The organism is Shewanella sp. HL-SH4 (assembly GCF_051164845.1).
Classification (GTDB): Bacteria; Pseudomonadota; Gammaproteobacteria; order Enterobacterales; family Shewanellaceae; genus Shewanella; species Shewanella glacialimarina.
On sequence record NZ_CP195037.1, the window covers coordinates 1,153,429 to 1,211,099 of the forward strand.

Genomic DNA, 57,671 nt, shown 5'->3' on the forward strand with positions numbered 1-57,671 from the left:
TTGGTGTACTGGCTGGCTGTGAAAACATGGTTTCAGGTAGCGCATATCGTCCTGGCGATATTCTCACCACTATGTCAGGCCAAACCGTTGAAGTGTTAAACACCGATGCTGAAGGTCGCTTGGTACTATGTGATGTATTAACTTATGTTGAGCGTTTTGACCCTGAATTAGTGATCGATACTGCCACTCTTACTGGTGCCTGTGTTGTTGCATTAGGCAAACACGCTTCAGGTTTATTTAGCTCACATAACCCACTTGCGCATGAGATGTTAAATGCAGGTGAGCAAAGTGGTGACCGCGCATGGCGCATGCCATTATGGGATGAGTATCAAGACTTACTAGACAGTCCTTTTGCTGATATGACTAACCTAGGTGGTCGTCCAGCGGGAGCGATATCTGCTGCATGCTTCTTGTCTCGCTTTGCCAAAAAGTACAATTGGGCCCATTTAGATGTGGCAGGTACTGCCTGGAACAGCGGCGCAAATAAAGGCTCAACCGGTCGTCCGGTACCTATTTTGACTCAGTTCTTAATTAATCGCTCAGGTATTGATATCAACGAATAAGTTGGTTTTAAAATCGGTTAATATTGAAAAGGTGAAGAAGCAATTCTTCACCTTTTTTGTTATTAACACCATAGCGTTTAGCCATTAACCTCAATAACATTTTAGTGTAAACTCATCACTATCTTAACCTCTGCAAACTGCATCGAATTATGACTCAAGCATTGTTTTATTTAATGCCAGAAAATAGCCAGCAAACAAGTGCTTTAGATGCGCTTTATTTGGCTGCTTGTAGGTTAGCCGAACAACACTATAGACAACAAAAACAGGTCTATATTCATTGCCAAGACAAACAACAAGCCTATGCAATTGATGAGTTATTGTGGCAATTTGAACCAAGCAGTTTTGTGCCCCATAACTTAAAAGGGGAAGGCCCTGTAACGGGTTCGCCGGTTGAAATTGGTTTTGATACCCTAGGACCCAATAAAAGTCGCCAGGTACTGATTAATCTTGCAGACCAAGCCCCCCAATTTGCGGTAAACTTACCACATATTATCGATTTTGTGGCTAATGATGATTTACTTAAAGGCATAGCAAGAAAACGCTACCGTGAATATCAAACGCTTGGGTGCCAAGTCACCACCCAAGCATTAGCCGAATAAACACTAAATTTAGATTGAGATAAAACGCCCCATGGAAAAAACATACGATCCTAAGTCTATCGAACAAACGCTTTACCAAAACTGGGAAGAGCAAGGTTACTTCAAGCCACACGGTGATGAATCACAAGGCAATTACTGCATTATGATCCCACCACCTAATGTGACAGGTAGCCTTCACATGGGTCATGCATTCCAAGACACCATTATGGATACCCTGACCCGCTACCAACGCATGAAAGGTAAAAATACCTTATGGCAAGTGGGTACAGACCACGCCGGTATTGCCACCCAAATGCTGGTTGAGCGTAAACTTGAAGCTGAAGAAGGTAAAACTCGTCACGACTTAGGCCGTGATGCATTTATCGATAAAGTATGGGACTGGAAAGAACAGTCTGGCGGCACGATTACCAAGCAACTTCGCCGTATGGGCGCATCGGTTGATTGGGACAGAGAACGTTTCACCATGGACGAAGGCCTGTCTAAAGCCGTCCAAGAAGTGTTTGTTCGCCTGTATGATGACGAACTAATCTATCGTGGTAAACGCCTAGTAAACTGGGATCCAAAGCTTCATACCGCTATTTCTGATTTGGAAGTAGAAAACAAAGAAAAACAAGGCCACATGTGGCACTTTCGCTATCCATTGGCTGAAGGCGCATTAACCAGCGATGGTAAAGATTACCTAGAAGTAGCAACAACACGTCCTGAAACCATGTTAGGTGACAGCGCAGTGGCTGTGCACCCAGATGATGAACGTTATCAGTCACTAATAGGTAAATTTATTCATTTACCTATTGTTAATCGTTTAATTCCGATTGTGGCCGACGACTATGTTGATATGGCATTTGGTACAGGTTGTGTAAAAATCACTCCAGCCCATGACTTTAATGACTATGAAGTCGGTAAGCGTCACGCCCTGCCTATGTACAACATTTTCACCTTAGATGCAGCAGTTCGCGCTTTTGTTGAAGTGATTAACACCGATGGCACCCCAAACAAAGACATCGAAATGGCGCTGCCAGAGCGTTACGTGGGTCTTGACCGTTTTAAAGCCCGTGATGCTATCGTGGCTGAATTTGACACGTTAGGTTTACTTGGCAAAATCGACCCACACGGCTTGAAAGTACCCTATGGCGATCGCTCTGGCGTGGTGATTGAGCCATTACTGACCGACCAATGGTATGTGGCAGTTCAATCAATGGCAAAAACAGCCATTGAAGCAGTAGAAACTGGCGAAATTAAGTTTGTGCCACAGCAATACGAGAACATGTATTTCTCGTGGATGCGCGACATTAACGATTGGTGTATTTCACGTCAACTTTGGTGGGGACACCGAATTCCAGCTTGGTACGACGAAAACGGTAAAGTGTACGTTGGCCGTAACGAAGCAGAAGTGCGTGCTAAGCACAAACTTGCCGACTCTGCCGTACTGCGCCAAGACGATGACGTACTCGACACTTGGTTTAGCTCGGCTTTATGGACATTCTCAACCTTAGGTTGGCCTGACAATTTAGAAGATTTAAAAACCTTCCACCCAACGGATGTGTTGGTCACAGGTTTTGACATCATTTTCTTCTGGGTTGCCCGCATGATCATGATGACCATGCATTTCATCAAAGATGAAAACGGCAAACCACAAGTGCCTTTTAAAACCGTTTACGTTACTGGTCTTATCCGTGATGAAGTCGGCAATAAAATGTCTAAATCAAAAGGTAACGTGCTTGACCCATTAGACATGATCGACGGTATCGAGCTTGAAACCTTAGTTGAAAAGCGTACTGGCAACATGATGCAGCCACAACTGGCTGCAAAAATTGAAAAGAGTACTCGCAAAGAGTTTAGCGAAGGCATTGAAGCCCACGGCACAGATGCTCTGCGCTTTACTTTGGCAGCCATGGCCTCAACGGGCCGTGACATCAATTGGGACATGAAGCGTCTTGATGGTTACCGCAGTTTCTGTAACAAGTTATGGAACGCATCACGTTACGTGTTAATGAACACTGAAGTGCAAACCGATCCTGAAAGCAATCAAGCGGGCGAGCCGTTAGATTGCGGTCAATTATTAGTTGATGGCAAACCAGGCGCTATGGAGTTGTCATTAGCCGATCGTTGGATCATTGGTTTATTTAACCAAACGGTCAAAACCGTTGAAGATCACATGGCAGCTTACCGTTTCGACTTAGCCGCGAATACTTTATACGAGTTCACCTGGAACCAATTCTGTGACTGGTATTTAGAATTAACTAAGCCTGTGATGCAAAATGGCACTGAAGCGCAAATGCGCGGTACTCGCCACACTTTGGTTAATGTGCTTGAAAAAATGCAGCGCCTAATGCATCCCTTTATGCCATACATTACCGAAACGATTTGGCAGCGCGTTAAACCACTTGCTGGCGTAACCGGTGACACGATCATGCTAGCGCCGTTCCCAACGTATCAAGCAGATCAAGTTGATGCAACGGCAATGGCTGACCTTGAATGGGTTAAACAAGTGATTGTTGCTGTACGTAATATTCGTGCAGAATTGAATATCGCCCCTTCTAAGCCGCTTAATGCATTACTGCGTGGCGTAAGTTATGAAGATCGTATTCGTCTTGAAGCTAACCAAACATTCTTTGCAAGTTTGGCTAAACTAGAAACGATGACGATTCTTCTAGAGGGTGAAACCGCGCCTATGTCGAGCACTCAGTTAGTCGGCAATATGGAGTTATTAATCCCGATGGCGGGCTTAATCGATGTCGGTGCCGAAATCGCCCGTATCGATAAGCAACTTGAAAAACTCGGTCAGGAAATTAGCCGTATTGAAGGCAAATTATCCAATGAAGGTTTTGTGGCTAAAGCCCCTCCTGCGGTTATCGATAAAGAGCGTGAAAAGCTAACAGGCTTAAGTCGTGATATCGACAAGCTAAATGAACAGAAAATTGAGCTCGCTAAAATAGAAGCTTAATCAAGTAATAACATTGCTACAAAAACCAGCGATGCGTCGCTGGTTTTTTATTTAACGATTATTTAGTACTAAACTAAAACTTTAATATCTCATTTTGCGTTTTTGCTGTATAAGCTTGCGCCAATATCATCATTCTATTTAATGGGTCACCACCATGTCTGATAAGTACTTTTTCAAAGGGCGTAGAACGCCAAAGCCAGCCTATGGCGAAAGTGGCTATAACACTAAACGCGCGACTAAACCGGGTACAGAGATTTCACCTTTACTTTTATCAGTACAAACTGAAGCACGTAAAGTGGAAGTTGCTGCCATTGTTGCCGAGCAACAGTTGTTTGCTAACATCACGGTTGATGCCGACAAAGCTGAAAACATTATTGAGTTAACTGGCTTACTTAATAAACCTAAAGCGGTTAGTTTTGAGGCTAAGCCAAATAGAAATGACGTTTGTTCATGTGGTAGTGGTAAAAAATATAAGAAGTGTTGTGGCGCTTAATCAATAGCACAATTGCATACTTATTAGCGACAAACTGAAGCGGATCACATGATCCGCTTTTTTATTGCCTTTGGAATTTATCCAGAACTTAGGTAGAGTGTCTGTCGTTAACAATCTAACGGTGTAAAACATAAAATAAAAGGGTGACTTATGAGCACTAATTCACACTCAGGCAATGACCTAAGTGAAGTAAAACAATTGGGAATGTGGGCTTCTATCACTAGCCTTGGCTATATTTTCTGGCTTGTGGGCGGCATGGAACTTGTCGAACGCATTGCCTATTATGGCGTCAAAGCCAGTGCTGGCTTATATGCTAAATCGCCGGTTTCTGAAGGTGGTTTAGGGATAGACCTTCACGACTACGGGATCATTCTTGCGGTTTGGGCAATGCTACAAACGTTTATACCTGTGATCACTGGCGGGATTTCAGATCGCGTCGGCTATAAAGAAACTATTTTTGCCTCAACAATTATCAAAATCATGGGCTACCTCACCATGGCATTGTTCCCTGATTTTTGGGGCTTTATGTTTGGTGCAATGTTATTAGCCGCCGGTACAGGGGTATTCAAACCCGGTATTCAAGGCACCTTAGTGTTGTCGACCAAACGAGAAAATACCTCTATGGCCTGGGGCATATTTTACCAAGTGGTTAATATTGGTGGCTTCCTTGGACCATTAGTTGCTGTGCACATGCGTCAATTATCTTGGGACAACGTGTTCTATGCCTGTGCGGCAATTATCTCATTAAACTTTTTATTCTTATTAGCCTATAAAGAGCCTGGCAAAGAGGAGCGAATCGAACGAGCACGTAAAGTAAAGTCTGGTGAAATCCATCAAGAAGCACTGTGGAAAGATGCGCTACATGAGCTTAAAAAACCAGTGGTAATATACTATATGCTCGTGTTTGCCGGTTTCTGGTTTTTATATAATTCATTATTTGATGTATTACCTATCCATATTGCCGAATGGGTTGATACCAGCATTATTGTCACCTCACTGTTTGGCCCAGAAGGCACTAGCAACGGTATTTTACAGTTCTGGTTAGGCTTAAATAATGAAGGCACCAAGGTGATGCCCGAAGGTATGCTGAACTTAAATGCGGGCATGATCATGACTACCTGCTTTTTAGTCGCCGCTTTTACCGCTAAGTACCGTATCACCACAGCAATGCTAGTGGGCTGTATTCTCAGTATCCTAGCAATCATGTTGGTGGGTGTATTTAACGCTGCATGGATGATTGTACTGGCAATTGTGATGTTTTCTTTTGGCGAAATGATGATTAGCCCAAAGAAAAATGAGTTTATGGGTAACATTGCCCCAGAAGGTAAAAAAGCCATGTACTTAGGCTTTGTGATGCTACCGCAAGGGATTGGTTGGACATTAGAAGGCTATTTTGCCCCTAAGCTTTATCAAATCTACGCGTCAAAGGAAATTATCTCACGTAATGAGTTAATAACTAGAGGCATGAGTCAAACAGATGTAGATGCAATTCCACAAGGTGAAGCATTCATGCGCTTAGTTGATTTTACCGGCATAGAAGCCCAACCGCTTACGCACATGTTATATGAGGCGAATAACATAGGTATGGCTTGGTATATTATCGGTGCAATTGGCATTATCTCTGCCGTAGGTATTTTTATTTATGGTAAGTGGTTGCTAAAAATGCAGCATAATCAAGCATAAAAATGTTAAATAGGCAATTTGGGTGGAATCATAAGTCCATCAAAAGAATAACCTCATAACACGGTAAATAATAAAGGGAGATGCTAAATGCATCTCCCTTTAGGTTTTTTGAAGTATTCAGTCGCTATTTAGATAGCATGGCAATGATAAAGTCTGATCTCATTACCGACTTATTCACTTCTAAGATTATTTAATAAACCATATTCACTTTATGTTGTGAATTAATGTGCACCTCCCATATGGACCTTATCGATACCATAAGTTTTACCTTCTGCATGGCAAGTTGCACACGACTCCACAGGTAAGTTAGCTGTTGTGGCAGGACGACCTTCCACATACGCTCCATTACTTTCAAAGTGAGCTAAAGCAGAACTTTTGATGTGACAAGAGCGGCAAGATTCAGCAACCGGAGAAACAAATTGCGTTCCTGCTGAATTCACAGCAATTGCACGTTTACCTGACGTTAAACCACCATCAGCGGCAAATATGCTGACATCTTCTTTGTGACATGATGAACATTGTGTAGCAACTGCAGGGTAACCTTCAGTTTCCATATCCGCATTCAAATGAATTGCTGGGAAACCACGATTGTCATCCCATAGACCACTATGGAAGCGATGTGAAACAGTCATTAAGTCACGGTTGCTATAAGTTAGTCCCTCAACTAAAGCAAAAACGGGAACACCATCAGCATCAACTGCATCCGTTTTGTACTCAACAGTGCCATGGTATGAACCACCCCAAGTATTGTTGTGACAGCCCATACATTGGTCAAAACGCTCGTTACCATAGTGTTTTGCAATACCTAACGATGTATGACAAGAGCTGCATTTTGCTTCGTCAGCACTCACCATAGAAGGAACGCTTTGACGAGCAATATTGGCACCTGAACCGTCTGCATTAGCTAAGTTCCAATATGCAGTGTCCATTGTCACGGCAACATACTCAACCGCGAATTGTTCTTCTCCTACTGTATTTTTACACTTAATTAGCTTCGCTTTCTCATCAGCACAAACTGAAAAACGAGGTGTAATGGCAATACTCTTACCAGCCACGTTAAAGTTAGCCACTTTAGTGACGACAAGCTTGCCACCAGCAGAAACAACACCGTTTAGATTTAGAGATGTACCCACGAAATAAGTGCCATCGGCGTCAACTGTACCTGTTTTGATTTCGTCATAATTGGCATAAGGACCAAAATCGAAGCCATCAACAATAGGTTGACCATCGATACTTACATCAAGAGTAATACTCATTTGATCTTGCATAACACCGCTAACATCAACAGCATCTTCTGCATAAGTAATATTACTAACCGCAAACACAATAGAGTCAGTCGCCATTGCACGCACGCCAACATTATGAGCTTCACTTGGGCTTAAGCTACCTGCGCCATGACAACCAGAACATACTGCATCACTTGCTGGCACAATACCCCTATGGTTTACACCGGTGGTTAAGTCTACGTTCACGTGACACGATAAACATGCTTCAGCATAAATATTTTCATTCCACTGCTGACCATTATCATGACAAGCGGTACATTCATTGAGTTCTGATGGAAAACCGATTTCACCAAACATCTCTTTGGCTTCACCAGTCAGAGAGTCTGCAATATGGTGACCTGCATGGATAGTGTGGATCATAGCATTGAAGTTTGCATTGAAGCCTTTTTCAGGATCGTCCTGCCCACCCGCATACGCTGGATTATGACAAGCTACGCAATTTTCAACTTTTTGGTAATTATGATGAGCACCAATATTGGCTATACGCATATCGGTATCAGCATAGCCATCCATTGGGCTGTGACACTTAATACAGGCAGCATTTGATACCGCATCTTTGGATGAAACAGCTAGTTCACCAGTTGCAGGAATGAAGTCTAGTGGGGTCGATAATATTTTATCTGATACAGCAGCCCCATCAGACATGGTCACATCGTAAGCGCGAATAAACACACGAACCAAATCGCCCGCATCGCCACTTGCTAGTACCACAGGCGCATTGCCATCATGCGCCCAAGAACCCGTATAAGTACCAGGATTAGCTTCATCTTCAACTAATGTACAAGCATCGACTAAAGCGCCTCCTCGTGCTGCGGCTTTACCCGTTAAGGTACAATACATGCTACTACCAAAATCATTGGCAAGTGCATGGTTGGTCCATAGCATTGGCGCACCTGTATCAGTAGTATTAGCTGATTGACTCATCACATATAAGGCGACTTTATCAAGCCCCGAATATGGAACGTCCGCTCCACCCACTCCTTTACCTGTTACAGTAAATTTAACATTAAATGGATCAGCACCTACTACGACAATATCTGTAGGAGCCAGTGTTAAGTTAAAGTCATAGGCATTGTCAACTGTTGTAACGACCGAACCCGCTGGTGTACCCGGTGTTCCAGGGGTTCCAGGTGTGCCCGGAGTACCCGGTTCTCCTGCAGCACCATCACTGCCGTCAGAGCCACAACCTGTTACACCCAATGCAGCAATAAACGCCGCAGCAAGTAATGTTCGATTATAATTTTTCATCTTAAATCCCCCGATTTAATGAAATATGCTTTTTTGCATACTTAAACTATAAAAAAAAACCTTACTTTATGCGTGGTATATATACTGGAGATGTGAACAAAAGTTAAAATTTCGTTAAATGAAATTTACAATTTCGTATTTGGGGATTTCAATAATAATAATTCACTATTACTGAATATGTAATTCACTGATAAGAATTGTTAACAACAACTTCACACATATAATTCAAAAAAAGACATATTTAAATATTTAGATTATAAAACAGCTACATACAACTTGTTAAAGTTAAATAATCACTCTTAGTTAAATACAAACAACAGCGTTTTAACTACCAAACAGTCACAAACAAGTTTTTAATGAGAGTAATTATTATTTGCTTAGATTCTTCTGAATAGCGACGATATGGGTTATCCCGCTCAAAAAAACTATAAATAGGTAAGCTCATTACTTTTCTCAGTTTAGTAAACTCGCTCATTGGCAATGGTTTAGCACTGATTTGAGGTATATTGTTGGCGATCACCCCTTCCGGCTTAGTTGCCAACGAAACACTCCCCATGGTCATCAAATGCCAATACCAATCGTCAAGATCGCAGACATGATCAATACTGGCAAGATAATGACCTTTTTCTTGGCAATATAATTCCAGTGGATCAATTCGATGGTTAAAACCATGACACTTCAGATACATATAATCAAACTCAGCAATGTCTTCCAGTGTTAACGGGTCAGGACAAAGCCAAATAGGGTGCTCACTTTTGGCAACAACATGTAAGCTATCTATTTTAACAATAGGAGTAAGGTTGAGCGAATGCTGCCCTTGGTCATCAAAACCAATACCGAAATCTATCTCACCATTATGAATTTTCTCTTCTGTATCACTTTGCCATACATGTAAGCGCAAGGGACCAAAATGATTAAAGAAATTAGATGAGCTTAATGACATTGCTAAACTACTGATAATATTGCTGGAAACTGCCACGTTCAGTAATGGTTTAGCTGGGTTACGATTAGTTTGTTGGGCCACAGTTTCAATTTGCTCTATGGTATCGCTGAGCTGACAAATCGGCTGATAAAGCTGTTCTGCTAAGGGGGTGGGCTTTAAACCTTGCTGACGACGGTAAAACAGCTCATCATCAAAAGTCTTACGTAATAATGTCAAACAACGGCTTACTTTAGGTGCGGAAACACCTAACTCCTTTGCCGCCAGATTAGCATAACCTGTCTCATAAATGGTTTTAAACACCAGCAGACAAAAAATGTCTAATTCACTCACCTTTTTAATAGCTTGAATGGTCACAAAATTACTCAATTAAAAGTTCATTTAAGTAAACTAGCATGTAACAAAAATGAAAAAATTGATCAAACTCGCGAAATGAACAAGCTGATTAAATCGGAAATCAAAAAGTTAGTTCACTAAACTAACCTCATCCGCTGATAACGCCCGAAACTCACCGGGTTGAAGTGTATTATCTAACTCAATATGCCCAATAGACTCTCGATGAAGTGCGACAACGGGATTATTAAATCGACCAAACATACGCTTAATTTGATGATACTTACCTTCATTTAGTTCAACCATAGCCTGATGCTTTGAAAGTACAGTCAGCTTTGCTGGTTGAGTGGTAATCCCTTCATATTCAAACCACATACCTTTGTCAAAAGCTTCGATATAAGTGTCATCAATTGGGTTAGCCAGGGTGACTAAATATCGCTTAGTGACCTTATTATCGGGCGACATCAATGCTTGTGACCATTTAGCATCATTGGTGATCAATAATAGACCAGTTGAATTTAAATCTAACCGCCCAGCAATATGCAGCAAGTCTTTATCGACACCCTCGAGTAAATCTAACGCAGTTTTATGCTGCTCATCCACAGTCGCGCTGACCACACCTTGTGGCTTGTATAGCATCCAATAAGCTCGCTGCCTTTGCTGTAATATTTCACCTTGGCACTCAATCACACTGAACTCGTCAATTTGCGTGTCAGGAGTAATCACTATATCGCCATTAAGCAAGAGTTGCTGGTTAGCAATCAAACTTCGCACTGATTTTTTAGGGATTTGTAGCTGTTTAGCGATAAAGGTATCGATTCTGCCGCGCTTTGAGGCCATGACCTAGACTATTTCAAAGTTGAGTTAACCCCCATAATACCTTACTCTGTCAGTGGGGAAAACAAACAAGGAGTAACATGATTGCGCAACCTGCTAGTACAGAATTACACTCAGGAATGAGTATTAGCGAGCTTAAGCACGCTATTTCATCATTAGACAAATTTTTAGCAGACAATATCTTACATTGTTCAATTAATGAAACGCTCACTAGCCGCGCGAATTTTTTTGATAATTTGCTTAGCTTACTCTGGTGTGATCATCAATTAGACCCTAACACTATTTCTTTAAATGCTGTTGGAGGCTATGGCCGCCAGACATTACACCCCTTTTCTGATATCGACATTTGCATCATTCACGACAAGCCACTTAATCAACAAGATTCAACCAAAATAAGTGCGTTTCTTACCCAACTATGGGATTTGAATTTAGATTTAGGCCACGGTGTACGCACCTTACAAGACACCTATCAAGCCTGTAGGGACGATGTCACTATTGCCACCAGCTTATTAGAAATTCGTCATATCACTGGCAGTAAACAACACGAGCATAAGGTACTTACCGCATTATATGGTGATGAGTTATGGCGTAGCGACACCTTTTTTGAAGCTAAATTAACCGAACAACAACAGCGCCACGCCAAAGCACAGGGCACGGCTTACAGTATTGAGCCCAATTTAAAAACCAGTCCTGGTGGCATGCGTGATTTACAAACCTTGACCTGGGTAGCGCGTAAGCATTTTGGGGTTGGCGATATGCTAACATTAAGAAGACGCGGATTTTTTACAAATGATGAATATGCCGAATTACTAGAGTGTCAAAACTTTTTATTCAGAATACGCTTTGCATTACATCAAGCTGCTGGGCGTTCTGAAAACCGTTTATTACTTCAATATCAAGCAGAAGTCGCCAAACTAATGGGATTTGGTGAGGGCAGTCCTTTAGGCGAAGGTGGCAATATTGCCATTGAAAAAATGATGCGCCAAATTTTTAGAGCCATGAAACGCATTCGCGAATTAAATCAGTTATTGATGGCTTATTTTGCCCGTGAAATATCACCTAATACACAGTCACACGTGATTCCAATTAACGACAAATTTGAAATTGTTGATCAGCACATTCACGTACGTGATGAAGACGTGTTTATTGATCGCACCCAAATCATGGCATTATTTTTATTGATAGCGACTCATAATGACCAAATTATTGGGATAAGCCCTGAAACCTTAAGACTACTTCGTCAAGTTCGTCGTCGTTTAATGGGCGACTTACAAGACTTTCAAGTGTGCCGTGAAACCTTCAAAAAAATATTTAATCACCCTGAAGGTATGGGGCTGGCCATCACCTTAATGCATCAGCACGGTATTTTAGCGTCATACCTACCCCAATGGCGTGAAGTAGTTGGGCAAATGCAGTTTGATTTATTCCATGCTTATACGGTTGATGAGCATACCCATAAACTGCTAAAAAACATCTATCGCTATGGCGTTGATCGTCAAAATGGCACTATCGATAATGATCGCAAACTTGCGGCTGATATTTATCAAAAAATGCCCAATAAATCATCACTACTGTTTGCAGCATTATTCCATGATTTAGCCAAAGGACGTGGCGGTGATCACAGCATATTAGGTGCGGTAGATGCCAGCTTATTTGCCAAGTTTCATGGTTTAAAGCTGTCCCACGAGCGCTTAATATGCTGGCTAGTTAAACACCATTTGTTAATGTCTATAACCTCACAACGTATGGATATTCACGACCCAGATGTGATTAACCGGTTTGCCAAAGAAGTCGGCAGCCAAACACGCTTAGATGCATTGTATTGCTTAACCATTGCCGATATTCAAGCCACTAATGACGACCTGTGGAATAACTGGAAAGCTGCGCTGTTAAAAGAACTGTATTTTGCTACCCGAAAAGCACTGCATAATGGCTTTGAAAATGTGCAACAACTTCGCGCCATTGTGCGCGACCATAAACAAGATGCAACCCAAATACTGCAAGCTGACGGGGTTGATGTAGACACCATTAAAGCGTTATGGAAACGTTTACCGCTATCATTTTTCAGTCATGCCGAATCCGATGATATTGCGCGCTACAGCAAAGCGTTAATCAAACATCAGTTACAGCCAGAATACGACAGCCAGTTTGAAACCTTAATATTAATCGATAATGTGACGGTCAAAGGTTGCAGCGACGTGTTTGTCTACAGCAAAGATAGACCGGGATTATTTGTTAAGCTATTTAATGCCTTAGCGACATTAAAAATCTCAGTTAAACAAGCGCAAATATCTAAAACCAAAGACGGCTATGTGGTCGAATCCTTTAAAGTGTTAGATTTTGATGACATGCCCATTTTTAGTGAATCACGTCGTGCACAGGTACTTAAAAAGCTTTATAACGTACTTGACCATGACGCTAAGCTGCCTAAAATACGTCAACCACGCACCCACAAAAGTTTTGAAAACCAACTCAGCATTGAGTTTTTATACTCGCGTCAATCGACTCGCACAGTACTGAATGTATCAGCGTTAGATACCAGCGAGTTTATGGAACAAATCTCTAGTGCATTTAGAAAACAAGAACTGACTATTCACAGTGCAAATATCAGCACCGTGGGAGAGCGAGCAGATAACGTGTTCCTATTGTCTAATGCACAGGGCCAACAACTTGATAAAGCGGAGCGTCAACAACTAACAGAACTGCTTAATCAAACGGTCGGGGATTAATTAACCGTTATTTGCACCTAAAATTAGCGGTAGTCATTTTTCCGGTAATCATATTCCCGATAATCATATTCCCGATAACCATATTGCCGTTAATAATTGCGGTTATCGGGAATTTCATTTTGCATTAATACCAACCCAGTAAAATTGTGAGATAATCGCCCAGCCAAAATTTAATAGAGCTAACACCATATATGACTCAGCCAGTAACCTTTAGCCATGAATTTACCCTCGATAAACGCTATTTTGCCGAAACCTATGATGCGTCGGTCGATCCTTCAATTAAGGCAAAGGACTTTATTAAAACAGCTATTTTCGCGCTGATTGGACTAGGGATTTTGTTGTCCACCAATTTGGGCGATAACGAACTTGCCAATAAAAACATCTATTACTTAGGATATTTTTTCATAGGTCTAAGTGTGGTTGAAGCATTAAGTATCAAGTTCAAACGCACCTGGTGGTTATGGCGTCAAATGATGAGCAAGGCCGCCAATAACAATGCCACGTTAACCTTAAATGAAGAAGGCATACACACACAGTCGGCCTATGTTAACCAAACAATCTTATGGGCCGAGGTTTATCGTATAGCCGAAACAGACAGCGGATTTTTAATCACCTTAGCCAAGGCCAAAAGCTACTTAAGCAAGCAAGGCTTACCAGACGATGCATTGGCGTTTTTACGCAGTAAAATATAACCACAAAATATTCATCTCAAGGTGTATGAACTATAGTCATACCGGTCAACTTGGATTATGATTTATCCATAACGATAAAGTGCTATCTCAATAGGACATAATATGAAGTACCCTGCAATCACCTTGATTTTTTCTGGTTTGATGTTTGTCACCAATGCAGCAATCGCCTTACCACAGCCTTTGGCAAAAGATATTACTTCTTTAAAAGCCGCTTGTGCTGAAATAGCCCAAGAAGACTTGTTACCTGATAACGAAATCGCCCCATTTCTTCTAGATTGTGTTAACGATCAACTTAACGAACGTGGTTATGAGCGAGTAGAACATCTTGAAGGTGTTTCCCAAAATGTTGATAGCCTTGAAGGTGAATCCCCTGCTGAGAAATCATTAGTGGAAGTATTAACTGAAGACGATAATACACAGCAATAATTGCTAAACAAAAAACACCTACGTCCTGTAGGTGTTTTTATTAACAGTTAACTCATTTTTAGCATCGATTAACTCGTCTCAATTAACTCGCTTCAATTAACTCACTTCAATGCTAGCAGCATTGGTATCTGCGTCTTCAACTGCTTGCCAATATCCTTGATTTATTCCTTTGGCAATCATTTCAGCTACGGCTAACTCAATCGCTTGTAATACACAAAACTGTACTGGCTCATTGGTGGTAAATCCGACCTCAGCCTCGGCTAATCGGTTTAAGCTGGTATAGCGAAACAATCCAGCACGCATCTCCTGTGACAGCACACGTTTAGTGGTCGACACCGACATCATTACTTTACCGCTGTGTACATCAACCGCACGTAAATAAATGGTCACCTGGTCTTCACGGTACATCTCTGAGGCGCCAATGCCATAATATTCAACGCCTGCACCGCCAGTGCTGGTATTGGTTTCATAACTGATAATCCCACCTTCTAACAATAAACGTGCATTAGATAAGCTCGGCATATCATCGCCTTTAGCGCCTTGCTTATTACTAATTTTGCGCTCAGTTAATAAATTTTGTAAGCCTTCGCGCTCAACCGGAGTAAACCATCTAGAATCTAATAAAGTTTGCATCAACATTGACGTCGCCCCTTGGGTGACGGCGGTTGAAAAAGAACTCACATTAGCTTGGGGTTTATATTGTCCGGTTTGATCCCTAAATGAATAAACCGCTACAGGAATAGGAAACTTAGGGCCTGATTGAGCTTGAAGCGCTAACATGGTTTCACTGATAGGGTTAACTTGTGCTTCGGTTAAATTAAGATCCGGTTTAGGCACTAAACTACAGCCAGAGACTACGCCTAAAAACAGCACACTATTCAAAGATAGAGAGAATAATTTTTTCATCAAATTATACTCCATATGTCGGCATTTCAATCACAGTCACTTCACCTGAAAGTAAATTGGTAATCGTTAACATGACACCATTTCCGGTTGAAACCACTTCAACTCTAAAATCTCCGGTGTCATAGATACCATCAGTAATTTCACCATCAGCCACACCGCGGGTAATGGTGTTAATAATATTTCGCTCTAACGACTCTTTAAAGCGCGTAACAAAATCTTTATCACTAGATGGTGATTGATTATCATTTTGTGAGTTAGCCTTGTTGAGTAAAAAAGATCCATTTAATGGCGAACCACCAAAACTTGGGTTAACTGGGGTATAAACTAATTCTGTGGCTATAACATTACCCACTAACAATGCGCTAAAACTTACCGTCAACAACCGCTTAAACATCCTGTTTCTCATTTTTTATCCTAAAGTCCGTTTGATGGATCTGCTATTTCATTGGTAAGCGCGCTGGCTCTTACCTGAGCGATATAATCAATAGTGATTAATAGCGCCTGCTCAGCGCGTTCTTTAATCGGTGCTGCACGCCGCCCAAAATGGGTTCGATATATTTGTGTGCCGTTGACTTCTAATGTCAGCAAAGTACCGGCTTGAGGGTATACAGTCTCATAAAGCGTTACATTAAAGCCTTGGGTAAAGGGAAGGTCACGCCAATAACCAGAATAATAAAAACCGAAATCTTTACCAAAGCGAGTTAAGGTACGATCAATCACTAAACCACTGATTTCAATATCTGACTCTTTGGCACCAACAGGTATAACGAATAACATCGACGCACATAACAATAAACAGCTCAAATTCCACTTGGTCATGAGTGAATAAAAAGAGTGACAACAACGTGTCATTAATGGGTAATCCTTCACCTAAGATATGAAGTGTTACCTTAACAATATCGACCACACATCGTCATCCTTAGCTTGACAAAAACGGGGGAATTTAGCTCATATGTCTAGGTAAAAAAGGTCAAAATAGTCCTTTGGGCTAGGTCTAATAGATTAAAATACAATAAAAAAGCAGCTGAGTAGCTGCTTTTAAAAGTACGATTATCTTTTCTAAATACTCTGCTCAACATGCTTCGTTCAAAACACCCCGCTTAGAGCATTCAGTTTAAAACACTTGAACAAAAATTCCGATTGATGCGCCAATAGCAACAAACCAGGATAATGACCGTAAAGTGCCATAATTTAATAAATACAATGCATGATAAACCACTCGAGCAACCACATGCACTATGGCTAAAATGGCCACAACGTCGGTGACATGATTAGTCGCTATTGCGGTTAATACCGCAAGGCCAAATACCAATAATGATTCAAATGCATTTTGGTGCCCTGCTATTGCTCTTGCGCCAAAGCCTGTCAGTTTTGCTTGCTGCGCCCTTGGATGGGCATTGTCATAGCCACCCAATTTAGACATCGCCATGGCTACTGGCACTTTCGCTAAATAAGGTAACATCATCGCGATAAATAAACATACGAGTAAAGTCGTCATCTGCTTTCCCTTTAAGTTTGTTGTTATTTTATTAAAAAATGCACTGTTAAATTGCCAGCAACAACACTGTTTTTAATGTGTATTATCAAAAAGATTTTAACAGTAGCACAACAGCAATTAACCACAACCTTATTCAAAAGCACTTTGTAAGTTCCTCTGCTCTAGAACGCTCTTAATCCGTACCTAGCTGAAGTCGCTATATAAATAGCACAATAGTTTTTATAAATTATCCGAGGACGAATGTCATTTTTTGATAATAAGGTTTGATCACTTTCAAACTCATTTTTGGACAAAAGCGGGTTGGAAGGTTTCATTTTAATAAAAATTTAATCAGATCCAATTAAATCCTCATAGGTTTGAGATTGACTACGGGTACAGATGATCCAACGAGACGCCGCAAGCACGTCCATGTGGGCTCAACCAAAACATCCTTGTTTTGAATACTCGCTGGCTCATCTGCACCCGCATTATTATCTCTTCGATTTAGCGTCAGTGATGGCTGCGGCAACACTAGAGTTAACTTGTTACTGGACAGAAATGAGTTAATATCTGATAGCTAAACTTACTATTCGCATTATGATCAGTCTGGTGAGGTTGGGTTAACGCTATAGTCTCTTGCTGTATTTAATATACCGACTATTTATTTAGAATATTATCCTTTACGAGTAGAACCTCACTCTCAGCATTGCTACAAGTTCTAGGTGTGCCATTTAAATTTAAGGCTGAGCCAGAGGCTTGCTTTTTTGTTATTCTCGCACTTAACTTATTACCGAAAATTGATAGTTTACTCTCAATAATAGGTCTAATTTTATAACCGATGGGGGTTCCGATACATATGCCAAGAAAAGCAGGTCCAAGGGCTGGGATTTGATAAATTAAAACAAACCATCCACCAGCTTGGCCAGAAATTGCAAAAAAGATAAATAATATAATGTTACCAATCACATATGCATACGCAACATGTCTAAATTTCAACAATGTACTAAGAATAATAAATAAAACTGTAACTACTAGAAAAAACATAACCATTGTTTAGACCCCCTCCGTGGATTGACATTAAACATAATAACTTATTAAACGGTTTGCCAAATAATTTCAGTCGCTTAATTTATTGATTAATAGCATCCTATACCCCCTATACTATTGATATAAAAATATAAATCATTGCCAAAACCCAAAAACAAACCGAAGTTTTCTAAATAAATTAGTGGGGTCAGTAATTAGTAGGGTCAGGGTAAACATTTTAGAGTCGTTTATAGGCGCATGTTATTGAATGGCTTTTTCTTCCCTAAATGGCGTGCTCGATGATTGTCCTCGAGGTTCCCCCAACTGTGTCCTTGATTTTTTTATACTTTAATCTACTTTATAGTTTTAATTCAATGTTTTAATACAAGTTATATTGGGTAGGTTAAGTAAGTCCGTGACTTCAATCCAATCAATTGCCTGCCACAGGCTTATCAGCTAGACGCAGCAAGCACTTCCATGTGGGCTTAAACAAAGCATCCTTGCTTTGGATACTCGCTGACTCATCTACACCAGATATTTTCGTCTCTTCGATTTGACTTGACTTGATTCGTAACCATTCGATAAGAAAAAGCTAGGATGTACTAATTTGAATTGAGGTCATCGAGAAAAGGCCGTGAGCTTGGCATGGATGCCAGGCTAGCTTTCGTTGGGCCAGGGACGGCCTATCGGAAGCGTTAGGGATTTTTGACAATGGCCGAAGCAGACTGCAAGCGGAGTTTAAAGCTGGATCAATCCCCATCGAAAATTATGCGCTTTTCAGCATTTTTCGTCTGGGGCGCTGAGGGTTTCCAAAGGGGCGCAAGCGTTTTGCCCCTTTGGTCTGGTGTGGGCGAAGCGCCACGACGTTGATTTTTCTTAACAATAGCAAACAAACAATAGGCAAAACGTTTTACAGCTTCAACTATCTTGGAAAATATTGCTCTAAATTATCAAACGATATTATCAATAATCAGACATTAGTATTTTTAAAACTCTGATATCAACGCACAGTTAACAGCATCGTTAGAGCTGACAAATCAAATATTAACTCAGATGTACAGGTAACCAAACCTTGACACTTAAACCGCCTTCTAAGCGGTTTTGCATGCTAATTCGGCCACCGTGGGCTTCAATAATCTCGCGGCATAATGGCAAACCAATGCCTGTGCCAGACTGCTTAGTTGAGTAAAACGGCAACAATGCTTGCGATAATACCTCGCTAGACATGCCACTCCCTTCATCTTCCACTTTTATTAATAAACCCACTACTGGGTGGGTTATCTGTTCAAAAATCAGCGCGACGCTTTCTGCACTTGAACCAGACTCATGGGCATTTTTCAGTAAGTTAATCAGCACTTGTTCTAACTGAACCGCATCAAGTTTAATTGGCGTTTGCGGTAAAGACGACAACACCTTAAATGGGTATTGCTGTGCTAACTGCAGAGTCATTTTAGGCCAATCAATCAGCTGTTTCTGTGGCAGCGGCAGCTTTGCAAACTCGGCATAATGGGAAATAAACTGACTTAAATGCGTGGTGCGATTCTCGATGGTATCAAAAATTAATTGCAGCTTACTGTTATCTAAATGTTGGGTTAAAAACTTACCTGAGTTGACCATAGAGGCGATTGGAGCCACTGAGTTATTCAGCTCGTGACTGATAATGCGTATCACCTTTTTCCACACAGCCACTTCTTGGCGATTGAGCTCTTTGGTCAGTTGTTTTAGTAAAATTAAATGATGCTGTTGATTGTTTTGGGTAAAGCGACCTCGGGAAATATGCCAAGTTTCAACATCACCATCCGTGCCCATATCATCAGCACCGTCAACCGAGTTGCCACCCATCGAAAACAGCCCTTCTTGCTCGCTGTTTAATGCGGCTTTAAGCGCATCGGGCAACATCATTATCAGTTCAGATAACAGCATGCCTTCTACTTTTACACCGTGATTAAATAAGTGTCTGGCGGCGCCATTAGCATAAATAACCCGTTGATTATCATCAATCAATAGCATCACATTGGGTGAGTTTTGAATCACTTTATCGAGCATTAACTCACGCTGATAAATAAATTGTCGCTCGCTGCGCAGTTTTGCTGACGCTTGATTGTATAAACTCACCAAAGCATCTAATTGTGGTTCGCCATAGGGATGCAGCGACACACTAAAATCATTATCTTTGAAGTTAAGTAAGCCGATTTCAAGTGCTTGCAGGCTTTCACTCAATCTGCGGGTAAGCCACATGCTACAAAAATAACACACCGCCAGCATCACAATAATGGCCAACCATAAGGTGTCATCACCCAATGTAAACCACACTAAAGCGCCTGACACCGAAGCCAAAAGACAACTTAGCAGGTTACTGAATAGCAATTTAGCACGTAGCGATAACATCATTATTTAGTCACCCTAAGACCGTATTTTTCCATACGACGATAAAGGGCTTGTCGGCTTAGGCCAAAGGATTTAGCGACTCTGGCAATGACGCCATTGTATTGCACTAAGGCCTCTTCTATCTGTTGCTTGTCGGGTTCGAAAATCGACTGAGTATCATCAGTATCTTGCTTACGGTGATTAAGATGATCTTCAACCACCAAGTCATACTGAGCAGCCGCGCCGCCATTAGCTATCGCCATCAAACCAAAGTCATCAATAGTTAATAGTGCTGATTTAGCTAACAGCGCCGCCCGTTTACAGGCGTTTTCCAATTCGCGCACATTACCCGACCAACTGTGTGTAAGTAACGCCTGTTGGGTCGACTTATCAAGGCTAAAATTCGCACCTATAAAGTGTTTCACTAGCGGTAAAATATCATCTTGACGCTGATTGAGTGGCGGCACATTCAGTTCAATCACATTTAAGCGGTAAAACAAATCTTCACGAAAACGCCCATGGGCTATATCGTCGGCTAAATCAGCGTTAGTGGCACTCACCACCCGCACATTCACTTTGCGGGTTTGATGGCTACCTAAACGTTCAAACTCACCGGTTTGCAACACGCGCAATAGTTTCACTTGGCCAGATAATGGCAAATTACCAATTTCATCTAAAAATAACGTGCCACCGTCGGCCGCTTCAAAACGGCCGATACGGGTTTTATTTGCGCCGGTAAAAGCACCCGCTTCGGCGCCGAACAATTCGGCTTCGAGTAAGTCCATTGGTAAAGCGCCAATATTGACCTTAATAAAGGGTTTGTCTTTTAATGGCGAGTTGGCCTGTAAAATATCGGCTATTTTGTCTTTGCCCGCACCATTGGGACCAGTGATCATTACCGACACATCGGAGCGCGCCACCTGTAATGCCAAGTCAACACAGCGCTGCATAGCGCCACTGCCAAACACTAAGCCACATAAATCAGCACCATTAATGGCCGACATACGTTCGCTGTCGATTCGTGTTAATTGACTGTTTTGCTGAGACAACCGATAAATTGATAAGAGGTTACTAATACTATTGAGCAGCTTGGCGTCATCCCAAGGTTTACCCATGTAATCGGCGGCGCCCGCTTTGACCAACTCGACAGCGGTTTCTAATTGAGTCCAAGCCGTCATTAAAATAATCGGTAAATTAGGCTGTAACTGACGCAATGCGTAAAACAGTTGTTTACCCTCTTCACCCGAGGTGGTGTCACGGCTAAAGTTCATGTCCTGAATAACCAGGCTGATCTCTTTGTTGGTAACAATTTCGATAGCCGCTGCTGGCGTGTGACAAAAAATAGCCTGATAGCCATGCAACTCAATCATCAGTTCAAGTGCCTGACAAATAGCATGGTTGTCATCAACAATTAAAATATTATCCATTAAAGTTTATTTGAGTCCAATTAGGTTGCTGCTATACAAAAACATGTTTACACATAAGTCTGTTTATACAAAAATACATTTAAAACAAAAGGCAATAAACAATAACATGACAAAAGACCTCACTGTCACGCTATTGTTAACTACAAGCGGCGTTTTGCATATTAAACGCTGCGCGTTGCCATGGCGGGTGAAATATTGGCGGCTTTAGCTGCCGGCACTATTACTGCAAAGGTCGTCACAACCAGTAAACCAATCACAGAGATAATAGGATAAATCACTGGCACCATAGGCAAGCTATAAAGTGACATTAATTGCTGTCCAAGCACTAATGCTAACATACCGCCGATAACGCCACCGACAATACAAATCAGGTAATTTTCAACCATAAAATATTGAATAATATCGCGCTTATTTGCCCCTAGCGCACGACGAGTACCAATTTGTTTGGTGCGGCGTTGAATATTAAACATCACCATACCCGTTAATCCTAGTGCTGTAATTAATAGCAATAACACCACCATAATACTCAACACTGTCGCCATTAAACGGTGATTACTGTAAGTCAGGCTTCTTAACTCGGTCAGGGTTTGAAAGTTATCCAATACGCGATTAGGGTTTTCAGTATTCAAGGCTTTACGAATCGCCTCTTCTAACGCTGGAATGTGCTCAGGTAAGGCTCGAACCATATAGCTTTTATTACTACTGCTACCACCAAAATCGATATTTTGGATCACACTGTATTCAAAGTTTTCATGGTCGACCCAAGCTCCTTGAAGCTTATCAACTACCCCTATAATCGTGACAGTCTGATCGCCTGCATACATGGTTTTGCCTAATGGCGATTCATCGCCCCAAAAAGCTTTGGCTAAGGGCTGCGACACTAACGCTAGCATGCCACTGTCATCTAAGTTGGTATTTATTTCGTCAGCGCTAAAATTACGTCCGGCAATCAATTTTGCTCCCATCACGTTGAGTAAATGCTCGTTACCTAAATAAAATGCAAAACCTGGGGTGCTTTTAGCGGTATCTTCGTTAGGGCTGTCAACCCAGCGATCCATCCAGCCACTGCCGCTTAACGGCAACATATTGCTATAACTGGCATCAATCACATTCGGCAAGGCGCGTAAAATGAGTTGATCCACTTCATTTTGCTTAATGTTATCGATGGCCGGATCAAAATTGTACACACTGAACGTCAGTATTTGCTCTTCTAAATAGCCAGACTCGCGCTGCATTAGCGACAAACGCTCGTTAATAATAAAGCTGGCATTGGCCACAATCGCAACAGACAGAATAATCTGTAACAACAATAAGACTGGCGCACTTTTACTGCGCATTAAACTGGATAAAATCGGTTTGATATGTAGCATGGTGAAGTCCTTATTTAATCCGTTATTGGGCTTTTAAATACACACTAGGCTTAGTTCGACACACTACCCATGCTGGATAGACACCCGCCAATACCGCGGTTGAAATAGCAATTAACGGCGTAATAATCCACATACTGGCATCCAACCCAGTAACACTTTTATCCATTGAGAAGTAACTGTGCAACGCCGTTAACGATCCCCAAGCCCACAACAAACCAATCACACCACCAATAAAGCCAATTATGCCCACCTCGACCATGTACTGACTAAAAATTTGTCCGCGGCTAGCACCAATGGCACGACGAACACCTACTTCAGGGGCACGCTTTAAAAACTTGGTTAGCAATAATCCGAGAATATTCACCAAGCAAACACTTAAAAACAGCAAGCTTAAACCGACCAATATTTTATTATCTTTGGGTACCACATCGTTATCTTCAAGCCATTTATCGATATCACTAATTTGCACTGATTCGCTAGGGATTTTAGCGGTATCAGTAAAGCGACCGAGTGCTCTTTGCTGCTCAACATAACGGGTTAACCAGCCTAACAAGCTTTGTTTCTGCTCATCGGTGTTCAGTTCAGTCCAAAATTGAATCCATACTTTTTCTGACGCTAAGCGGTCGCTGTACGTGATCATAGGTTCGAACTTCCAACCGCTAGTGTTACCCCAGACATCAAATTCTTCTTGGCCTGTTAACGAGAACGGAATGAATATCTCTTCAGCATCATTAAAAGCACCATTAAGTGGGTCGTAGTATTTAGGTTGCGGATTCCAGTCATCAATCACACCAACAATTTGATAAGGTTTACGATCTAAAAATACGGTTTTACCTACGCTGTTTTTACCTTCAAAAAAGCGTAAGTTTAATTTTTGACTAATCACCACTTGATAAGCTGGGCGTAAATCAACGCTGGCATCCCAGTAGCTACCATAAACAAATGGTACTGAAAAAATCCTAAAAAAGTCTCTGTCGGTTACCCGCACGCCTTGTAATACGGGTTCAATTTTAAGATTGTCTGACTGCATTGCTAAGCCGGTACGATACGTCGCCGCTTTTAAACCCAATTCTGTGTTATTGCGTAAGTTCATCGCATCCATATAGGTGATGCTTGAAATAAAACCATCCCGAGTATCTAAGCCTTGGCTCCACAGCTGAACCGAGTTAATCATCTCGCTGCGTTCGCCCGCCGGGTTATAAGACATGGTTTTATAAACGTTTAAAGTAGTAATGGTAATACCAATACCAATTGAAATCGCTAATACCATTAACATCGATAACATCGGTGTTTTTCGAATACTTCGCCATGCTAAATCACAATAGTAAAAAAACATAATGCGCTCCTTATGCGATTAACGCGTGCCCGTAGCAGCTTGTTGGTACATAGAAAAGTCACACACTTGGCCATCAACAATTTGAATATTGCGCTGGGCACGGCGGGCAAGTTCTGGGTCGTGGGTGACCATAATAATGGTGGTGCCTTGTTGATTGATATTTTCAAGTAGTTCCATCACTTGACGCGCCATTAAGCTGTCTAGGTTACCTGTTGGCTCATCGGCGAGTAAAAATCTTGGCTCGCCTGCTAAGGCACGTGCTATTGCCACCCTTTGCTGCTGCCCGCCAGACAACTGGGTCGGTAAATGCTTCATCCGTGCACCTAAACCCACTTGTTCTAATGCTGATTCAACTCGGCGCTTACGCTCACTCGCTTTCATACCGCGATAACGCAGCGGTACTTCGACGTTTTCGGCCAAGTTAAGATCAGGGATAAGGTTGAATCCCTGAAAGATAAAACCAATTTTTTCATTGCGTACTTTGGCGCTATTGTTGTCACTTAAATTCGACACATTAACGCCATCAAGGCTGAACTCGCCAGAGGTAAAACCTTCAAGTAAACCGGCAATATTCAAAAAGGTGGTTTTACCTGAACCAGAGGGACCGGTTACCGCCACAAATTCGCCCTCTTGTACTTCAAGGTTAAAGTCACGCAGGGCATGGGTTTCAACTAAATCGGTTTTAAATACTTTACTGATATTTTTCATGGATAACATACTGGCTTTCCTTATTTTAATCGGTTGTAACACCTCAGTATTGATGGCGCTTAAGAGCAATACTGTTGATGTAAATACGGTTAATTCAAATTCTGTCGACATCTATTCTGCTGGCGTAAAAAAGACTTAAAGCAGCAATTTAATTTGGGCAAGTGAGCTGATAGCAATATCGATACTGACCGTGTGACTATCACCTAAGAGTTGAGTCGATAAATGGCTGCCCATATCAATTAAGTGCAAACTTACCGATAACCAGTCAGTATGATTATCAATTCGATAAATCACTGCCACGACCAAAAGAAATAAAGCGGCTAGTTCAATAAGCTGTTTGCGTTGTATGACTGACATGGGATCCCCTTACTCGTTAAATTTTTAGTAATTAGCTTATCTGATCTGAATTTTAGGCTGATTTTTAAAGCTTTCAGTGCCTGATATCACCCACACCTCACCTTCTTCACCACCGTCAAGCACTTCAACCTGGCTCATACTGCGCACACCAAGTTTGACTGTTTTTTGCTGCGCAATAGACTCGCTCACTTGGTAGGCCACTTCACCGCCAAGGTTAAGAAAATCACCACGCTTGACCATCAACACATTGGGCCTATTTTCTAATAATACTCGGGCTGACAAACGCTGATTTTGACGTAAAGACAAGGTATTACTGTCAGCAAAGCGCACTCTGGCAGTGACTTCACGGTTACGTACTTCAGGCGATATTGACGACAACTGCCCCACCACATTGACGCTGCCAAAACTCAACTCAACATCCATACCTAGCCCAAGCTCATCGGCATAAGATTCCGGCACGGCAAGTTCGGCTTCAAAGGCGGTTAAATCGACTACGGTTAATATTGGCTGGCTAGCTGCAATACGCGCTTTTTGCTCCACCAGCCAATTACCGATAATGCCGCTAACAGGAGCGATGATATTGAGGGCATTTGCCTGGCGAGTTAACTCACTGACCACTAAATCTTGGCGATCTACCTCAAGGGTGCGATTTTTAATTTCGAAGGTCAGTGTGTCGCGCATTAAATCGACTTCTTGCTGAGCGTGTTTGTGTAGCAATTTGGCTTTGTGCAAATCATCTTTGCTTTTTTCAAAATCAATTTTGCTGATCAAACTCGATTCAATTAATTGATCACCACGACGGCTTTCACGATCCGCGGCTTCTAAATCTACCTTGGCCATGTCTAAAATCTGGCTAACGCGTAATTGCTCACGACGAGCATCTAATTTGGCACGCTCTAAACTGCCCTGCATACCTTCAAGTAATGACTGCTGTTGTTGCAGTTCACTTTGTAAACGTGGGCTGTCAATCTTGGCCACTACTTGCCCAAGTTCCACTTCATCGCCAGGCTGACTTAATAGCGTCACCACACCTTCCTCAGTGCTGTATAAAATCGGCGCGTTAGCAGCCACAATTTTCCCTGTAGTGGCAATATCGCGCACCAAGGTGCCACGGGTCAGGGTTGCTAAACGTAAATCGGCACCATCAACTGATCGCACTGAACTGTCTTGGCCTAAACTCGCCCACACTAATGCACTCATCAATATTGCACCGCCACCTATTATCAAAGGTAAACGCAGTTTACGACCTAACTTAGGTGTTATAACCGTATCTTGGCTGCTGGTATCTTTAATCATCTTGGTTCCTCGGTCGGTGCGAACAACACACCTTTCACATATATACCAAGACAAAGCACAAGCCATGCCAATTATTATTTATTGTTAATTTTCATAATGATAGCCATTTAAAAAGATAACAGGACAGTCTAAAAGTGTCCGCGGACAGGGTTGATAACTGTCCGGTTATTAAGGAAGTGTCCGAACGGACACTTATACTTCATAAAACATAAGGATTATTAAGGCGAAATGATGTCGATCCGATAAGATTCTGAGTTGCTGATGGCTGATGGCTGATGGCTGAATAGATAACTTTTAGCCCATTTCTCAATAAAATGAGTTAATAATTACACTCCAAATGTTAACCATAAAACAGGGGGCATTATCTGGCATACAGGTTACTTGATAGAAAAATGGCGTACCACGATGTGCAGCCATGTTGCTTAAATAAAACAAGCTGAATGCAGCCAATAATCGTGATATGACAACAATCAGCATCACTTAATCAATAGGATGAATTAGGTGTGCTTTCAGGATTTATATCACCATAAACTTCTTCAGGATCAACATCATTTATCAGTAAAGTCTCCCTTACTGTTTCAATGTGATCTAATATTTTTTGGTAATCATCACCATATTCATATTTAGTGACTTCAATTGACTTTGGCATATAGGTAAAAGCAATTTTCAATGCATTTAACGCTGACGGATTCATTTTTTCGCTCATGTAAAACTCCTTATCGAATTGTTTATATTAAAAACCTTAAACCTTTAAATTACTTATCAATAATTTAGCAACTAGCCCTACCACTAAGTTGGCTTACATATTTACACCCTGTTAGCTTGAAAATGGCTAGTAAGACTCGCTTATTTGCAGTTGGCTAGACACTAACTGACTTTACACAGAGGTTCAAATAAAACCACTGTTTTTATTGGTAATATTGCTAAATTAATGGGAGTTCGTCACAAGCAGATTTGTGTAATTAATCCTCAATGATGATAAAGAATGCCCCTTAGGTGGCTTAACTTCGCACATACACATAGAACCACAGACACCAATCACACACCATAACAAATCTAATTGCGAATGATTTGCGTTTATATTAATATCGGCATATATAAAATGATGAAATGGAAATTCTTAGGTGTTACTTATTCAAATCCTTGTTATCGCGCTAAGCATATCCGGCGTGACGCTTTGCTATATTTCTAGTAAACATCAGCGATTACTGAAACATAACTTACCAATGGCATACGCTATTTGCGGCGTTGGCGCTTTGTTTGTGTCACTTTATGGCTGGTTGCAAATATTAAGTCCCACAGCGGCATTGTTTACCTGGTGTTTTACCATCATCACCCTAATGATTAGCCTCCCCTTCTTAACACTTTTATCCCCAAAGGGGCGTCACTGATGACACGCTTAACCGTTGAAAATCGAATTCAGCCACACTGGTGGTCAAAAACCATTATCGCCATAGTGCTGGGGTTATTACTGAGCTACGGCATTATCGCTATTTTTGCTTGGTTTGGGCCTGGCGGCATTGATGCGCCGATGAAAGTGCAACTTAATATGTGGTTAATCAGTTTGATTTGGTTACCTATTTTGGCACTTATTTATCTTTTTAAATCCGCACGCAGCGCATTTTTCAACATGCTGTTTATTAACCTTATCGTCTATTTCATATTGGCGAGCTTATGGTGGTTACAATGAAAATTCGCTCAGACATATTGCGAACTTACCAATCAATTCATACCTGGACAGGCATTACAACTGGACTAGTGCTGTTTATTGCTTTTTATGCCGGGTCATTAACGCTGTTCAAACCCCAAATAACCCAGTGGGCTACCCCCAGCTCAGCCTACTTAAATCATACGCCAGCGATTGAGTTAGACAATTTAATTACGCAGGCTATGGAAGAATTTCCTGAGGTAAGTGAAGGATTTATTGTTAACCTTGAACAGGATGCATCGTCACTATCTTGGTATGAAAAAGGTGGCGGTAGAGGCCTTAGACTGGACGATGAACTTAAACATGCTGCTTTTGATCAAAATAATAATTTAGTCACTCAGGTAAGTGATCAAAATAAGCTCGGGGCGTTAATTGACAAGCTCCATCGTACCGCAGGAATTCCAGGTACATTAGGCCATGAAGATATTGGGGTGCTAATACTAGGCGTTGCCGCCGGCTTGTATTTTATTGCGCTACTTTCTGGGGTGATCATCTTATTACCGACGCTGGTAAAGTACTTATTAGCGCTTCGAACCCATAAGGGCAATAAACGTTTCTGGCTTGATAGTCACAACGTCGTCGGTGTGCTGAGTTTACCTTTTCATATCATCATTGCATGGACAGCATTTGTGTTTGCATTTCATGATCCATTCTATGGTGGGTTAAGTGTGGTATATGGCGACAAGCCTTTATTTGCACAGCAAGAAAAAAGTGAAATAACTTATCCTATTAATGAGTTACATTCTATTGAAACCTACATTAATAAAGCTAACGCAATAGCACCAGAACACCAGGTTAGCCGCTTAGAATTCAGCAAACTATCTTCAACATCGCCTACTTTAGCAATACAGTTGGCATCATCTGGCAGAATACAACGTGGAGCATATTCCGATGTACTGTATCTTCACCCTTATACTCTAGAGCAAGGTTATACCTCAATAAGCCAGCCAGAAGATGGTATATTCGGCCCTATGGTCAATAGTTTTGTGTCATTGCATTTTGGTAATTATGCGGGCAATTATGGACGCTGGATGTATTTTGCATTGGGATTAATGGGCGCATTCTTATTTTACAGTGGCAACTTACTTTGGCTTGAAAAACGCAGGCAAAAACAAGCAATTCAATCACGTTCGATTCGCATAATGTCATCATTAACGATTGGAGTTTGTGTTGGCTCAATGCTAGGTGTTGCTATTACAATGCTAGCAAGTAAATGGATGTATTTATTATCATTACCAATTAACAATTACTACTTAGGCTGTTATTACAGTCTCTTTTTTATTGCACTTGGCTATAGCTTTTATCGTGGTGCGGCACTTGCTGCTATTCACTTACTGTATGTGTTGGCTGCAGCTTGTCTGTTGATTCCGCTAACATCGATTTTGTTCTCAACACTATCGACAGCCACCTTAGCATTTGATGGTAATACCGCCATTGTGGATGTCATCGCTTTTATATTCGCAATCGTATTTTTCAGCGCAGCTAAAAAAGCTAAACACAGGGCTTATCATGGTGAGCCAGACAGTATTTGGGCGATTACCACAACCACTTCACGCAACGCACTTGCGCCAGTACCCCAGTCAGCTAATTAATGTGGTTTAAAATCAAACGGATTAGCTTAGTGCTAAAGCTAAGCTAACCCTAAGCCAAGGCTAGTGTATTTATAATATCGTTTGATAATTATTGGCGTTTTTTGTGGAGAAACGAGTTAGGGCTAACACATTTATGCATCAGTGTTAGATTAGGTGTATGGCCTGCGGCCACTACACTATGAACAAGGAGCTTCGCTCGTTGTAAAGAAAGTATCGTGAAGTTTATCTATATAGCTCCAGCATGGCATTTACTCGCCAACAAGTAGCATTCTTTCGAAATAAAAAAGTCCCTGTAGCTCAGCCGACCCATCCCTGGGTCGGATGGTCGGCTCGCAAATCACCATGATGAATCTTTCCTGTAGTTTCTCAACTTGCAGGTTTTAAAGATTGAGTAAAATAAGGTTATTTTAAAACACTGACTTGGTTTTGCCTCAAGGTTTGTTTGGAATATGGCCTACGGCCACTATGAACATGAAACTTCTCTCATAGTAAAGAATGTATCGTGAAGTTTATCTTTATAGTTTCAGTATGGCATTTACTCACCGACACGCAGCAAGTACGTCCTTGTAGCTCAGCCGACCCATCCCTGGGTCGGATGGTCGGCTCGCAAATCACCATAATGAACCTTTCGAGTATTGACTTAATCGGCAAGTTTAAAAGAGTGAGTACATAAGATTATTTCAAAAACACTAACTCACTTTTGCCCCATTCCTTGTTTGATTCTTTAGTGAACTCAACTTTATTACACCACTTTTGGCATAGATTTGTTAATGTATACCAAAAGTTTAAAAGGATACTTTAGATGGATCTAGATAAGGCATTTATGCTTAAAGCATTGGAGGTATCTCGGGCTGCTCTGCCTGAGTGCCAACCAAATCCTCCAGTAGGTTGCGTTCTCGTTCTAGGCGGGCAAGTCATTGCCGAAGGATTCACACAAAGAATTGGTGGCAACCATGCTGAGGTTGAAGCGATTAGTGCTTATGATGGCCCTATGGAAGAAGTGACTGCATATGTCACTCTTGAGCCATGTTCATTTGTTGGCAGAACTCCGGCATGTTCTTCTGTAATCATTAAATCAGGAATTAAGAGAGTTGTAGTTGCTATCCTAGATCCTGATGAAAGGAACAATGGAAAGGGTCTTTATGCTCTAAAGAAAGAGGGCATAATAGTGGATATCGGTGTCGCTTCAAAAGAAGTTAGTGAATTTTTGTATCCTTATCTTGGAAAATCATAATTAACCTCGTATAAGTTCCTAGCGAGGATGGTGATGTATTACAGGATTTTGCCCCCAAATTGGCTAGGTGGTTAACCCATTTATGCCCCAAAGATTGTCACACAGGCAGAAACATCGTGATTTGTGAGCAATATTGTTGACCTAGTTTTCGTAATGTCACAAGGTGCATACTGGCTCTATCACTTGGTCTTGTATTTACCGAACACAGCGACTGCCCCAAGGCTTATTTAAAAGGAATTAGAATGTTTGTAATCGCGATTTGTACATTGCTCGTGTTGTTGTTCTTTTGTTTCAAGGAAAAGGATGGGTTGTTGGATTCTAAAACACCAGTACAATTTTTATAGTTCCCGTAGTGGGTATGCAGAAAGCAAATTATGCCACCTTGGTCTCACTAACAAGGCGAGATGGAAGATTAAAGAATAAATTAAAGTAGAAATATATGAAAATTGAGCTATGGGAAGGCGGGCTTCTATCCCACGAAGTAGAAGCCATTGAAAAAATTGAAAAGCACTTTGAAGAAAAGACTGTCAAAAAAGACTCTGTGCAACCTGCGAAGTTAGAATCAAAGAAACCCATGAAAGGTGGATCGATTGCTGATCAGTTAAGTGGTTTGAAACCCAACGCACCAAAAAAATTACCAGTAAAAGACAGTATGTTCCCTTGGAAGGGATATGCTGGCTTTCGTTTGGTTGAAAATGGTAAAGAAGGTGAATTTGATTTAGTGATTGTCACTCACTGCAATTTTATTATTGTTGAACTTAAAGACTGGAATCACGGCAATATAACTTGCCAGGGTAATAAGTGGTTTTTAGGCAATAAAGACATGGGGAAATCTCCTGTTGAAGTGACGCGGAATAAGAAATACCTTCTTGATCGAAAGCTTGATAAGTTCAAAGGCAAGTTTACTAATGGGGGGCGTAAACCTTTTATTCACTTTTTAGTGGTGATGACTGGTAATGCTGATTTTAGTAGCTTAAAAGAAGATCAAGCTGAACATACCATGTCGCTTAGTGACTTCTTAAAACTTAAAAATGAACATGCCTTTAATAAGCTATTTAAACCGCACCCGGACTCCAAGGTTTTGAATCAAGACTTTCATATTTTTGATGAGCTGTTTGATAGAAATACCGTGCCTCCTAAGCAAGTAAGCGTTAATGGCTACACATCTAAAGAATTAATTTTTACTCATCCTGATGAAATTTATCAGGAATTCGAAGCCGTATCTGAAACCACCAGTAAAGATACAGCACTTTTGCGCTTGTGGAATTTTAACAAGGTTGCAGGCAGTAAGGCTAAAACGCAAGATGGGCAGCATGAGATTGTATCCCGTGAGCGAGAAGTTCTAAGCTATATAAAAAACAATAACCTTGATCTATATAATCACTGTTTGAACTCACTGGTAGCTATCCAAAAAGAACAAGTATCAACCCAGTATTCAGAACTATATGAACTTAAACCCAACCATGTTCGTTTTAATGAGTTTGTCGGTAAGTTTGTGGGCGGGTTTGCTGAAGCGGATCGCATTAAGCTAGTCACTTTACTTATTAGTAAATTTGCTAGCTTGCATGAAACAAAGGTGGCCCACCGTGATTTAGGAAATCACAGCATTTGGCTGTCACCCAGTAAAGATGTGGCCATATCTAGCTTTATATCAGCCTATCACCAGCCACAAGGTACGGTTGGGGATTTCAGGGACCTTTTGTCAATATCTGGCAGTACCCCCTATGGCATGCAAGTCAATGACAAGACCACCCCTTATCAAATAGACGTATATTCACTGGCTGTCATGGCATGGCATGTTATCAATGCTGAGCAAATATCTCCTAAAGGTTTAGAGGTTTTTAACAACGAGGTTAAAAGCGAGAACCATTGGTATTCTAATGTTATTAAGAAGGGGTTGAGTCAAGGTTACAATAACGCTGTAGAGATGTTTGATGCTTTTAAGCAAGCCGAACCCAAAACAGAGATAAATTTGGATTTTGATGAGGCAGAGTTAGATGCTTACAAGCGATCTATCAAACTTTCTCGTCAATACCCAGAAGATGATGATGAGTTTTTAAAAGAAACAGATGAGAAGGAAGTTTATCTTTCTAACGGTAATTTGGTTAAAGCTTGGCTGAATGTTTCTGTAACAGACTGCAGCGCTCGTTTAGGTTATGACCTATTACATTTCTTACAACGTGTAGCAAAACTTAAATCTATTGCGCCACCTTATTTACCGACTATTTTCGAATTTGGCCTCGCCACCAAGAGCTCTGAGTTATTCATTGTATCTGACTACATTGAAGGCCCTGCTTGGGGCGATATTGAACCAGGTGAGAAAAACTTACCTCTGGTTCATAAATTGATTCAGGCGGTTGAGCATCTGCACACATTGCATATCCCTCATGGTGATATTCACCCTGACAATGTGATTGTTAATGTGGAAACTGAAACCGTTACATTGATTGATATTCCTGATTTCTGCCTTGATGGGAGTGAAGTTAAAAACCACACTTATAGTCCAGACAATATTGACGGCTGTACCGCATATGAAAGAGATAATTTTGCAGTGATGCGAATGAGTGCTGAGTTGCTTGGCCTAGAGTGGGGCAAGCCAAGCGCTGATATGCAGGATATAAGCGATGTAATTCAGGTTGAGCTGAATGATGTTGAATACGGATTTAAGAGCTTAGAGCGCTTTAAAGATGCCTTAAATGGTAGTGATTCGGATATTGAATTTATTAATGTAACCCTTAGGCCTAAAAATGATGAGATCTTTACTACATTAGAAATATTTCCAGAAAATGGTTCGTTGTATGTTGATATTCAATCAAGCAATCAAAACACCGATAATCTGATTGTGGAAATTTATGGCATTGGCGGTAGTGTTCGGTTCTTTTATGCCAAATATGAGAAAGAATTAAAGTTTGGGTTGAAGCCAACCTCTAGAGCAGATGTTAGTCCGAAATATAGGGAGAAAAGTAAATTAGAGTTACCTTATGGATTAAGAATTCATTGTGATTATTCTCCAAATATTGACGCCCTAAACAGAGATTTACGTCAACGAGCTGAGTTTAGACGTGCCATTTCTCTTTTTGAATCGGTTGTAGCAGAAAATTCTCAGGTAGAAGCTAGCCCAGAGTCTGAAACAGCATCAACGAATGATCCAATTATTAAGCCTGTCGATATATCAACCCGTGATTTATGGCGTAACATTTTAAAAACAGAAACGGAATCATATCCATATATCGAGCTGGCTACAGAGGCTGAAGCCGTCCCTGACCATGATGATGAAATTATCTTAAATCATGAATCTGAACATGACCCATTATCTAAATTTAATAGGAATGATGTGATTGAAGCGGTTCAACGCAAGGGGGACGATGAAAAGGTTTTGGGGGTTGTTAACCTTAAAAAATCAGATCTAACTGAAGTACGTTTGCATAAAATAAGAAGTTCTGCAAAGCACCTTAAAGAGTCGGAAGAGGTATTCTTCAGAACCAAGCAAGATAAAGCGTCTTATGAAAAACGAAAAGGTGCGTTAGAAAAAATTCTGGCCAGTGAGTCAACCATACCTGACTTGGTTGATTACTTTGAGCCCACTTCTGATAGAGACCCTATTTCATATGAAATTACGGTCACAGACAGTGACTTTGAACGCTATGACCGTGAAGATGATAAAGGCAATTTGATAAGCTTAAATGAGCAACAAAGGTTGGCATTTCGGCAGTTGCTGAGAACTGGCCCGGTATCTTTGTTACAAGGCCCTCCTGGCACGGGTAAAACAGAATTTATTGCAGCTTTTGTTCATTATTTAATTGAAAAACAAGGGGCTGAAAGAATTCTGTTAGTGAGCCAATCACATGAGGCTGTTAATACTGCAGCAGGACGAATTCGTAAACACTGCTTGCGATTAAACACCCCGTTAGACGTTGTGAGGTTTAGCAATAAAGAAAGTTCTGTATCTGATGGGTTAAAAGATGTTTATTCGCAGGCTTTGGTGGATGAGCGTCGGGCTCTATTTGTCGCCGAATCTAAAGAGCGTGTTTCTTCTTTAAGCCAGTCGTTAGGTCTTGATAAGGCATTTTTGAGTGAGGCTTGTGAGTTAGAGCTGCTAATCATTAGGCAAATAGATACGCTTCTCGGGTTTCAAAAGTCTATTGAGAAAGAAGGTACTCATGAAGATGATATTGAAGGATTGAAAAAGCAATTTAAAGAACTGTTCTCAAATCTTAAGGATAGAATACTGAATCAATTTGAAATTCAGCTTAAAGCGGATAATTTGGCTGGTATATCATCGACATTATGGGCTGCTTTAGAGGCTGCTTATGCCATACAACCTAAAGAAAGTAAGCGTGCAAAAGTACTTTGTAAAATTTCAAGAGATATGCTTGAGGTATTAGAGAGCGGACGTGTTAACTATGATGAGTTCTTTGCACGTTCTAGGCAGTTAGTAACGGGCACTTGTGTGGGGATTGGCCAGCGCCACATTGGTATTGCAGAAAATCAATATGACTGGGTTATTATCGATGAAGCTGCCCGTTCCATCTCTAGTGAGTTAGCCATCGCCATGCAAGCTGGTAAGCGAATATTATTGGTCGGTGATCATCACCAACTACCGCCATTATATACCAAACCTCATAAAAAGGCCTTGGCAAAAAAACTGGGCGTATATTCAGATGAGGTCGATCTAGACGAATTAGTACAATCCGATTTTGAAAGAGCTTTTGAATCACATTATGGCAAATTGGCCGGTGCTAAATTACTTACCCAGTATCGAATGGTTGAGCCCATAAGTAACATGGTATCTGATTGCTTTTATCAAGGTGAACTTGTAACAGGATTTAGGGAAATACCAGATGTTTACCAGTCTCTGCCTAATGGCATAAAAGCTTATACAACCTGGTTAGATACAGCTGCGTTTGGTAAAAGAGCTAATCATGATAAAGATGGTAAAGGCAGCAGTATTGCCAATGCCACGGAAGTTAATGTGATTATTAAGCTATTATCTGGAATTGCTCAGAAAGATGATCAAGTTGAGTCTTTAGCTTTACAAATGAATAAAGATAAAGGCGAATTGCCCATTGGTATTATTTGTATGTATGCCGAGCAAAAGAAACGTTTGCGTCGGAAAGTGGCAGAGCAGACCTGGAGTGAGCAGTTTAAATCATTGATACGTATTGATACTGTTGATAGCTATCAAGGTAAAGAGAATAGAATTGTTATTTTATCAATTACGCGTAGCGACACTCACCAAAGTCCAGGTTTTTTACGGTCGCCAAATCGTATTAATGTGGGTCTTTCACGGGCGATGGATAGGCTGGTAATAGTGGGCAATAGTGAAATGTGGAAAGGTAAAAACCAAGAGTTGCCGCTGGGTAAAGTATTTGACTATATCGAGCAGAGAAGGTTAAAAGAACCAAGCAATTACAGTTTGATTAATGCGGAAAATTTCAAAGAGGTGAAAAAGTAAAATGAGCAACCTGAAAATCACCTTTAATGAAATTGACTTTATATTGCCAAGCTATCGTTACAATATTAAGTTTTCGTATGCCACCAAACAGGGGCTGCCCTTTATAAGGGAGTATATCCTTAGACTAGCACAGCTAGGGGCTATCTCGCCAAATCATATTGCTCGCTATTTTGGATTAAATGAGCGAGAAACCAAAGAAGCTATCTCTGATTTAATAAAGAGAGAAGAGCTTAAGTACAACGATCGTGATCAAGTTCTCCTGACTGAAAAAAGCGAAGGTTACTTTGAAACGTTAGGGAGTACTTTAAATGTAAGTGAGTTGCGCTCTACCGGCGCAACGCTAGGCTTTGAATTAACGTCCTTAACCTGTGTTTCTACGCAAAATAAACGTCTAGGAAGATTATGGACTCAGGGTTTTAAACTAGATGTGGCCAGTAGCAAAGTGGCTAACAGAGATAGACTGGTCTCTATGGCCTTTCAAAGGCACTTCCAAGACCTAATTGAAGATGGCTACATGGATCATGTAAAAGATAAAGAAGGTGGTAAGCCAAATATCTATAAAGTGGAGTCGCTAAATCAAATTGGAAGCGAGCCCTATCGCATAAAATTAGCATTTGAAATGGATGTCGATGGTAAAGCGGTTGACACAAATGATATCGAGGGCCTTAAGGACTCTTCTGAAGCTTTGGAGTTGATCGCATCTGAGATTAATGCTCAATCTAGAAGAAATAACCATATAGAGATTCTAGGTGCCATAGAAACATTAAAAGACAGGAATACACAAAAGCTATTCAGTGCCAGTGCTTTTAAAGTGGATGAATTTATTCAGTTAAAAGCCGGAGAGTATGTCAATAAAGGAAGGTATATTCCATTTGTTGGAGGTTTATATAGTCCTGAAAATTGGCCAAAATTTTCTGAATTATTTGAAAAAGAGAAGAAAGCTATTATCGCACAGCACCAAGATGATGTAGTGGATATGAAATTGTTAGTCCCAAGTAACCCGTTCTGGGGTAAAAGTGATCGTATCAATTCTTGTCTTACTGAGCTTGTGACTGGGAGTAAGACAAGCGGTAAGAAATCTAAAAGAGTGTACGATTTTAAAGTCATGGTACCTTTATCAGACGAATATAGCTCTAGAGAAAAGAATGATTGGTTACATAATTTAGCGGATATTAAAAATAACCTGCATGGATATGTGGAGGGTTACCTAAACGGTGATGTAGAGGTTGTGTTGCTTAAAGATAGGCTTGTGGCTGTAACATATTACTTGAGCTTACCTGAGAGTTATCGTGTACCTGTGCCTATTGGCTTTATATCTACGGATAAAGGCGTTATTGGTTCAGTTGCGCATTCGTTAAATGGATATTTGTCTGAGTTTTATGATGAAGATAAGAGAAAGAGCTTAGGCAGTTTTGGCAAATTATAATGTACACATATATAAACAGATATAATCCGATTAAAGGCGCAACTAACAAGTTGCTGCACAAGCTAAATAACTTGCTGCGCTCCTAATTTGCCGCAGAGCGCGGCGTTAACCCATAGAAATATTTATCCGAAACTGAAGAGTTAGGGTTAAAGCTTTAACTCGGAAGTGTCCAGTTCCGAGTTAGCTCTTGTGTTACCACAGCCATCAATAAAGCTAAATCGAAGAGATAATAATGCGGGTGCAGATGAGCCAGCGAGTATCCAAAACAAGGATGTTTTGGTTAAGCCCACATGGAGGTGCTTGCGGCGTCTCGCTGGATCATCTGCACTTGTAGTCAATCTCAAACCTATGAGAATTTAATTGGATCTGATTACATTTTTATAAAAAAAACCTTCCAACCCGCTTTTGTCCAAATGAGCGTTTAAAAGTAATACACTTACTATCAAAAAATGACATTGATCCTCAGATAACATATCAAACTATTGCGTTGTTGCCGTTCAGGACAGGCTTAAATTTCTATCCAATTTCTTATGATCGTATAGCTAAGCTAACCCTTAAAAGCATTTATAACTCAAACAGCACATCGGTACGGATAATATATTTTACCCCTTTATAAATGGGCTCAGAACTGTGAATACAATGTAGCGGATGCATTCCATGTGGAAAACAAATAACACTGCCCGCTGGGGTTCGTATATCTACTGTCTTAACATTATCACCACGCTTGGCTGGTAATTGTGGATTATCGGCATTGACTAAAAAGCGGGTTGCACCGCCTTCAAAGTCTTCTGTTAGTAAGATTAAAAAGGTCAATTGGCTGTACCTGTCACCAAAAGCATCTCGAACTAATTTACCGTTTATAACTTGGCTACCAGGCCAGGAGCCGTCGGAATGAGGCTTAAAATAATCCCCTTCGTTATAACGGTAAAATCGAAAACGGTTATTTAACCCTAACGCCGCTTTACCGGCAAAAATGCCCAGATTATCGTCCATTAAGTGCTTAATTCTATTCCAAATAACTTGTTCAGTAGCGTTATCAACCACCCAGGTTAAGCTATCGTTGTGTCTCACATTTCTAGGTAGAGATACCGCAGCATCCGGTAAAAACCCCATTGACTCACTAACCGCAATTAACCGCTGACACTCATCTGCCGACAGCACATTAAGTAATTGAAATGCGCCCGGTACTTCGGCTAACATTTTCTTACTCGGCTGTGTTAAGGACGTGTCGTTAAGTTTAGCAACATTGGCCTGATGATTCGCCCAGGTCGGCAGTGCTGGATGCTCTGCTCCGGGTTCATGTGCCACGACAAAATAATCTGAATTTACACTCGATGTGCTCATCTATTTACACCTTTAAACCAAAAATAAAAAACCAGAAAACAAAAACTAGTAACTAGTAACTCATTACTCGTACCTGGGCAAATTGGCGATGACCAGCGGCGGTGCCATGAAAGCCCAAACCACTGTGCTTAGCACCAACCCACGGCGCGTTGCCTGCGCCCGCACCTTGATTAACGCCAACCATTCCGGCCTCAAGCTGCTCTGCTACCGCTTTTGCGCCCTGGCCGCCAAATACCACAGCGCCTAATCCATAATGACTGTCATTCGCGCGACTGATTGCTTCATCTATTTGCTTAAAGCGACTTATTGCCACCACTGGGCCAAAGGTTTCTTCGTGCTCAAGTAACATATCTGGCGTTATCCCGCTCACCACGGTTGGCTGAATAAAGGGTAACGGATAATTATCACTGCCCAGTAAAAATACCCCGCCTTTGGCTTTAGCATCTTGCAACTGCTGCAGTACTTTTTGATGCTGTGTTGGGTTAACCATAGGGCCAATATTCACCTGAGGCTGATCCCATTTACCCACTTGATAACGACTGGCCAGCATAACTACCTTTTGTTCAAACTCATCCGCTATACGCTCATCCACATAAATCCGCTCAGTTGAGGTACACATTTGCCCGGCATTTTCAAATGAACTGGCAACCACAAACCTCACAGCGGCATCTATATTGGCGCTGGCCATTACAATAACAGGGTCGTTACCGCCCAGTTCCATCACCAAACGTTTTAAGCCCGGTGCTGCACTGGCCATAATGTGTTTACCCGCCGCCATTGACCCGGTAAATGCCACCATATTGATATCTGCTGCCACCAATGCTTGGCCAAGTGTTTTATCGCCTTGTGCCAGTTGTAATACATTTTTTGGCAACACCTTATTCAGGGTGTTAATAAATAACTCGGCCACTAATGGGGCTTCTTCCGACGGCTTTAATATCACGCTATTACCGGCCATCAGTGCTGGCATCAATAAGTTATTAGCCATGGCTAACGGGTAATTCCAAGGGGTAATTACCGCAACAATCCCTAGCGGTCGATAGTGTAACTCGGTGTGGTTATCGAGTTTTTCTGTGGTTAATGCCTCGCTTATTTCGCTGGCAAAATAGGCGGCGTTTTGTATTGTGCCGCCAACTTCATAGGTGGCACGGCGATAATCCTTACCCATTTCCTGGCTGATTAACGTCGCTAGCTCATCTTGCACCGCCACCAGCTTTTGATAAGCCTTCACCACATATTGCTCACGTTCAACAATCGGCAAGCTAGCCCACGTTTTTTGAGCTGCCCGGGCTGACGCTATTACGGTCGGCAATTGTTCAATGGCTAAGGTTTCAACGCTGCCAATGGCGGTGGCTTCAACATCATCGCCATTGCCGACGTTGCGATAACTTGCGGGATCGTACGAGGTTAATACTGCCATAAAACAAAAATTCCTTAGTGGAAAATAATGTTTGCTTGATTATCGTTTTACCCTCAACTAGCACTAGAAACTAGCTGTCTTTGATTAACGTAACGACAATTCAGCTTACATAAAAAGATAAAAATACGATTAATAACGCTATTTTGATACTATGGGATATAAAAGCAACCAGTATACTTTTGGTAACCTAGGCAGAAATAATGAAAACAACAGTTGAAACAATGGATAACGGTCAGAAAAAAGTTATCAACCCGTGTGCAGAACCCTGCTTAGTTGAGCGTGGAATGCGGGTGTTAGGCGGAAAATGGAAGGCCTCAATACTGTGGCATTTACAGGATGGTCCGGTGCGATTTAATGATTTAGCGCGCATGTTAGGCGGTGCCAGCAAAAAAATGGTCGATCAACGTCTTAAAGAATTAGAAACACAAGGGTTAGTGACTCGCCATGTGATTAACGACCGCCCTATTGCAGTGTCTTATGCCATTACCGACTTTGGCCGAACGGCATTGAATATTTTAGAGCAATTAAAAGACTGGGCCGAGGAGCATAGCATTTAGTGATAGTCGGCAGACTCACCAGACATCTGCATCCGGCCGATGCAGCCTATAATTAACTATTTTACCCAATACCTTTACCAAAAAATGAATGAGCTTATATGTGCTCACTCATATATTTTCTGCTCATTCGCATAAAGCGTCGTCAAGCGCCCTGGTTAGCATCAAGTGGATAACCACTATTTGAGTGTTTACTCCTTAGCTAGCTGCACGAGATAATCGATCATTTACCGCTCGCCACTCATTTGTTTCAGGTGGCTGCTCGACAATGATGTTGTCGACGCCCTTTTTATCCACTTGATATAAGGTGACATATAACTGTCGACCAAAAGCGAGTGCGTCACTGGGGATTTTGCTCCACTGCGCACTTGGTACACCACTTTTAAACTGTTCAATCACACTATCGGACCATAATACAAAATGAGTATTACCTTGAGCCAATGTATGCATGTCAGTTCGCAGTTGATCAGCTGATAAGATCTGTAATTGCGCTTTAGGTTGATAATGCGCTTTAACATTACCAGGCACCACTTCGGTATGCTCCTCTGGTGTACTAACTGTTATCCCCAAAGCTAGCGACAGGGCATCAGAGTCAATAGGGCCTGCCCTTAAAATACGGGGTGTATCACCCACTAAATCAATAATGGTCGACTCTAACCCATATTCACAGGCGCCACCTTCCAGTACCGCAGCAATTTTGCCCCCTAAACCGACCATCACTTGTTCGGCAATGGTTGGACTAAGCTGCTTATAAGGGTTAGCAGATGGCGCTGCAAGCCCAACATTAAGTTGTTGCAGCACGCTGAGAAATAACGGATGCGATGGCATGCGTAAGCCAATTGTCTCTAAACCACCGGTCACGACATTGTCTACATGATCAGCTTTTTTCAGCAACAAGGTCAACGGACCAGGCCAAAAGGTATTCGCTAAAAGATAGGCGCTTTGAGGAATATCTTTAGCCCACTTTTCAAGATGAGACACATCGGGGATATGGATAATCAATGGATGATTTTTAGGCCGGCCCTTGGCTTCAAAAATTTTGCCAACGGCATCTACATTCGTTGCGTCAGCGGCAAGTCCGTAGACAGTTTCGGTTGGCAGTGCCACACACTCACCGTTTTGCAATAAAGCCACAGCTTGAGATACAGCGCTATCGCCTGTTAATAACACAGTAGAACTTACTTGACTCATTTTCGATTTACTCACGGATTACACAAAAGACAATACACAGGCCGGATAACATCTGGTCTGTGTATTTTAAAGGTTTCTACTCCATTCGACTAGATTAAATGCAGATGTTAAACGTCTATGCTAAAGGCTTACCTTAAGTCACAGCATTATGTTCATTAGCCTGCGATAACCATTGCCCCTGATAATAGCGCTCGATCACTCCTTCATCGGCCCAGCGCAGTAGGTACAACCACTGGTTATCGACTAACCAACGCACATTGTCATGCTTGGCGATGATCTGCTCAATCGGTTCTCTCGGGGCCGCTAAGTAAACCGCTAAACGCTGTGGTTGGTGCATCCACTTTTCACCATTGTGCAGTGACTGCATCGACAGGCCAATGCGTAAATCGCCACCATTCCCTTCAAATACACCAACATGCCCCGCCACCGCGTTATGCAATAATTTATTACCACAGCCGTATTTCGCGTTGTCTGTCACCGAGGCATTATATTGCATGTTGATCCAGTTGGTGACGACCATAGGGGCGGTCATGATTAACTCTAATATTGCAAAGCCGTTATCATTTTGCCATTGATAATCATGTAAAAAACTCCGACCCTGTAGGTTAACGTTTCTGGTCCAACTTCGAGGCGCGACAATAAAGGCGGCATTGTTAGCCAGTCCCCACTCGGGGCGCACTTGAGACCAGTCATTGCTGCGCTGAATGTAAAATTTATCCAGCGCATCTGCACTGCTATCGGTTAAGTGAGGTGCAATATGCTCAATACGTTCACGCTGTGCGCTTTTTGTTGCGGCTTTTAGCCATAGTGTTGAAGTATGGTCTAGCTCAGCATCAAAACAATCAATATGATCCGTGGTGGTGTTGTGCAAGGCGGCCACAAAATGTGTGGTCTTAGGAATAACAACATCTAATGCTAACAAGGTGTTACGCACATCGATATCATTTAATAACTGCGCTAAAACTCGCACGTTTACTTCACCGGTTTGACCACCACAGGCGCCGCAATCTAAACCCGCTGCGTGCAAGTTATTGGTTGTATGACTACCGTGTCCCACCAGCAATACTCTTGGCGCAAACTGGGTTAAGCCCATCGCATGTAAAATACCTTTGGCCAGTTCGGCTTTATCGGTTAACGACAGCAACTGATCATTTTTGCGTAATATCCAGCTTTTTTGATGGGTCAGCACATTTACGGGGTTGAGTGTTTGCTTAGCAAAAAATGACTTTTTGAGCATTTTAAAGGCATATAGCCAGCCCATGGACTCCACCATAGAAAATGCTGACGGTGCTGCTTGTGACCATGTTTGCCAGCGTGCCTTATTGTTCAACATATCGGCCTGGGCAGAGGTGTCGCGCCATTCAGACACGCGTATCACTGGCCTTAGCAATCCCGGAAGTTGTGGCCGAGACAGCTCGCTGTCGTGGGGTTGATACTCGATAGGCAAGCCGAAAAAGCCTGCAAAACCGATAGTTTGAATGTCATCACTTTGTTTTTCTAATGCTCGACGTATCACTTCAGATCGAACATCAATACAAAATGCCGCCTGTAACTTTGGTAATGTTACAGGGTGCTTAGCCGCACTCAGTAACTGAGCGTTTAGCGTGTGTTGATAACTCAGTTCAGCCGCTTTTGCCCACACCCAAAGCGGTTGCTGTGCTTGTGCATGTTGTACTAGCAAGTTAGGCAGTTGCTGTTTTTCAGCTGACCAAAGCGCGGCTAATTGACTAAAACTGTCTGCTTGCTGTGCTTTTAGGTAACGCCAAATGACCAACTCCCAGGCCATACGAATAGCCAGTAGTTGCAACATGTCATCGCTTGGTGTGGAATCTAAGTCACCTTGCCAACGCAAATAGGCTACCCAGGATGCCCATCCATTGATATCAAGTAATAATCCATGGGCATAGGCCTCTATAACCGTATCATCGACACCTAATTCCTCAACGGCCTCAGCGAGTAAGGCCTCAGCATCTTGTGGTAATTGTTTAAAATACTGCAGTAAACCTGGCTCATCCATAATAATACTTAGGCCACGATCACGCCCAGTAATCTCACGCCAGTGGCGATATAAGTCAGCTTGTGATGCAGCATCTTCACCCGGTAAAGTCGCCCGCTGTGGTTGATAATATGCTGCACAAAATTGGCTAATTTGATGAATAATCTCATCATGCCATGCCATTTTATGTTCATCGCGTTGGTTATCCAGCAAATCGGCAATATTGTGCCAATGAGCAAAATCATCAGTTTGATTTAAAAAGGCTTCAAGCTGTGTCACTGACATCGAGACATCTTGTTGTTCAGCCGCTAATTGTAACGTTCCCTGACTGATTTCGCCTCGTGCATATAAATCTTGATAATGGCTTTTAGGCATTAAACATTGAATACGATCAAGTGCCGATATGCGCGCAGAAACTTGCTCAATGGGTTGCTGACGCATTTGCCAAAATGGATTAACCGCAATCATTTTATCAAGTGGCCATGTCGGTGCAATTTTCTGACCCGCTGAAGTAAGTTGCGCTTTTTGACTATCAGTCAACACGGCTAACAAAGGTGTTTGGGTGGCAATGTTCATGTTTATCATTCCTCAACTTTACTGGGTTTGGCACTTTCTAAAACCTTGTTATTAATGCTTATAGGCATCCGTACAGGCCACAATTTTAACGTGAGTCGTGTTAACCATTCATCTAAATACAAGCCAGCAAATAAGGCGATATACAAACCTTGCATTGACGGTTTATGTGGCTGGTACTTCAACATCCAACTTAGAACAAACAAACTGATAAATAATAGGGCTGCGACAGTATCAAGCGCACTAAATGCTTCAACATGCATGACTGGTATAGGGCTAATGATTGCCCCAAACACCCATTTAAAGCCGCTATAGCTGAGTATTAATACAATACTTAATCCCAGTACTGGCATAATACTTTTATGTTGCCGTTCACTATGGCGCTGGGCAATTAGCGTGGTTAGCGCTAAAGCTAGCAACAACCACATACTCCATACTCCCTGGTGGTCTATCACTATCACGGCTATCGACACTATGATGGTCGACCATACACCAGCCACAATCCAGTCCAACACTTTAGGATGGGTCGCGGGCGCCAGACGTCTTTGCATCTCTTCGTAAACAGCGCTGCCAGAGTTTAAAAATGCGTAGGCTTTGTAGACTGAGTGAGTGAGTAAATGCAGTAAGGCTAATTCAAATAATCCTAGGGCACATTCAACTAACATCAAGCCCATCTGTGCACTAGTTGACCAAGCTAAACGCACCTTCATACTAATTCGAGTAGCCATAATCAATGCGGCTATGACTGTGGTTAAGCCTGCAACAATTAACACCAGCCATTGCGCTACAGTTGATTGGATAAACAAGGGGGCAAATAAAATCAATAAAAATCCCCCGAGATTAATCACCCCAGCATGCAGTAAAGCACTTACCGGTGTCGGCGCTTCAACAACCTGTATTAGCCAGCCATGAACCGGCAATTGAGCACACTTTATCAACGCAGTTAGTGCGATTAGTACAGCGGCTATGTGATCGGCGGTGGTCTGTTGCAGGCTGTCGTTGGTCGCGACGGCATTAAAGTGGCTAATTAACTCACTGATGAATAAAGTGCCGTGCTGCTGATACAACAATATAATTGCAATGAATAATAAGGTTTCTGCGGTTCGAGCTAAGAGGAATTTTTTATGTGCTGCCAGCGCAGCACGAGGACGTTCTGGGTAGAAGGTTAAAAGCTTATGCAAAGCTAGGCTAATCGAGACCCAACCTAGCCATAACAGCAGTAAGTGGTTACTGATTAACACCACTGAAACCGCCGCAAGAACATTGAGCAGCCAACGCCAGTAAGTATCACTACGGGGTTCACCCGCCATATAATTGCGTGAAAAAGCAATTAAAATGGTACTCATAAATACTACCAACCCCATCATCACAAGGCTGAGTGTTGATTGGCTAATATACTGCGTATCAGCCTCTAGTTGAGGTAATGCAAAATGTGTAACTAAAGCTGCAATATAAAGCGCCACAATAACGCCACTGAGCATAGCGCCCAAGTGAGTATTATTTTTACAAATGTTATTTTTTAATCCATAACGCCCCCGCCAGATGCTAGCCAAAATTAACATGATGGGAATACATAACAAAAAAATCGATGGTATTGCGATATTCATAATCAGCCTCTTCTTTTAGTGGCATGAGTATGTCAGAGCTATATATTTAATAAAAATATATATAAACTAACTAATCGTTCTGTTTTGGTTAACTATAAATGAGCCGACTTAATTATCATCATCTTTACTATTTTTGGCGTGTGGCGGTTGCGGGTAATCTGACCAACGTAGCCAAAGAACTGCATATTTCACAATCTGCACTGTCAGCTCAAATTAAACAGTTTGAGCACAATATGGATGTGAAATTATTTGAGCTAAGAGGTAGACGCCTGAATCTAACTGTTCACGGTCATCGCGTGCTGGCTTATGCTCACGATATATTCAGTAAAGGTGAAGAGCTGGAGTCCTTTTTACGCAAAGGCAGTATCAGTGAAAAACAGCATTTATCTATTGGAGTATTGACCACACTATCGCGTAACTTTGTCGAGAGTTTTATTAGTCCGTTACTGGCAAATCCTGATGTAAGCTTTTCTTTAACGGCCAAAGGAATGACCAACCTGCTCAATGATCTTGCTAACCATGAACTTGATTTGGTACTGACTAATCTGCCTATTGGTGTCGATAAAAAAGATCCATTATGGCAAGCCCAGTTGGTATCGCGTCAGCCTTTAGCGATTGTTGGCCCAAAAGTTAACCGAATACATGATAGTTTCCCTAATGGTTATCAAAATATGCGTTGGGTATTACCGGGGAAAAATACAGAAATTCGCGCGGCATTTAATTCCTTCTGCGCAACCTGGCAATATCAACCTGATGTGCAAGCTGAAGCGGACGATATGGCAATGTTGCGGCTTTTAGCCCGAGACAGTGGCGCGTTAGTGGTATTGCCACCTGTAGTAGTTAAAGACGAAATTGAGCAGGGTATATTAGAGGTATATCAGCGTTTACCTAATGTTTATGAAAATTTTTATGCCATTACCGCGCAGCGAAAATTTGTGCCTGAGGTATTATTAGCCTTGTTAAAACAACAAATTGACCCTGAGTTGATGAACTGATTTATCACTATTTTAAAATCTGTTTTAGAACAACTTAACCTTACAGCAAGTCGATTAACTGGCTTAAGCCTTTATACTAATGCCTTGATGTTTTCAGCTATCAAGGCTTGTATTTGCAACCATTGTTCAACCTGCCATTGGCCCTCATGGGGCAGCATAGAAAAATGATCAGCTTCAGCCATAATCACTCTACTCAATGCGTTTAATATTCATGTTGAGGATTATCAAAAATAGTCAGTTGATTATGCTAGCACTAGTTTCAGCTATAGTTCTAGTTTCAGCTAATTGGTGCTTATCGCTATTTTTTTAGATAATAATTGGCAGCAAAATCGAGGAATAGCTTTGCTGGTATAGGTTTACTAAAATAATAGCCCTGTACTAAATCACAGCCTAACTTATCTAATAATGTTAGTTGTTCAAGTGTTTCAACACCTTCGGCAACCACTGTCAGGCCTAAACTATGCGCCATGGAAATAATGGCATTAACTAATTCACAATCGGCTTTATTTAACGGTATGCCATTAATAAAGCTACGGTCAATTTTAAGTACATCAAAGTCATATTGCCTTAAATAACTTAAAGATGAATAACCTGTACCAAAATCATCCATTGATAATTTTATGCCCAACGCATTAATTTTAACCAAAGCATCATGAATTTGTGATTGGCCAATCATTAACACGCCTTCAGTAATTTCAAGTTCCAAATCTTCGGCGCTTACATTAGCATCAATAATCGCATTTTTGATTACACTCAGCAGCTCTGCATCCCTAAATTGACGCGGAGACAAATTAACTGCCATAGTATATTTTTGTTGATAAATATTTTGCCATTGATGTAAAAAGTGCAGCGCTTGTTTCAGTACAAATCGCCCAATTGGTACAATCAAGCCTGTATGTTCAGCAATAGGGATAAATTCATCAGGAGTGACATTACCCAGTGTTGAATTGTGCCAACGCAACAGTGCTTCTGCACCGGTAATCTGTCTTTTTTTAACATCAAACTGGGGTTGGTAATATAATTCAAATTCATTACGCTCCAATGCGCCATGCATTTGTTCTTCAATTTTAAAGCGGCGGATCATCATGGCATTCATTTCTTTAGAGAAAAACGAACTAGTATTACGTCCTAAATCTTTGGCTCGATACATGGCTGTATCGGCATTACGCAGCAAATCAGAGGCAGATAGGCCATTTTCAGGGTAAATGGCAACACCAATACTGACCGTCAGCATTAACTCCCTACCATCTATGATAAAGGGTGCTCTAAAGGCTTTGAGCAAATTGTCAGTAATAACTAACGCATCATGCTGCTCTTGGATACCACGCAATAACACGATAAACTCATCACCGCCTAAACGACCGACAATATCGGCTTCTCGCAGAGTTTGCTTTAATCTATTGGCTGACTCGATTAACACTTTATCACCGACTTCATGTCCTAATGAGTCATTCACTTTTTTGAAATCATCTAAATCAAGAAAAAGTACCGCTGTTTGCTCATCATTTCTCTCAGACTCAAGCAGCATTTGTGATAAACGGTCCAGTGCTAAGAAACGATTGGGTAATGAGGTTAAGGCATCAAAATATGCCTGTTTACGGATGATTTCAGCTGATTTATATTGCTCACTAATATCACGAACAATTGCCACAATTTGATTATATGAAGCAAGATAGCTCAATCTTGCCTCAAAATAAACTAATCCATGGGGCATATTTAGCTCATATTCAAAGGTAGTCATTCCGTGCTGATGTAATACTTTATCTATATGAGCTTCAAACTTACTCACAGCCTCATCAGGTAAAAGATCTGTCATACGTTTGCCGATAAACTGGCTGGGGGCAACGAAGAGATTTTTTTGATCTGCCCCATGGTAATCAATAATAGTCCCGTCCATTTCCATCAAGAAAAATAAATCAGGTAAGGCCTCAATGATCGTCTTCAGCATATGATCTTTAAATTCAGCCTGGGATTGAGCATGCTTAACATCGGCTAAATTAACATCAAGACAGTACATTTGTTTTTTATTATATTGGTTAATAAACAGTACATGGCTTGAAAAAACGCTAACATTGCTGCCATTTTGATGGCGTAAGGTAATTTCTGATGCAGGGATTTCTATGCCTTGTGTTATCCAATTATGATGCGCAGTAATCACTAACTCACGCATAGAGATAGGAATAATGAGATCTTCTAGCTTTTGTCCTAATGCTTGTTCTTTACTGTAACCATAAAGTAACTCACTGCCCACATTCCAATAAATCACCCGCCGCTCTTCATCGTATCCTTGCACCGAAACAATGTTTACGGCGTCAAACAATTGGTGAAGCGAATCATTGAGAACATATTGCTGAGGAGGCACAGTGCCAAGCTTGATTGATTTCATACTAGAATAAACCCGAGAAGTCCTTTGTTTTATAATAGACCCCAATCATCATTTTAACATCTATAAGCCCTAATAAAGTTTACCGTATCACTTTTGATCAATGCGTTGCCATGATCACTTTGCTTCATTGTCTGATCAAAATATAAAAAAAGGTGTTCAGTAATTGGATGACTAAACACCTTGGATTACTAAACACCTTTTTTATCTATAAATACACTAATGATCAAATTTCATAATGCGATGTGAAGCTTACTCATTTTACTTAATGACTAACCAGCACTTATCTAAGCATGAATTCTTGGGGGCAATATGAAGTTTTATTTGATCAGAACTCTAATAAAGACTATAGCCATTTTGAGATGCTGGTTAATGGCTACTCCAAGTAAAAAAACAGCCTATCCGCTGATATAATATTCAATGAATTATCTACAATATAAAGGTGTTGAGGTTTTAAATCGCATAACCTAATTAGATAAGACCGAGACAACTACTTTTAATTGACAGAGACTTTAAACAAGCACCATTTCAGGCACTAAGCTTGGCACAACAAGTTCCCCAGAAGTCAGTTTGATAATATCTTCAACACTGACACCTGGCGCTCGTTCAAGTAAGTAAAATTTACCATTTTTTATTTCAATAAATGCCAGATCGGTGATCACTTTCTTAATACACGCCTTACCCGTTAACGGTAATGTACACTCTGTAAGCAGCTTCGATTCACCATTTTTGGAAGCATGTGTCATGGTCACAATAATATTCTCAGCGCCAGCAACTAAATCCATAGCACCGCCCATGCCTTTTATGAGTTTGCCGGGGATCATATAAGAAGCAATATTCCCCTGCGTATCGACTTCAAAAGCGCCTAAAACGGTTAAATCTACATGCCCGCCTCTAATCATGGCAAAAGACTCTGCCGAATCAAACACAACGGCACCGGTCGCCATCGTTACTGTTTGTTTGCCAGCATTAATCAAATCTGCATCAACTTCATCTTCGGTAGGAAATTGCCCCATACCCAATAGGCCATTCTCTGATTGCAGCATGACCTCAATACCATCTGGAATATAATTTGCGACTAATGTGGGAATGCCAATACCAAGATTGACGTAGTAGCCATCTTGAAGTTCTTGGGCGACACGTTTAGCAAGCTGCTCTCTTGTTAGTGCCATAATTTAAGCCTCCATTGCTATCGTTGCGGGACGGGTTGTCACTTGCTCAATACGTTTTTCAAACGTACCTTGAATAAGACGATCGACATAAATACCCGCGGTATGAATTTCATCTGGATGTAATTCTCCGGGTTGAACAATAATTTCAACTTCCACTACGGTTATTTTGCCAGCAGTGGCTGCCAGCGGGTTAAAGTTGCGGGCCGTTTTACGAAAAACCAGATTGCCAAATGTATCAGCTTTCCATGCTTTAACTATTGAAAAATCACCTTTTATCGACTCTTCTAGTATGTAGCTTTTACCATTGAACTCTTTAACGTCCTTACCAATAGCCACATCCGTCCCAAACCCTGTAGCGGTATAAAAAGCGGGAATGCCAGCACCAGCAGCTCTCATTTTTTCCGCTAAGGTACCTTGAGGTGTCAGTTCAACTTCAAGTTCACCAGACAGCATTTGAGCTTCAAAATTAGCATTTTCTCCCACATAGGAAGCAATCATTTTCTTTATTTGTTTATCAAACAGTAAGAGTCCCAAACCGTAATCTGTTGTGCCGCAGTTGTTGGATACCACGGTCAAATTTTTGGTGCCCATTCTTTTTATTTCTTTGATAAGATTTTCAGGAATACCGCACAATCCAAATCCACCAGCTATGACCGTCATACCATCTTCAAGGCCTGCTAATGCTTCGGCATAACTGTCAACGACCTTATTAAATCCAGACATAAAACGCTCTCTTTTGAAGGTTAATCCACAAGTTGTGCTAGTTACTATTACCGAAAAAAACCAAGGTTCCTATGGTACTAAGGTGCCAATTCAATATGGTTATTATTGCTTTATGCTGAATATCAAAAATTGGATTACTGTGGCAAAAAATTCATTAAAAATCACATAAAAAACACCAACACTCATGCTGTGATTGTAATAACCGAATTGAGGAAACCTATACTATGTCGACGATACAAACTGGGCTCAAAGGAAAAGTGGCGCTTATTACTGGCTCAACTAGTGGTATTGGTCTAGCGACTGCACATGTTCTGGCTGAGCAAGGCTGTCATATCATATTGCATGGCCTGATGGGCCAAGATGAAGGGCTGTCTTTAGCCGCTGAATTTAGGGCAAAATATCAAATAAACAGCTTTTTTAGTAACGCCGATTTAAGAGACGCTAACTGCATACATGCATTTATCGACAACGCGGTTAATGCCTTGGGCAGTATTGATATTTTAGTCAATAATGCCGGAATTCAACATACACAAGATGTGGCAAATTTTCCGATAGAAAAATGGAATGACATCATAGCAATTAACTTATCTTCTGCTTTTCATACCATCCAAAAGGTGGTGCCTGCAATGGCACAAAAAAACTGGGGTAGAATCATTAATATTGCGTCGGTACATGGTTTAGTCGCCTCAGCAAATAAAGTGGCCTATTGCGCAGCAAAGCATGGCATTGTTGGCTTAACAAAAGTGGTCGCAATTGAATGCGCTGAACAAGGTATTACCGTTAACGCAATTTGTCCTGGGTGGGTTGATACGCCGCTTATAAGTAAGCAAATTGAGACCATAGCCAGCGATAAAAGTTTGAGTTATGAAGAGGCTAAATATCAACTGGTGACCGCTAAACAGCCGTTACCAGAAATGTTAGCCCCCAGAGAAATCGGTGAATTCGTGTTATTTCTTTGTGGCAGTGCAGCAAGAGGGATTACAGGCTCAGCACTGCCGATGGATGGCGCCTGGACAGCACAATAAACTGAGTTAAGCCTATATTGAAGTATCATTAAAAAGCTAAAAACGCCCCGTATTCGTTGTATGAATACGGGGCGTTTTATCTTTGGGTCAAAAGCATTATCAATGAATGTACTAACGAGATAATGATGCCTAGGATATGAGAGTGGATTAAGACTTGGCCATAAATTCAGCGATGCGCTGATAGGTTGTCATGCACTCTTGTTTAACCAAATCATGCAGTAACATGTAGGCATGGATCATACCATCAAATGAATGATGCTCAACCTCTACGCCAGCGGTACTTAAGGCATTTGCATAGGCAATGCCCTCATATCTTAATGGATCGCACCCCGCTGTAAAAATCAGGGTTTTTGGCAAGTTAGCATTAATGGTGCCATATAAAGGTGAAGCCTGTTTAATTATATCGCTATCCGTTGATTGAAAATACTGTTCGAAATACCATTTGATGCGACTCGTTTCAAGTAAAAAACCACTGCCGTTACTGTCAAGTGATGGGCTAGTTAAGGTGTAATCAACACTAGGGTAAATAAGAATTTGCTGGTCAATATGAAGCCGTTTATCGGTTAAGCTTTTCATGCTTAAACTAGAACAAATAGCACCGCCGGCACTGTCACCAATAATAGTCACAGAATCTTGATGGTTAACATCATCCAGTAGCTGCGTGTAATGGATTAGTGAATACTCACAGTCATTAAGCCCTGCAGGATAAGGGTATTCAGGCGCGAGTCGATACTCGACTGATATCACCACACATTGCGCAATGTTGGCAAGATGACGACAGATAGGATCGTAAAGCGCTACACTGCCACACATATGGCCGCCACCATGAAAATGCAATAACACTGGCAAAGGTTTATCGGGTGCTGGGCTATAAACTCTAACCGCAATAGTGCGGTCAGTTAACGTAAGCGCTTTGTCGGCAATATAGTTCACTGAGGGGGAGTCACTCATTAACGCGCCGAGTTTATTTAAGTTTTCACGCAATATTGTCGGTGTAAATTGGACATTATTTTGCTTAGCCAGAGCAATATTATTGTTCGCTACGGCTAAAAAATCGGTGAGCTTAGGCGAAACGATACCGCGCATTATATTAACTCCTTTGTTTTTCCAGTTTCGGGTAGAAAATAACTGCCCACAAACACAGTGCCACTGAGTATGGTTATCATCACAAATGAGCCAAAATAACTGCCATCACTTAAATCAACTAACTTACCAAATACCCACAACACCACAGTAGAAACCAGGTAACTTATTGACCAAAACAGGCTAAACACCACAGTGATTTTTTGACCAGTCATTTTAGGCAGTTCGTGAGGAATAGACACTAAGGCGGTCACCGGGAAAAAGATGAAAAAGCCCAATACTATGCCGCATAAAATTTGTAACTCAGGCTGGGTACTAAACGATAATCCTAAAACGGTGATAACAATGATCAAGCCGCTCCAGCGAATAATAGGCAGACGCAGTGGATTTTTACGACTATACAATATCCCAGCAATAGTGCCGACAATCCCAAAACCAATCACCCATTTACTTTGGCTTATTCCCGCTTGCGGATAAAAAGTAAATAAACAGATATAAAAAGACAACAGCCCTGAATATGTAAACGCATAAGCCCAATTAAACTTATCTGTTAACCCCTCAAGGTAGCCATATATGGCTGGCTCGACACCGGATGTATTCTTGGCAGGCTTTGGCGATTCAAACTTAACCAGCAGCCACACTAAGGCCAGCACTAAGCTCGCGACAGAAAATAACACTAAGCTGTTTTGCCAACTACCAGTAAGTGCATTAATACTGCTCATGCCCCATAAAATAATCGCTGTGCCGACGTTAAATGCCACCGCATTAAGACCATTAATGACTGGGCGGTCTTCAGGCGCAAACCACAACATCACAATAGGATTGAAGTACACAATCATAAAAGCGCCGCCTAAACCCATTAAAAAACGGCTCACTAGAAGTAATTCATAATTACCCGCAAAAGGGGTCACTATGCCAACCACAATTAATAACGCAGCAAGCAAAAATGCGTACTTGATGCCAAATTTAACCGCCACATAAGCGGCGCTAAATGTGCCCGCAATTTTAGCTAGAGTAACCGCGCCACTGATAAAGCTTGCTGACGCTAAGCTATCGATATGCATTGATGCCATGATACTGCCCATACTGGCTGTGCCTCCTACCCATGCCATGGCAAAGAGAACATAACTCGTAAAAACCAGACCTTCGACCAAATATCTATGGGTTATTTTCATAGGCGTAAAATGTACCTTCAATGACACGAATATAGTGTTAATCATGTTATCTGATGAGTATCGATAAATAAGTACTACCTTAGTTCACCGCGATATTAAAAATCTTTATCAAACAGGACGTCTAGTGTAGTTTCGCAAGGATAAAAAAAATATTGGGGAATAACTTGCAGGCTTGGTTATCTATTGACACTTGGTTGATCAGTTCAATTTCAATTGCTTATCTTGCAATGCTATTTGTGGTCGCACAGTGGGGGCAAAATCGTGCAATCAAAAAACTAAACCAAAAACCTTGGGTTTATAGCCTTTCGTTAGGGGTATGCTGCACCTCATGGGCCTTTTATGGCACCGTTGGTCAAGCTGCAACTACCGGGGCTTGGCTTGCTCCGATTTACATCGGCTCGATCATTTGCTTAGTACTTGCCTGGCCGATGCTAATGCGAACCTTACAAATCATTAAAAGCCAAAACCTGACCTCTATTGCCGACTTTATTGCCTGTCGCTTTGACCGCTCACCTAAAATTGCCGCTACCGTAGCCATAGTGTCACTGCTGGGCACCATTCCTTATATTGCCTTGCAGTTAAGGGCTATCAGTACCAGTTTCGACTTACTTACAGGTACGTTCCAATCTGGTATTAGCACTGCATTTGTCGTCACGATTGTATTAATTATCTTTAGTATTTTATTTGGCACACGCCAACTGTCGGCCAGTAAGCATAACCAAGGTTTAGTACTCGCGATCGCGTTTAGTTCTATCGTTAAATTATTTGCCCTAACCGCCGTGGGGATATTTGCCACGTTTTATGTTTTCGATGGTTTTAGCGACTTGATCAGCCAGAGTGAAAACATCAAGGAAACCACTAATGCTGACTCCACCTACCTTGTCATATCTCAGGTTATTTTAGGTGCGATTACTATCTATGCACTGCCGCAAGAGTTTCACATGATGATGATCGAAAACAATCATCATAAGGAGCTTAAATCTGCGCGTTGGATGGTGCCGTTATATTTAATACTGATCAATATTTTTGTATTACCCATCGCATTGGCTGGGCAGCTAAGCTTTCCAGGTGGTAGCGTAGGTGCTGATACCTATGTACTGACCTTACCGCTATTTTATCAACAAGCTTGGTTAGGCATATTGGTTTACATCGGTGGACTCGCCGCCGCAACAGCCATGGTTATTGTGGCCGCGATAGTGCTTAGCACAATGATTTCTACCGAAATACTCACGCCATTATTGTTACGTCTCCCCAAGTTTAACTCTCAGAAAACACTACAATTATCAGGTATTCTATTAAATTTAAGACGTATATCTATCGCGGTAATATTATTGTCTGCCTTTGCATTTGAACGCTTTATTAATCAGCAAAATCATTTAGCCAGTATCGGGTTGTTATCATTTGTATTGTTATCGCAATTTGCCCCCGCAGCGGTAGGCGCCTTGTATTGGCGCAGAGCGACCACACAAGGCGCTTTTGTAGGCTTAATTATGGGCAGTATTGTGTGGCTATACACATTACTGTTGCCGGTGACGTTTCCTGATGCACATTGGGTGAGCGTGGGTTTATTTGGTATTACTTGGTTAACGCCGACAGCCTTATTTGGCTTAACTGGCCTAGACAATATTAGTCACGGGGTGTTTTACAGCTTAGCGGCTAACATCGGCTGCTTTGTGATGATTTCACTGTTTAAAGACCAAAGCATTGGCGAGGTTTTACAAGCTGATTTATTTGTTAATCGAAAACAAGTTCAGTCAGAACGTCACTTATCGGTAGATGATTTAGCCAGTTTATTAAACCGTTTTATTAATAAAGATGAAGCTGATGCCTTGCTCGCAGAATCAAAAAAACTCGGTAGTAAAGACCATCATCAAAAGCTTGTTGATTACACCCGCCTAAAACTCTCTGGCGTGCTCGGTTCTGCTTCAACGCGAATGGTGATGAGCGCCGCCTCACGCACTCAGCATGTTCC

Annotated in this window: 44 protein-coding genes (2 of these 44 only partly in view); 18 read left to right on the forward strand and 26 right to left on the reverse strand. The window is 41.4% G+C overall.

Going from position 1 to position 57,671, the window contains the following annotated elements; translation table 11 throughout:
• From pepA to ACRWQL_RS06070, 5 genes are all read left to right on the forward strand, one after another.
• Window positions 1–563 carry the final stretch of a leucyl aminopeptidase gene (gene pepA, locus ACRWQL_RS06050; protein WP_434952759.1) on the forward strand. 946 nt of this gene lie to the left of the window's left edge, so 563 of the gene's 1,509 nt are visible here — the last part of the coding sequence; the start codon falls outside the window, past its left edge; the stop codon is at window positions 561–563.
• A gap of 149 nt (window positions 564–712) precedes the next feature.
• On the forward strand, window positions 713–1,162 hold the full coding sequence (locus ACRWQL_RS06055) for a DNA polymerase III subunit chi (RefSeq protein ID WP_434952760.1): 450 nt from the start codon (window positions 713–715) through the stop codon (window positions 1,160–1,162).
• Between the two features lie 31 nt (window positions 1,163–1,193).
• On the forward strand, window positions 1,194–4,106 hold the full coding sequence (locus tag ACRWQL_RS06060; protein ID WP_434952761.1) for a valine--tRNA ligase: 2,913 nt from the start codon (window positions 1,194–1,196) through the stop codon (window positions 4,104–4,106).
• Window positions 4,107–4,260: 154 nt separating this feature from the next.
• Window positions 4,261–4,599, forward strand: a complete 339-nt coding sequence (locus ACRWQL_RS06065; RefSeq protein WP_226410853.1) for a PBPRA1643 family SWIM/SEC-C metal-binding motif protein — start codon at window positions 4,261–4,263, stop codon at window positions 4,597–4,599.
• Window positions 4,600–4,749: 150 nt separating this feature from the next.
• On the forward strand, window positions 4,750–6,282 hold the full coding sequence (locus ACRWQL_RS06070; protein ID WP_434928451.1) for an MFS transporter: 1,533 nt from the start codon (window positions 4,750–4,752) through the stop codon (window positions 6,280–6,282).
• A 221-nt stretch (window positions 6,283–6,503) separates the two neighbouring features.
• On the opposite strand, the gene ACRWQL_RS06075 is transcribed toward ACRWQL_RS06070, so the two are convergent.
• The 3 genes from ACRWQL_RS06075 to ACRWQL_RS06085 form a co-directional block, all read right to left on the reverse strand.
• Window positions 6,504–8,816, reverse strand: coding sequence for an OmcA/MtrC family decaheme c-type cytochrome (locus ACRWQL_RS06075; protein ID WP_434952762.1), 2,313 nt, complete (start codon window positions 8,814–8,816; stop codon window positions 6,504–6,506).
• 328 nt (window positions 8,817–9,144) lie between these two features.
• Window positions 9,145–10,125, reverse strand: a complete 981-nt coding sequence (locus ACRWQL_RS06080; protein WP_434952763.1) for a LysR family transcriptional regulator — start codon at window positions 10,123–10,125, stop codon at window positions 9,145–9,147.
• 96 nt (window positions 10,126–10,221) lie between these two features.
• Window positions 10,222–10,929, reverse strand: coding sequence for a 16S rRNA pseudouridine(516) synthase (locus ACRWQL_RS06085; RefSeq protein ID WP_434952764.1), 708 nt, complete (start codon window positions 10,927–10,929; stop codon window positions 10,222–10,224).
• Window positions 10,930–11,006: 77 nt separating this feature from the next.
• Between ACRWQL_RS06085 and glnD the strand changes: the two genes are divergently transcribed.
• From glnD to ACRWQL_RS06100, 3 genes are all read left to right on the forward strand, one after another.
• A complete protein-coding gene (gene glnD, locus ACRWQL_RS06090) occupies window positions 11,007–13,655 on the forward strand; it encodes a [protein-PII] uridylyltransferase (protein ID WP_434952765.1) in 2,649 nt (882 codons plus the stop codon).
• A gap of 191 nt (window positions 13,656–13,846) precedes the next feature.
• Window positions 13,847–14,347: a YcxB family protein gene (locus tag ACRWQL_RS06095; RefSeq protein WP_434952766.1), complete on the forward strand. Its 501-nt coding sequence runs from the start codon at window positions 13,847–13,849 to the stop codon at window positions 14,345–14,347.
• Window positions 14,348–14,449: 102 nt separating this feature from the next.
• Complete coding sequence (locus ACRWQL_RS06100) at window positions 14,450–14,773, forward strand: hypothetical protein (protein WP_434952767.1); 324 nt, start codon at window positions 14,450–14,452, stop codon at window positions 14,771–14,773.
• Window positions 14,774–14,869: 96 nt separating this feature from the next.
• On the opposite strand, the gene ACRWQL_RS06105 is transcribed toward ACRWQL_RS06100, so the two are convergent.
• The 4 genes from ACRWQL_RS06105 to ACRWQL_RS06120 all read right to left on the reverse strand — a co-directional run bounded on the left by ACRWQL_RS06105 (window position 14,870) and on the right by ACRWQL_RS06120 (window position 17,177).
• Window positions 14,870–15,679, reverse strand: a complete 810-nt coding sequence (locus ACRWQL_RS06105; RefSeq protein ID WP_434952768.1) for a CsgG/HfaB family protein — start codon at window positions 15,677–15,679, stop codon at window positions 14,870–14,872.
• A 4-nt stretch (window positions 15,680–15,683) separates the two neighbouring features.
• Window positions 15,684–16,073, reverse strand: a complete 390-nt coding sequence (locus ACRWQL_RS06110) for a curli assembly protein CsgF (protein ID WP_434953342.1) — start codon at window positions 16,071–16,073, stop codon at window positions 15,684–15,686.
• A 20-nt stretch (window positions 16,074–16,093) separates the two neighbouring features.
• Window positions 16,094–16,456 carry a curli production assembly/transport protein CsgE gene (locus ACRWQL_RS06115; RefSeq protein WP_434952769.1) on the reverse strand — a complete coding sequence of 121 codons (363 nt, stop codon included), beginning with the start codon at window positions 16,454–16,456 and terminating at the stop codon, window positions 16,094–16,096.
• 337 nt (window positions 16,457–16,793) lie between these two features.
• On the reverse strand, window positions 16,794–17,177 hold the full coding sequence (locus tag ACRWQL_RS06120; RefSeq protein WP_434952770.1) for an MAPEG family protein: 384 nt from the start codon (window positions 17,175–17,177) through the stop codon (window positions 16,794–16,796).
• A 378-nt stretch (window positions 17,178–17,555) separates the two neighbouring features.
• On the opposite strand from ACRWQL_RS06120, the gene ACRWQL_RS06125 reads away from it, so the two are divergent.
• On the forward strand, window positions 17,556–17,723 hold the full coding sequence (locus ACRWQL_RS06125; RefSeq protein ID WP_434952771.1) for a hypothetical protein: 168 nt from the start codon (window positions 17,556–17,558) through the stop codon (window positions 17,721–17,723).
• Window positions 17,724–17,813: 90 nt separating this feature from the next.
• On the opposite strand, the gene ACRWQL_RS06130 is transcribed toward ACRWQL_RS06125, so the two are convergent.
• From ACRWQL_RS06130 to ACRWQL_RS06170, 9 genes are all read right to left on the reverse strand, one after another.
• Window positions 17,814–18,206, reverse strand: coding sequence for a hypothetical protein (locus ACRWQL_RS06130; RefSeq protein ID WP_434952772.1), 393 nt, complete (start codon window positions 18,204–18,206; stop codon window positions 17,814–17,816).
• 1,020 nt (window positions 18,207–19,226) lie between these two features.
• Window positions 19,227–20,570: a sensor histidine kinase gene (locus tag ACRWQL_RS06135; RefSeq protein ID WP_434953343.1), complete on the reverse strand. Its 1,344-nt coding sequence runs from the start codon at window positions 20,568–20,570 to the stop codon at window positions 19,227–19,229.
• A 2-nt stretch (window positions 20,571–20,572) separates the two neighbouring features.
• Complete coding sequence (locus tag ACRWQL_RS06140; RefSeq protein ID WP_434952773.1) at window positions 20,573–21,976, reverse strand: sigma-54-dependent transcriptional regulator; 1,404 nt, start codon at window positions 21,974–21,976, stop codon at window positions 20,573–20,575.
• A 161-nt stretch (window positions 21,977–22,137) separates the two neighbouring features.
• Window positions 22,138–23,346, reverse strand: coding sequence for an ABC transporter permease (locus ACRWQL_RS06145; RefSeq protein ID WP_434952774.1), 1,209 nt, complete (start codon window positions 23,344–23,346; stop codon window positions 22,138–22,140).
• 22 nt (window positions 23,347–23,368) lie between these two features.
• Window positions 23,369–24,682, reverse strand: a complete 1,314-nt coding sequence (locus tag ACRWQL_RS06150; RefSeq protein ID WP_434952775.1) for an ABC transporter permease — start codon at window positions 24,680–24,682, stop codon at window positions 23,369–23,371.
• An 18-nt stretch (window positions 24,683–24,700) separates the two neighbouring features.
• Entirely contained in the window at window positions 24,701–25,399 is a 699-nt protein-coding gene (locus tag ACRWQL_RS06155) for an ABC transporter ATP-binding protein (RefSeq protein ID WP_226416011.1), read from the reverse strand.
• A gap of 126 nt (window positions 25,400–25,525) precedes the next feature.
• Window positions 25,526–25,747 (reverse strand): hypothetical protein, encoded by a 222-nt coding sequence (locus tag ACRWQL_RS06160; protein WP_434928439.1) that lies wholly within the window; start codon window positions 25,745–25,747, stop codon window positions 25,526–25,528.
• Window positions 25,748–25,783: 36 nt separating this feature from the next.
• Window positions 25,784–27,043, reverse strand: a complete 1,260-nt coding sequence (locus ACRWQL_RS06165) for an efflux RND transporter periplasmic adaptor subunit (protein WP_434952776.1) — start codon at window positions 27,041–27,043, stop codon at window positions 25,784–25,786.
• 484 nt (window positions 27,044–27,527) lie between these two features.
• Entirely contained in the window at window positions 27,528–27,749 is a 222-nt protein-coding gene (locus ACRWQL_RS06170) for a penicillin-binding protein (protein WP_226410870.1), read from the reverse strand.
• 684 nt (window positions 27,750–28,433) lie between these two features.
• Here ACRWQL_RS06170 and ACRWQL_RS06175 point away from each other — a divergent pair.
• The 5 genes from ACRWQL_RS06175 (at window position 28,434) to ACRWQL_RS06195 (ending at window position 38,458) form a co-directional block, all read left to right on the forward strand.
• The gene (locus tag ACRWQL_RS06175) at window positions 28,434–28,733 is read left to right on the forward strand and encodes a DUF2070 family protein (protein ID WP_226410871.1); all 300 of its coding nucleotides are present in this window, start codon (window positions 28,434–28,436) and stop codon (window positions 28,731–28,733) included.
• The gene (locus ACRWQL_RS06180; protein ID WP_434952777.1) at window positions 28,730–30,343 is read left to right on the forward strand and encodes a PepSY-associated TM helix domain-containing protein; all 1,614 of its coding nucleotides are present in this window, start codon (window positions 28,730–28,732) and stop codon (window positions 30,341–30,343) included. Before ACRWQL_RS06175 ends, ACRWQL_RS06180 begins: the two co-directional genes overlap by 4 nt.
• Before the next feature lie 802 nt (window positions 30,344–31,145).
• A complete protein-coding gene (locus ACRWQL_RS06185) occupies window positions 31,146–31,577 on the forward strand; it encodes a bifunctional diaminohydroxyphosphoribosylaminopyrimidine deaminase/5-amino-6-(5-phosphoribosylamino)uracil reductase RibD (RefSeq protein WP_306134807.1) in 432 nt (143 codons plus the stop codon).
• Between the two features lie 439 nt (window positions 31,578–32,016).
• Window positions 32,017–37,032: an AAA domain-containing protein gene (locus ACRWQL_RS06190; protein WP_434952778.1), complete on the forward strand. Its 5,016-nt coding sequence runs from the start codon at window positions 32,017–32,019 to the stop codon at window positions 37,030–37,032.
• 1 nt (window position 37,033) lies between these two features.
• The gene (locus ACRWQL_RS06195) at window positions 37,034–38,458 is read left to right on the forward strand and encodes a hypothetical protein (RefSeq protein WP_434952779.1); all 1,425 of its coding nucleotides are present in this window, start codon (window positions 37,034–37,036) and stop codon (window positions 38,456–38,458) included.
• Window positions 38,459–39,022: 564 nt separating this feature from the next.
• On the opposite strand, the gene ACRWQL_RS06200 is transcribed toward ACRWQL_RS06195, so the two are convergent.
• Window positions 39,023–39,802, reverse strand: a complete 780-nt coding sequence (locus tag ACRWQL_RS06200) for a prolyl hydroxylase family protein (protein WP_434952780.1) — start codon at window positions 39,800–39,802, stop codon at window positions 39,023–39,025.
• Window positions 39,803–39,854: 52 nt separating this feature from the next.
• Complete coding sequence (locus ACRWQL_RS06205; RefSeq protein ID WP_434952781.1) at window positions 39,855–41,222, reverse strand: aldehyde dehydrogenase family protein; 1,368 nt, start codon at window positions 41,220–41,222, stop codon at window positions 39,855–39,857.
• A 200-nt stretch (window positions 41,223–41,422) separates the two neighbouring features.
• On the opposite strand from ACRWQL_RS06205, the gene ACRWQL_RS06210 reads away from it, so the two are divergent.
• On the forward strand, window positions 41,423–41,779 hold the full coding sequence (locus tag ACRWQL_RS06210) for a winged helix-turn-helix transcriptional regulator (protein WP_434930386.1): 357 nt from the start codon (window positions 41,423–41,425) through the stop codon (window positions 41,777–41,779).
• Between the two features lie 195 nt (window positions 41,780–41,974).
• Here ACRWQL_RS06210 and ACRWQL_RS06215 read toward each other — a convergent pair whose 3' ends face one another.
• The 3 genes from ACRWQL_RS06215 to ACRWQL_RS06225 form a co-directional block, all read right to left on the reverse strand.
• A complete protein-coding gene (locus ACRWQL_RS06215) occupies window positions 41,975–42,967 on the reverse strand; it encodes an L-threonylcarbamoyladenylate synthase (protein ID WP_434952782.1) in 993 nt (330 codons plus the stop codon).
• A 133-nt stretch (window positions 42,968–43,100) separates the two neighbouring features.
• A complete protein-coding gene (locus ACRWQL_RS06220; protein WP_434952783.1) occupies window positions 43,101–45,539 on the reverse strand; it encodes a YbcC family protein in 2,439 nt (812 codons plus the stop codon).
• 5 nt (window positions 45,540–45,544) lie between these two features.
• Window positions 45,545–47,143 carry an NADH-quinone oxidoreductase subunit L gene (locus ACRWQL_RS06225; protein ID WP_434952784.1) on the reverse strand — a complete coding sequence of 533 codons (1,599 nt, stop codon included), beginning with the start codon at window positions 47,141–47,143 and terminating at the stop codon, window positions 45,545–45,547.
• A 98-nt stretch (window positions 47,144–47,241) separates the two neighbouring features.
• Here ACRWQL_RS06225 and ACRWQL_RS06230 point away from each other — a divergent pair, with 98 nt between their 5' ends.
• A complete protein-coding gene (locus ACRWQL_RS06230; RefSeq protein ID WP_434952785.1) occupies window positions 47,242–48,138 on the forward strand; it encodes a LysR family transcriptional regulator in 897 nt (298 codons plus the stop codon).
• Between the two features lie 298 nt (window positions 48,139–48,436).
• Here ACRWQL_RS06230 and ACRWQL_RS06235 read toward each other — a convergent pair whose 3' ends face one another.
• The 3 genes from ACRWQL_RS06235 to ACRWQL_RS06245 all read right to left on the reverse strand — a co-directional run bounded on the left by ACRWQL_RS06235 (window position 48,437) and on the right by ACRWQL_RS06245 (window position 52,416).
• Window positions 48,437–50,524 carry an EAL domain-containing protein gene (locus ACRWQL_RS06235; protein WP_434952786.1) on the reverse strand — a complete coding sequence of 696 codons (2,088 nt, stop codon included), beginning with the start codon at window positions 50,522–50,524 and terminating at the stop codon, window positions 48,437–48,439.
• Between the two features lie 509 nt (window positions 50,525–51,033).
• Window positions 51,034–51,693: a 3-oxoacid CoA-transferase subunit B gene (locus tag ACRWQL_RS06240; protein WP_434952787.1), complete on the reverse strand. Its 660-nt coding sequence runs from the start codon at window positions 51,691–51,693 to the stop codon at window positions 51,034–51,036.
• 3 nt (window positions 51,694–51,696) lie between these two features.
• Entirely contained in the window at window positions 51,697–52,416 is a 720-nt protein-coding gene (locus tag ACRWQL_RS06245; protein ID WP_434952788.1) for a CoA transferase subunit A, read from the reverse strand.
• Window positions 52,417–52,640: 224 nt separating this feature from the next.
• Here ACRWQL_RS06245 and ACRWQL_RS06250 point away from each other — a divergent pair, with 224 nt between their 5' ends.
• A complete protein-coding gene (locus ACRWQL_RS06250; RefSeq protein WP_434952789.1) occupies window positions 52,641–53,441 on the forward strand; it encodes a 3-hydroxybutyrate dehydrogenase in 801 nt (266 codons plus the stop codon).
• A 147-nt stretch (window positions 53,442–53,588) separates the two neighbouring features.
• Here ACRWQL_RS06250 and ACRWQL_RS06255 read toward each other — a convergent pair whose 3' ends face one another.
• Both ACRWQL_RS06255 and ACRWQL_RS06260 read right to left on the reverse strand, forming a co-directional pair.
• Window positions 53,589–54,527 carry an alpha/beta hydrolase gene (locus tag ACRWQL_RS06255; RefSeq protein WP_434952790.1) on the reverse strand — a complete coding sequence of 313 codons (939 nt, stop codon included), beginning with the start codon at window positions 54,525–54,527 and terminating at the stop codon, window positions 53,589–53,591.
• Complete coding sequence (locus ACRWQL_RS06260) at window positions 54,527–55,699, reverse strand: MFS transporter (RefSeq protein ID WP_434952791.1); 1,173 nt, start codon at window positions 55,697–55,699, stop codon at window positions 54,527–54,529. Before ACRWQL_RS06260 ends, ACRWQL_RS06255 begins: the two co-directional genes overlap by 1 nt.
• A 164-nt stretch (window positions 55,700–55,863) precedes the next feature.
• Between ACRWQL_RS06260 and ACRWQL_RS06265 the strand changes: the two genes are divergently transcribed.
• On the forward strand, window positions 55,864–57,671 hold the 5' portion of the coding sequence (locus tag ACRWQL_RS06265) for a hybrid sensor histidine kinase/response regulator (protein ID WP_434952792.1). The gene runs 1,696 nt beyond the window's last position; 1,808 of the gene's 3,504 nt are visible here — the first part of the coding sequence; its start codon is at window positions 55,864–55,866; its stop codon lies off the right edge, out of view.

Bases quoted from the DNA above. Each gene is read 5' to 3' on its own strand.
- ACRWQL_RS06055 (WP_434952760.1), top strand. From the start codon at position 713: ATGACTCAAGCATTGTTTTATTTAATGCCAGAAAATAGCCAGCAAACA.
- ACRWQL_RS06060 (WP_434952761.1), top strand. From the start codon at position 1,194: ATGGAAAAAACATACGATCCTAAGTCTATCGAACAAACGCTTTACCAA.
- ACRWQL_RS06065 (WP_226410853.1), top strand. From the start codon at position 4,261: ATGTCTGATAAGTACTTTTTCAAAGGGCGTAGAACGCCAAAGCCAGCC.
- ACRWQL_RS06070 (WP_434928451.1), top strand. From the start codon at position 4,750: ATGAGCACTAATTCACACTCAGGCAATGACCTAAGTGAAGTAAAACAA.
- ACRWQL_RS06075 (WP_434952762.1), bottom strand. From the start codon at position 8,816: ATGAAAAATTATAATCGAACATTACTTGCTGCGGCGTTTATTGCTGCA.
- ACRWQL_RS06085 (WP_434952764.1), bottom strand. From the start codon at position 10,929: ATGGCCTCAAAGCGCGGCAGAATCGATACCTTTATCGCTAAACAGCTA.
- glnD (WP_434952765.1), top strand. From the start codon at position 11,007: ATGATTGCGCAACCTGCTAGTACAGAATTACACTCAGGAATGAGTATT.
- ACRWQL_RS06095 (WP_434952766.1), top strand. From the start codon at position 13,847: ATGACTCAGCCAGTAACCTTTAGCCATGAATTTACCCTCGATAAACGC.
- ACRWQL_RS06100 (WP_434952767.1), top strand. From the start codon at position 14,450: ATGAAGTACCCTGCAATCACCTTGATTTTTTCTGGTTTGATGTTTGTC.
- ACRWQL_RS06105 (WP_434952768.1), bottom strand. From the start codon at position 15,679: ATGAAAAAATTATTCTCTCTATCTTTGAATAGTGTGCTGTTTTTAGGC.
- ACRWQL_RS06110 (WP_434953342.1), bottom strand. From the start codon at position 16,073: ATGTTTAAGCGGTTGTTGACGGTAAGTTTTAGCGCATTGTTAGTGGGT.
- ACRWQL_RS06115 (WP_434952769.1), bottom strand. From the start codon at position 16,456: ATGTTATTCGTTATACCTGTTGGTGCCAAAGAGTCAGATATTGAAATC.
- ACRWQL_RS06120 (WP_434952770.1), bottom strand. From the start codon at position 17,177: ATGACGACTTTACTCGTATGTTTATTTATCGCGATGATGTTACCTTAT.
- ACRWQL_RS06125 (WP_434952771.1), top strand. From the start codon at position 17,556: ATGATCCAACGAGACGCCGCAAGCACGTCCATGTGGGCTCAACCAAAA.
- ACRWQL_RS06130 (WP_434952772.1), bottom strand. From the start codon at position 18,206: ATGGTTATGTTTTTTCTAGTAGTTACAGTTTTATTTATTATTCTTAGT.
- ACRWQL_RS06135 (WP_434953343.1), bottom strand. From the start codon at position 20,570: ATGTTATCGCTACGTGCTAAATTGCTATTCAGTAACCTGCTAAGTTGT.
- ACRWQL_RS06140 (WP_434952773.1), bottom strand. From the start codon at position 21,976: ATGGATAATATTTTAATTGTTGATGACAACCATGCTATTTGTCAGGCA.
- ACRWQL_RS06145 (WP_434952774.1), bottom strand. From the start codon at position 23,346: ATGCTACATATCAAACCGATTTTATCCAGTTTAATGCGCAGTAAAAGT.
- ACRWQL_RS06150 (WP_434952775.1), bottom strand. From the start codon at position 24,682: ATGTTTTTTTACTATTGTGATTTAGCATGGCGAAGTATTCGAAAAACA.
- ACRWQL_RS06155 (WP_226416011.1), bottom strand. From the start codon at position 25,399: ATGTTATCCATGAAAAATATCAGTAAAGTATTTAAAACCGATTTAGTT.
- ACRWQL_RS06160 (WP_434928439.1), bottom strand. From the start codon at position 25,747: ATGTCAGTCATACAACGCAAACAGCTTATTGAACTAGCCGCTTTATTT.
- ACRWQL_RS06165 (WP_434952776.1), bottom strand. From the start codon at position 27,043: ATGATTAAAGATACCAGCAGCCAAGATACGGTTATAACACCTAAGTTA.
- ACRWQL_RS06170 (WP_226410870.1), bottom strand. From the start codon at position 27,749: ATGAGCGAAAAAATGAATCCGTCAGCGTTAAATGCATTGAAAATTGCT.
- ACRWQL_RS06175 (WP_226410871.1), top strand. From the start codon at position 28,434: ATGACACGCTTAACCGTTGAAAATCGAATTCAGCCACACTGGTGGTCA.
- ACRWQL_RS06180 (WP_434952777.1), top strand. From the start codon at position 28,730: ATGAAAATTCGCTCAGACATATTGCGAACTTACCAATCAATTCATACC.
- ACRWQL_RS06185 (WP_306134807.1), top strand. From the start codon at position 31,146: ATGGATCTAGATAAGGCATTTATGCTTAAAGCATTGGAGGTATCTCGG.
- ACRWQL_RS06190 (WP_434952778.1), top strand. From the start codon at position 32,017: ATGAAAATTGAGCTATGGGAAGGCGGGCTTCTATCCCACGAAGTAGAA.
- ACRWQL_RS06195 (WP_434952779.1), top strand. From the start codon at position 37,034: ATGAGCAACCTGAAAATCACCTTTAATGAAATTGACTTTATATTGCCA.
- ACRWQL_RS06200 (WP_434952780.1), bottom strand. From the start codon at position 39,802: ATGAGCACATCGAGTGTAAATTCAGATTATTTTGTCGTGGCACATGAA.
- ACRWQL_RS06205 (WP_434952781.1), bottom strand. From the start codon at position 41,222: ATGGCAGTATTAACCTCGTACGATCCCGCAAGTTATCGCAACGTCGGC.
- ACRWQL_RS06210 (WP_434930386.1), top strand. From the start codon at position 41,423: ATGAAAACAACAGTTGAAACAATGGATAACGGTCAGAAAAAAGTTATC.
- ACRWQL_RS06215 (WP_434952782.1), bottom strand. From the start codon at position 42,967: ATGAGTCAAGTAAGTTCTACTGTGTTATTAACAGGCGATAGCGCTGTA.
- ACRWQL_RS06220 (WP_434952783.1), bottom strand. From the start codon at position 45,539: ATGAACATTGCCACCCAAACACCTTTGTTAGCCGTGTTGACTGATAGT.
- ACRWQL_RS06225 (WP_434952784.1), bottom strand. From the start codon at position 47,143: ATGAATATCGCAATACCATCGATTTTTTTGTTATGTATTCCCATCATG.
- ACRWQL_RS06230 (WP_434952785.1), top strand. From the start codon at position 47,242: ATGAGCCGACTTAATTATCATCATCTTTACTATTTTTGGCGTGTGGCG.
- ACRWQL_RS06235 (WP_434952786.1), bottom strand. From the start codon at position 50,524: ATGAAATCAATCAAGCTTGGCACTGTGCCTCCTCAGCAATATGTTCTC.
- ACRWQL_RS06240 (WP_434952787.1), bottom strand. From the start codon at position 51,693: ATGGCACTAACAAGAGAGCAGCTTGCTAAACGTGTCGCCCAAGAACTT.
- ACRWQL_RS06245 (WP_434952788.1), bottom strand. From the start codon at position 52,416: ATGTCTGGATTTAATAAGGTCGTTGACAGTTATGCCGAAGCATTAGCA.
- ACRWQL_RS06250 (WP_434952789.1), top strand. From the start codon at position 52,641: ATGTCGACGATACAAACTGGGCTCAAAGGAAAAGTGGCGCTTATTACT.
- ACRWQL_RS06255 (WP_434952790.1), bottom strand. From the start codon at position 54,527: ATGCGCGGTATCGTTTCGCCTAAGCTCACCGATTTTTTAGCCGTAGCG.
- ACRWQL_RS06260 (WP_434952791.1), bottom strand. From the start codon at position 55,699: ATGAAAATAACCCATAGATATTTGGTCGAAGGTCTGGTTTTTACGAGT.